At 66.6% G+C, this 56,047-nt stretch carries 50 protein-coding genes (1 of these 50 cut by a window edge); 30 read left to right on the top strand and 20 right to left on the bottom strand.

Going from position 1 to position 56,047, the window contains the following annotated elements; genetic code table 11:
* The 7 genes in view from CJ014_RS04785 to CJ014_RS04755 are tightly spaced (at most 31 nt apart) and all read left to right on the top strand, a layout consistent with a single transcriptional unit that may run on beyond the window.
* A protein-coding gene (locus tag CJ014_RS04785) for a carbohydrate kinase family protein (protein ID WP_100079404.1) crosses the window boundary here: on the top strand, window positions 1-649 show its 3' portion. It extends 260 nt beyond the left edge of the window; the window shows 649 of its 909 coding nt (coding positions 261-909); the start codon falls outside the window, past its left edge; its stop codon occupies window positions 647-649.
* Between the two features lie 7 nt (window positions 650-656).
* The gene (locus tag CJ014_RS04780; protein WP_100079403.1) at window positions 657-1,505 is read left to right on the top strand and encodes a BtpA/SgcQ family protein; all 849 of its coding nucleotides are present in this window, start codon (window positions 657-659) and stop codon (window positions 1,503-1,505) included.
* Entirely contained in the window at window positions 1,502-2,221 is a 720-nt protein-coding gene (locus tag CJ014_RS04775; RefSeq protein ID WP_100079402.1) for a hypothetical protein, read from the top strand. Before CJ014_RS04780 ends, CJ014_RS04775 begins: the two co-directional genes overlap by 4 nt.
* A 7-nt stretch (window positions 2,222-2,228) precedes the next feature.
* Complete coding sequence (locus tag CJ014_RS04770; RefSeq protein WP_100079401.1) at window positions 2,229-2,534, top strand: hypothetical protein; 306 nt, start codon at window positions 2,229-2,231, stop codon at window positions 2,532-2,534.
* Window positions 2,534-3,301 (top strand): ATP-binding cassette domain-containing protein, encoded by a 768-nt coding sequence (locus CJ014_RS04765; protein ID WP_100079400.1) that lies wholly within the window; start codon window positions 2,534-2,536, stop codon window positions 3,299-3,301. The genes CJ014_RS04770 and CJ014_RS04765 overlap by 1 nt, the downstream gene beginning before the upstream one ends.
* Window positions 3,298-4,341, top strand: a complete 1,044-nt coding sequence (locus CJ014_RS04760; RefSeq protein ID WP_100079399.1) for an ABC transporter permease — start codon at window positions 3,298-3,300, stop codon at window positions 4,339-4,341. The genes CJ014_RS04765 and CJ014_RS04760 overlap by 4 nt, the downstream gene beginning before the upstream one ends.
* A gap of 31 nt (window positions 4,342-4,372) precedes the next feature.
* Window positions 4,373-5,320: an ABC transporter substrate-binding protein gene (locus CJ014_RS04755; protein WP_100079398.1), complete on the top strand. Its 948-nt coding sequence runs from the start codon at window positions 4,373-4,375 to the stop codon at window positions 5,318-5,320.
* A 177-nt stretch (window positions 5,321-5,497) separates the two neighbouring features.
* Here CJ014_RS04755 and CJ014_RS04750 read toward each other — a convergent pair whose 3' ends face one another.
* On the bottom strand, window positions 5,498-6,454 hold the full coding sequence (locus CJ014_RS04750; RefSeq protein ID WP_100079397.1) for an NAD-dependent epimerase/dehydratase family protein: 957 nt from the start codon (window positions 6,452-6,454) through the stop codon (window positions 5,498-5,500).
* Between the two features lie 52 nt (window positions 6,455-6,506).
* Here CJ014_RS04750 and CJ014_RS04745 point away from each other — a divergent pair, with 52 nt between their 5' ends.
* A complete protein-coding gene (locus tag CJ014_RS04745; RefSeq protein ID WP_100079396.1) occupies window positions 6,507-7,148 on the top strand; it encodes a TetR/AcrR family transcriptional regulator in 642 nt (213 codons plus the stop codon).
* Between the two features lie 258 nt (window positions 7,149-7,406).
* On the opposite strand, the gene CJ014_RS04740 is transcribed toward CJ014_RS04745, so the two are convergent.
* On the bottom strand, window positions 7,407-8,489 hold the full coding sequence (locus CJ014_RS04740) for a LacI family DNA-binding transcriptional regulator (protein ID WP_100079395.1): 1,083 nt from the start codon (window positions 8,487-8,489) through the stop codon (window positions 7,407-7,409).
* 233 nt (window positions 8,490-8,722) lie between these two features.
* Here CJ014_RS04740 and CJ014_RS04735 point away from each other — a divergent pair, with 233 nt between their 5' ends.
* The 5 genes from CJ014_RS04735 to rbsK all read left to right on the top strand — a co-directional run bounded on the left by CJ014_RS04735 (window position 8,723) and on the right by rbsK (window position 14,355).
* Window positions 8,723-9,712 carry a substrate-binding domain-containing protein gene (locus CJ014_RS04735; protein WP_100079394.1) on the top strand — a complete coding sequence of 330 codons (990 nt, stop codon included), beginning with the start codon at window positions 8,723-8,725 and terminating at the stop codon, window positions 9,710-9,712.
* A 134-nt stretch (window positions 9,713-9,846) separates the two neighbouring features.
* Window positions 9,847-11,349, top strand: coding sequence for a sugar ABC transporter ATP-binding protein (locus CJ014_RS04730; RefSeq protein ID WP_100079393.1), 1,503 nt, complete (start codon window positions 9,847-9,849; stop codon window positions 11,347-11,349).
* Complete coding sequence (locus CJ014_RS04725) at window positions 11,342-12,343, top strand: ABC transporter permease (protein WP_100079392.1); 1,002 nt, start codon at window positions 11,342-11,344, stop codon at window positions 12,341-12,343. The genes CJ014_RS04730 and CJ014_RS04725 overlap by 8 nt, the downstream gene beginning before the upstream one ends.
* Entirely contained in the window at window positions 12,340-13,338 is a 999-nt protein-coding gene (locus tag CJ014_RS04720; RefSeq protein WP_100079391.1) for an ABC transporter permease, read from the top strand. The genes CJ014_RS04725 and CJ014_RS04720 overlap by 4 nt, the downstream gene beginning before the upstream one ends.
* A gap of 90 nt (window positions 13,339-13,428) precedes the next feature.
* Entirely contained in the window at window positions 13,429-14,355 is a 927-nt protein-coding gene (gene rbsK, locus CJ014_RS04715; RefSeq protein WP_100079390.1) for a ribokinase, read from the top strand.
* Between the two features lie 247 nt (window positions 14,356-14,602).
* Here the strand turns inward: rbsK and CJ014_RS04710 are convergent, their stop codons facing one another.
* The 5 genes from CJ014_RS04710 to CJ014_RS04690 all read right to left on the bottom strand — a co-directional run bounded on the left by CJ014_RS04710 (window position 14,603) and on the right by CJ014_RS04690 (window position 19,630).
* Window positions 14,603-15,715, bottom strand: coding sequence for an ABC transporter ATP-binding protein (locus tag CJ014_RS04710; protein WP_100079389.1), 1,113 nt, complete (start codon window positions 15,713-15,715; stop codon window positions 14,603-14,605).
* Between the two features lie 22 nt (window positions 15,716-15,737).
* Window positions 15,738-16,400, bottom strand: a complete 663-nt coding sequence (locus tag CJ014_RS04705) for a class II aldolase/adducin family protein (protein ID WP_100079388.1) — start codon at window positions 16,398-16,400, stop codon at window positions 15,738-15,740.
* A gap of 39 nt (window positions 16,401-16,439) precedes the next feature.
* Window positions 16,440-17,270, bottom strand: a complete 831-nt coding sequence (locus CJ014_RS04700) for a carbohydrate ABC transporter permease (protein WP_100079387.1) — start codon at window positions 17,268-17,270, stop codon at window positions 16,440-16,442.
* Complete coding sequence (locus tag CJ014_RS04695) at window positions 17,270-18,193, bottom strand: carbohydrate ABC transporter permease (protein ID WP_165790747.1); 924 nt, start codon at window positions 18,191-18,193, stop codon at window positions 17,270-17,272. Before CJ014_RS04695 ends, CJ014_RS04700 begins: the two co-directional genes overlap by 1 nt.
* A 108-nt stretch (window positions 18,194-18,301) precedes the next feature.
* Window positions 18,302-19,630, bottom strand: a complete 1,329-nt coding sequence (locus CJ014_RS04690) for an ABC transporter substrate-binding protein (protein ID WP_100079385.1) — start codon at window positions 19,628-19,630, stop codon at window positions 18,302-18,304.
* A 245-nt stretch (window positions 19,631-19,875) separates the two neighbouring features.
* On the opposite strand from CJ014_RS04690, the gene CJ014_RS04685 reads away from it, so the two are divergent.
* From CJ014_RS04685 to CJ014_RS04655, 7 genes are all read left to right on the top strand, one after another.
* The gene (locus CJ014_RS04685) at window positions 19,876-20,766 is read left to right on the top strand and encodes a MurR/RpiR family transcriptional regulator (RefSeq protein ID WP_100079384.1); all 891 of its coding nucleotides are present in this window, start codon (window positions 19,876-19,878) and stop codon (window positions 20,764-20,766) included.
* A gap of 30 nt (window positions 20,767-20,796) precedes the next feature.
* The gene (locus tag CJ014_RS04680; RefSeq protein WP_100079383.1) at window positions 20,797-22,311 is read left to right on the top strand and encodes an FGGY-family carbohydrate kinase; all 1,515 of its coding nucleotides are present in this window, start codon (window positions 20,797-20,799) and stop codon (window positions 22,309-22,311) included.
* Window positions 22,312-22,732: 421 nt separating this feature from the next.
* Window positions 22,733-24,274: an ABC transporter substrate-binding protein gene (locus CJ014_RS04675; RefSeq protein WP_165790746.1), complete on the top strand. Its 1,542-nt coding sequence runs from the start codon at window positions 22,733-22,735 to the stop codon at window positions 24,272-24,274.
* 95 nt (window positions 24,275-24,369) lie between these two features.
* Window positions 24,370-26,418, top strand: coding sequence for a hydantoinase/oxoprolinase family protein (locus tag CJ014_RS04670; RefSeq protein ID WP_100079381.1), 2,049 nt, complete (start codon window positions 24,370-24,372; stop codon window positions 26,416-26,418).
* A complete protein-coding gene (locus tag CJ014_RS04665; protein ID WP_100079380.1) occupies window positions 26,415-28,445 on the top strand; it encodes a hydantoinase B/oxoprolinase family protein in 2,031 nt (676 codons plus the stop codon). Before CJ014_RS04670 ends, CJ014_RS04665 begins: the two co-directional genes overlap by 4 nt.
* Window positions 28,438-29,784 (top strand): NAD(P)/FAD-dependent oxidoreductase, encoded by a 1,347-nt coding sequence (locus tag CJ014_RS04660; protein WP_100079379.1) that lies wholly within the window; start codon window positions 28,438-28,440, stop codon window positions 29,782-29,784. Before CJ014_RS04665 ends, CJ014_RS04660 begins: the two co-directional genes overlap by 8 nt.
* A complete protein-coding gene (locus tag CJ014_RS04655) occupies window positions 29,784-31,118 on the top strand; it encodes an NAD(P)/FAD-dependent oxidoreductase (RefSeq protein WP_100079378.1) in 1,335 nt (444 codons plus the stop codon). Before CJ014_RS04660 ends, CJ014_RS04655 begins: the two co-directional genes overlap by 1 nt.
* 31 nt (window positions 31,119-31,149) lie before the next feature.
* On the opposite strand, the gene CJ014_RS27765 is transcribed toward CJ014_RS04655, so the two are convergent.
* From CJ014_RS27765 to CJ014_RS04620, 7 genes are read right to left on the bottom strand one after another with little or no spacing between them, the layout of a single operon-like run.
* Window positions 31,150-31,692 (bottom strand): carboxymuconolactone decarboxylase family protein, encoded by a 543-nt coding sequence (locus CJ014_RS27765; protein ID WP_165790745.1) that lies wholly within the window; start codon window positions 31,690-31,692, stop codon window positions 31,150-31,152.
* Between the two features lie 25 nt (window positions 31,693-31,717).
* The gene (locus CJ014_RS04645; RefSeq protein WP_100079376.1) at window positions 31,718-33,328 is read right to left on the bottom strand and encodes a phytoene desaturase family protein; all 1,611 of its coding nucleotides are present in this window, start codon (window positions 33,326-33,328) and stop codon (window positions 31,718-31,720) included.
* Window positions 33,325-34,131, bottom strand: a complete 807-nt coding sequence (locus CJ014_RS04640) for an SDR family NAD(P)-dependent oxidoreductase (protein WP_100079375.1) — start codon at window positions 34,129-34,131, stop codon at window positions 33,325-33,327. Before CJ014_RS04640 ends, CJ014_RS04645 begins: the two co-directional genes overlap by 4 nt.
* A gap of 4 nt (window positions 34,132-34,135) precedes the next feature.
* Window positions 34,136-35,329 (bottom strand): aminomethyl transferase family protein, encoded by a 1,194-nt coding sequence (locus CJ014_RS04635; RefSeq protein ID WP_100079374.1) that lies wholly within the window; start codon window positions 35,327-35,329, stop codon window positions 34,136-34,138.
* Between the two features lie 34 nt (window positions 35,330-35,363).
* Window positions 35,364-37,064, bottom strand: coding sequence for a dipeptide ABC transporter ATP-binding protein (locus CJ014_RS04630; protein WP_100079373.1), 1,701 nt, complete (start codon window positions 37,062-37,064; stop codon window positions 35,364-35,366).
* On the bottom strand, window positions 37,061-37,921 hold the full coding sequence (locus CJ014_RS04625; RefSeq protein WP_100079372.1) for an ABC transporter permease: 861 nt from the start codon (window positions 37,919-37,921) through the stop codon (window positions 37,061-37,063). The genes CJ014_RS04630 and CJ014_RS04625 overlap by 4 nt, the downstream gene beginning before the upstream one ends.
* Window positions 37,918-38,865 (bottom strand): ABC transporter permease, encoded by a 948-nt coding sequence (locus CJ014_RS04620; RefSeq protein WP_100079371.1) that lies wholly within the window; start codon window positions 38,863-38,865, stop codon window positions 37,918-37,920. Before CJ014_RS04620 ends, CJ014_RS04625 begins: the two co-directional genes overlap by 4 nt.
* A 348-nt stretch (window positions 38,866-39,213) precedes the next feature.
* On the opposite strand from CJ014_RS04620, the gene CJ014_RS04615 reads away from it, so the two are divergent.
* The 3 genes from CJ014_RS04615 (at window position 39,214) to CJ014_RS04610 (ending at window position 41,097) form a co-directional block, all read left to right on the top strand.
* Window positions 39,214-39,969, top strand: a complete 756-nt coding sequence (locus CJ014_RS04615; protein ID WP_100079370.1) for an IclR family transcriptional regulator — start codon at window positions 39,214-39,216, stop codon at window positions 39,967-39,969.
* 71 nt (window positions 39,970-40,040) lie between these two features.
* A complete protein-coding gene (locus tag CJ014_RS27760; RefSeq protein ID WP_165790744.1) occupies window positions 40,041-40,316 on the top strand; it encodes an ABC transporter ATP-binding protein in 276 nt (91 codons plus the stop codon).
* Window positions 40,237-41,097: an ABC transporter ATP-binding protein gene (locus tag CJ014_RS04610; RefSeq protein WP_165790743.1), complete on the top strand. Its 861-nt coding sequence runs from the start codon at window positions 40,237-40,239 to the stop codon at window positions 41,095-41,097. Before CJ014_RS27760 ends, CJ014_RS04610 begins: the two co-directional genes overlap by 80 nt.
* Window positions 41,098-41,244: 147 nt before the next feature.
* Here CJ014_RS04610 and CJ014_RS04605 read toward each other — a convergent pair whose 3' ends face one another.
* Window positions 41,245-42,039, bottom strand: a complete 795-nt coding sequence (locus tag CJ014_RS04605; protein WP_100079368.1) for a helix-turn-helix domain-containing protein — start codon at window positions 42,037-42,039, stop codon at window positions 41,245-41,247.
* A 205-nt stretch (window positions 42,040-42,244) separates the two neighbouring features.
* Here CJ014_RS04605 and CJ014_RS04600 point away from each other — a divergent pair, with 205 nt between their 5' ends.
* The 7 genes from CJ014_RS04600 (at window position 42,245) to CJ014_RS04570 (ending at window position 50,984) form a co-directional block, all read left to right on the top strand.
* Window positions 42,245-44,005: an adenine deaminase C-terminal domain-containing protein gene (locus tag CJ014_RS04600; RefSeq protein ID WP_245427105.1), complete on the top strand. Its 1,761-nt coding sequence runs from the start codon at window positions 42,245-42,247 to the stop codon at window positions 44,003-44,005.
* Window positions 44,006-44,065: 60 nt separating this feature from the next.
* Complete coding sequence (locus CJ014_RS04595; RefSeq protein ID WP_100079367.1) at window positions 44,066-45,079, top strand: BMP family lipoprotein; 1,014 nt, start codon at window positions 44,066-44,068, stop codon at window positions 45,077-45,079.
* A 55-nt stretch (window positions 45,080-45,134) separates the two neighbouring features.
* On the top strand, window positions 45,135-46,643 hold the full coding sequence (locus CJ014_RS04590) for an ABC transporter ATP-binding protein (RefSeq protein WP_100079366.1): 1,509 nt from the start codon (window positions 45,135-45,137) through the stop codon (window positions 46,641-46,643).
* Window positions 46,640-47,707, top strand: coding sequence for an ABC transporter permease (locus CJ014_RS04585; RefSeq protein WP_100079365.1), 1,068 nt, complete (start codon window positions 46,640-46,642; stop codon window positions 47,705-47,707). Before CJ014_RS04590 ends, CJ014_RS04585 begins: the two co-directional genes overlap by 4 nt.
* Window positions 47,700-48,632, top strand: coding sequence for an ABC transporter permease (locus CJ014_RS04580; protein WP_100079364.1), 933 nt, complete (start codon window positions 47,700-47,702; stop codon window positions 48,630-48,632). The genes CJ014_RS04585 and CJ014_RS04580 overlap by 8 nt, the downstream gene beginning before the upstream one ends.
* A 15-nt stretch (window positions 48,633-48,647) precedes the next feature.
* Window positions 48,648-50,438, top strand: a complete 1,791-nt coding sequence (gene ade / locus CJ014_RS04575; RefSeq protein ID WP_100079363.1) for an adenine deaminase — start codon at window positions 48,648-48,650, stop codon at window positions 50,436-50,438.
* A 204-nt stretch (window positions 50,439-50,642) separates the two neighbouring features.
* Window positions 50,643-50,984, top strand: a complete 342-nt coding sequence (locus CJ014_RS04570; protein WP_100079362.1) for a hypothetical protein — start codon at window positions 50,643-50,645, stop codon at window positions 50,982-50,984.
* A gap of 716 nt (window positions 50,985-51,700) precedes the next feature.
* On the opposite strand, the gene CJ014_RS04565 is transcribed toward CJ014_RS04570, so the two are convergent.
* The 5 genes from CJ014_RS04565 to CJ014_RS04550 form a co-directional block, all read right to left on the bottom strand.
* Window positions 51,701-52,318, bottom strand: a complete 618-nt coding sequence (locus CJ014_RS04565) for a hypothetical protein (protein WP_133121805.1) — start codon at window positions 52,316-52,318, stop codon at window positions 51,701-51,703.
* Window position 52,319: 1 nt separating this feature from the next.
* Window positions 52,320-52,712 carry a hypothetical protein gene (locus CJ014_RS27485; protein ID WP_133121804.1) on the bottom strand — a complete coding sequence of 131 codons (393 nt, stop codon included), beginning with the start codon at window positions 52,710-52,712 and terminating at the stop codon, window positions 52,320-52,322.
* A gap of 409 nt (window positions 52,713-53,121) precedes the next feature.
* Entirely contained in the window at window positions 53,122-53,445 is a 324-nt protein-coding gene (locus tag CJ014_RS04560) for a low molecular weight protein tyrosine phosphatase family protein (protein ID WP_100079822.1), read from the bottom strand.
* A 243-nt stretch (window positions 53,446-53,688) separates the two neighbouring features.
* On the bottom strand, window positions 53,689-54,687 hold the full coding sequence (moaA, locus tag CJ014_RS04555; protein WP_100079360.1) for a GTP 3',8-cyclase MoaA: 999 nt from the start codon (window positions 54,685-54,687) through the stop codon (window positions 53,689-53,691).
* Complete coding sequence (locus CJ014_RS04550) at window positions 54,672-55,937, bottom strand: molybdopterin molybdotransferase MoeA (protein WP_100079359.1); 1,266 nt, start codon at window positions 55,935-55,937, stop codon at window positions 54,672-54,674. Before CJ014_RS04550 ends, moaA begins: the two co-directional genes overlap by 16 nt.
* Between the last annotated feature and the right edge of the window lie 110 nt (window positions 55,938-56,047).

The following is a 56,047-nucleotide window of genomic DNA, read 5'->3' as shown; positions in this document are numbered from 1 at the left end:
AGGCCGGACCTGCCGGGTGGTGGTCATCGTCGAGCCGCACGGCGAGAAGCGGCTGCTGCTCGACCCCGGGGTCTCCATGTATCCCGGCGACGGCGCCGTGGAAGCCGTCTCGCTCCATGGCGTCGGCTGGCTGCACACCGCCGCCTACGGCACCGCCGCCGAGCGTCTGGTCGCCCGCTGCCGCGCCGCCGGCATCGCCTGGTCGCTCGATCTCGAGCCGGCGTCGTTCGCCGCCGGCATCGACACCCTGCTGCCGCTGCTCGACGGCGCCGAAGCGCTGTTCCTCAACGATCGTGCCGATGCCGCCCTCGGCGGCGACGGTGCCGCGCGCCTGCTGGCCCTTGGCGTGCGCAGCGTCATCCGCACCCGTGGCCGCGATGGCGCCGAGCTGGTGACCGCCGGGACGGCCGTGTCCATCCCCGCGCCGGTCATCGGCCGGCCCGTCGACACCACCGGCGCCGGCGACTGCCTCGCCGGCTGGTACGTCGGCGAGCGACTGGCCGGCTCGCCGCCGCGCGAAGCCCTGGCCGCCGCCGTGACGGCGGCGACGCTGAGCTGTCTCGGGCTGGGCGCCCAGTCCTCCTATCCAACCCGACTCCAAGTGGCCGCCTTCCGCGACAAGGCGGCGGCCGGCCGTTCCCAGACGTAGAGGAAACATGACTGCCCCATTGGTCCTGCCCGACAAGGGCAACGCGCTCGAAGCCCTGTTCCCGGTTCGCAAGCCGGTCATCGGCGTCATCCACCTGAAGCCGCTGCCCGGCGCGCCGCGCTACGACGGACAGCCGGTGCGCGAGATCTACGCCGCCGCCGCCGAGGACGCCCGGACGCTCGCCGCCGGCGGCATCGACGGCATCATCGTCGAGAACGCCAGCGACCTGCCGTTCGCCCGCCCCGACGACATCGGCCCGGAAACGGTGGCGGCGCTGACCGCCGCCTGCATCGAGGTCCGCAACGCGGTCGACACGCCGATCGGCATCACCTGCGTCGCCAACGGCGCTATCCCGGCGCTGGCCATCGCCAAGGCGGTCGGCGCCCGCTGGGTCCGCGTCAACCAGTGGGTCAACGCCTATGTCGCCAACGAGGGCTTCCTCAACGGCCCGGCGCCGCAGGCCTTGCGCTACCGGTCGATGATCGGCGCCCGCGACGTCGCCATCTTCGCCGACGTGCACGTCAAGTTCGGCGCCCACGCCATCACCGCCGACCGCAGCATCGCCGAGCAGGCCACCGACGCCGAATGGTTCGACGCCGACATCCTGATCGCCACCGGCACCCGCACCGGCAACCCCACCCAGCCGGCCGAGGTGCGCGAGGTGCGCGCCGGCACCAACCTGCCGGTCGTCGTCGGCTCCGGTCTCGCCCCCGAACAGGTGCCGGACCTGTTCGCCGTCGCCGACGGGGCGATCGTCGGCCAGTGGCTGAAGCACGACGGCCGCTGGTGGAATCCGGTCGATCCGCGCCGGGTCGAGCGGCTGATGAACGCCGTGCGGAAAACGAGGTCGTCATGACGCTTCTGACCGGAGAAACCGACGTCTTCTCGTCGGCCGGCACCGCCGGGCGCACCGCCGTGGTCTTCCTCTGCCGCCGTCACGGCGACACCGCCGACATCTTCGGCGAGGCCGAACGCCGGGCGGTCGATGCCACGCTACGGCAACTCGGCGAGGAGGGCTGGCATCTGTCCATCCGGGCCATGATCGATCCGGGCGGCTCCGCCGAGGCCGAAGCGCTCGATGCCGGCTTCGCCCATCCCTACGACATGGCCGGCGTGTTCGAGGCGCCAAGCCTTTCCGCCGCCATCGAAGGCACGATCCGCCTGGAAAGGGCGGGCTGGGAGCGGCTGTTCGCCACCGAATGGATGATCGGCCCGCGCGAGTTCGCCGCCGTGCATGGAACGGGCGGCGACCGGCCGCGCGACTGGGGCTTTCTCGCCTTCTGGGAATGGAACGACAACTGGGCGGCGGCGACGCCCGACGAACGCGCCGCCTATGACGCCGAATGCGACATCGCCTTCAAGGGCGACCTCGCGCTCGACATCGACATCGCCGGCCGCCACCGGCTCGACTGGGCGCACGGCTGGCACCACCTCGGCGCCTGGCTCGCCCCCTCCCCCGAGGCGATCGACACGGCGATCACCGGCCATGAGGCGGTTGCCGATTTCGTCTTCACCACCTCCCGACACGTGATCGGCCGCGTCCGCCCGATCCGCGAACTGCTTGCAAGGTAGCCCCGCTATGTCCGAAAGCATCTGGATCCACTATGCGCGTCCGCGCCCCCAATGGTACAGGCTCGACGCCGCCGAGAAGAGCGCGCTCGACGCCCGCTGGGCCGAGGTGGAAGCGGCGTCCGTCGCCGCCGGAGGCGAAAGGGTCGGTCGCTACCACATCCGCGGCCAGCACGACTTCCAGACCGTCGACATCTGGCGCTTTCCGAGCCCGGAAGCCGCCTTCGACCACTGGGCCAGACTGACGGCAGCCGGCTACAACGAGCTGTTCGCCTTCTCGAACAACGTCGGCCTCCCGCTTCCCGAGGCCTCGTGATGGACGCGCCGCTTCTGGAAGCCAGGGGCATCCACAAGCGCTTCGGCCACGCGCACGTGCTGCGCGGCGTCGATTTCGCCGTCCATGCCGGCGAGATCTGCGCGCTGGTCGGCGATAACGGCGCCGGCAAGTCGACCCTGGTCAAGATCCTGTCGGGCGCCGACGCGCCGAGCGCCGGCACGATCAGCGTCGAGGGCCGGCCGGTCGTCTTCGCCTCCCCCGCCGAGGCCCAGCGCCACGGCATCGCCACGGTCTATCAGGATCTGGCGCTCGCCCCCGACCTCAGCCCCGCCGACAACATCTTCCTCGGCAACGAGCTGATGCGGCGCGGACTTGCCGGCCGCCTCGGCTTTCTCGACCGCGCCGAGATGCGCCGCCGCGCCACCGAGCAATTCGCCCGCCTCGGCGTCCGGCTCCGCTCGAACAAGGCGCCGGTGTCCTCGCTGTCGGGTGGTCAGCGCCAATCGGTGGCGATCAGCCGCGCCGCCATGTGGGCCGACAAGGTCATCTTCATGGACGAGCCGACCGCCGCCCTCGGCGTCGTCCAGACGGCGCGGGTGATCGAGCTCATCCGCCAGGTGAAGCAGGCCGGCATCTCCGTCGTCCTGATCAGCCACAACATGCCGCAGGTCATCGAGGTCGCCGACCGCATCGTCGTGTTGCGTCTCGGCGAGAACGTCGCGGAGTTCCACGCCGGGGACGTCGACGTCGACCGGCTGATCGCCGCCATGACGGCGGGAACCCCCACAGCACGGAGCCCCTCATGAGCACGACCACCGAGCCGGATCGCGAGGACGACGCCGAAACCCGCCGCGAGCGCCTGACGCGCCTCTTCGGCGGCGGCTGGATCTTCCTGCTGCTGATCTTCCTGATCGCCCTTTTCGCCGCGTTGAGGCCGATGCAGTTCGGCTCCGCCTATAACCTGTCGCAGCTCACCATCAACGCCGCCATCCTGCTGGTGCTGTCCATCGGCCAGACCTTCGTCATCGTCACCGCCGGCATCGACCTGGCGATCGGCGCCGTGCTGGTGTTCGCCTCGGTGCTCTCGGCCAAGACCATGCTTTGGCTGGCCGGGGCCGCCGGCACCACTTTCGGCACGACCGACGCGAGCTGGCTGGTGATCGGCATCGGCAGCCTCGTCGCCGTCGCCGCCGGCATGGCCTGGGGCGCGGTGAGCGGCTGGCTGGTCGCCGTTGCCCGTATCCCGGCCCTGATCGTCACGCTCGGCACCTTCGGCATGGCGCTGGGCCTCGCCCAGATCATCACCGGTGGCGTCGACGTTCGTGCCATGCCCGAGCGCCTCGTCGCCCACGTCGGCGCCGGATCGATCGCCGGCGTACCGACGCTGGTGGTCATCGCGGTCGTGGTGACCGCAGGGGCCGCGGTCGTCCTCCATCTCACCCGCTTCGGAACACGCGTCTTCGCCATCGGCTCCAACGCCGAGGCCGCCCGGCGCGCCGGCATCAACGTGCGCGCCTACATGATCGCCATCTACATGATCTCCGGCGCCCTGGCCGGCGTCGGCGCCGTGATGTCCAACGCCCGCTTCTCCACGACGACCATCGGCGGGCACGGCATGGACAACCTCACGACTATCTCGGCGGTCGTGCTCGGCGGCACCAGCCTGTTCGGCGGCGTCGGCAGCATCGCCGGCACGGTCATTGGCGTGTTCATCCCGATCATCCTGCTCAACGGGTTCGTCATCCTCGGCATTCCGCCCTTCTGGCAGACCGTGGCCATGGGGGCGGTGCTGATCGTCGCCGTCTGGGTCGATCAGCTCAAGCGCCGCGCACAGGAGCGCGGGTGAAGACAAGACTTCAACCAGAGGGAAAAAAGAAATGAAAAACAAGCCGCTATTCGCATCCGCCTCGGCAATTGCCGTCGTTCTCAGCCTTACCGCCGCCGCGAGCGCCGAGGGCAACGTCGCCCTGGTGCTCGGCGTCAAGGGCAGCCCGTTCTATCAGGCGCTGCAGTGCGGCGCCGAGGCCAAGGCGAAGGAGCTCGGCCTGACGCTCCACGTGTCCGCCCCCGACCAGTTCGCCGCCGACAGCCAGATCCCGGTGGTCAATGCCGTGACCGCCACCAAGCCGGACGTCGCCGTCATCGTGCCGACCGACACCCAGGCCCTCGTCGCACCGATGAAGGAACTCGCCGACCGCGGCACGAAGGTGGTCACCGTCGACCAGACGATCAACGATACCTCCTTCGTCGAGACGCAGATTCTCACCGACAACGAGGCGGGCGGCAAAATGGCAGCAGTCGACATGAACGACTTGCTCGGCGGCAAGGGCAAGGTGCTGGTGATCACCCAGCCTCCCGGCTCGGCGGCGCAGGACGCCCGCGTCACCGGGTTCGAGGAGCAGATCAAGACCTATTCCGGCATCGAATATCTCGGTCCGCAATATCAAAGCGACGACCCGCAGAAGGCGGCGGAGATCGTCACCTCGACGCTGTCGGCGCATCCCGACCTCGCCGGCATCTTCTCGACCAACGATCAGGGCGCCATCGGCGCCATCACCGGCCTGCGTCAGGCCGGAGCGGCCGGCCGGGTCAAGGTGATCGCCTACGACGCCGCCACGGCCGAGGTCAACGCCTTCAAGAACGGCACGATCCAGGCCCTGATCGCCCAGGATCCCAAACAGGAGGGCGAGGTGGCGATGGAAATCGCCGCCAAGCTGATCAAGGGCGAGAGCCTGCCCAAGATCACCATGACCGACATCGTCAGCATCAAGGCCGGCGATACCGCGTCCGCGGAAAAGTACGAGTACAAGGCGGACTGCATGTAACAGGATGGTGGCGGCCACACGGTCGCCACCGAACAACTGACGAATGGCATGGGCGGCGCTGGAGCATTTCGGACGCAAAACCGGTTCCCGCTTTTGCTGAAATTGCTCTAGCGGCGTCGAAGCCGTGTCGTCCGGAACTCATGCCTTCCCGGGCATTCCGACGATGGGCGATTTTATTTATGCGGCCGGCCGCGCTTCATTCTGGATGATTTCGGAAAAGCCCTGCCGCCACGAAGGATGGCGCGGTACCCACCCGAGTTCCCGCTTGGCCTTGGCGTTCGATCCCGCCCGCGACTCCGTCATCATGACGACGATATGCTCGCCGGCCGCCAGGCGGCCAAGCCATGCGGGGACGCGGAACGGCTGTTTTGCGCCCAGCATTGCCGCGAGCTCGGTGAGCCAGTCATGCACCGCAGCGGGATCGTCGTCGACAATGTTGTAGATGCCCTCGCCTCGCTCGACCGCGAGCGCGGTCGCAGCCGCGGCATCGTCGATATGCAGGAACGACCACCAGGCCGTACCACCGCCAATCAGAGGCATGCGGCGCTTGCGGATCCGTTCGATCATCGCCGGATCGAAGACGCCGGTGCCTGGGCCATAAAATCCGCCATAGCGCAGCGCGACGCCGACCAGACCCGGCGTTGCCGTAACGGCGCGCTCGAGATGGCGGATCGCGTCGAGCGTCCGGCGGAGCTCACGGGGCGGATGCCGGTCGAGCGGATCGTCTTCCGATTTCACGTATCCGCCGATCCGGGCGTAAGGCCAACCGCAGAAGCTCTGCGCGACGATCCGCTTCACGCCGCAGGCGCGGGCGGCCGCGAGGAGATGGTCGGTTCCGGCCGAGCGCAGCCGGTTGCTGCCGGCGAAGGCGCGGTCGAATTTGCGCAGGTCCGATGAACCCTTCAAATCGGTGAGTTGATGCACGATGACATCCGGGCGCGCGGCGGCAACCGCGGCATGAATGGCTTTCTCATCGAGCGCGTCGGCGACCACGGGGTCGGCGCCGAGTTCGCGCAAGAGGCCGGTTTTGCCGGGCGTTCGCGTCAAGCCGGCCACGCTGTGCCCGCTATCGACCAGAAGCGGAACCAGGCGGCGTCCAACCGCGCCCGTCGCACCCGCAACGAAAATGCGCATGGCTCACCTCGCGGCTTGCTAACCTACTTCAGAGTAGGTAGCGTCCTGCCTCATGATGTCAAGGGCCCGCAAGCGCCTGAGCGCCGAAGAAAGACGAGCCAGAATTCTCGCGGCGGCCGTGAGCGCGTTTGCACGCGACGGATATGACGGCACGACGATGGACGCCATCGCAGCGGGCGCGGAGATCACCAAGCCGGTGCTCTACGATCATTTTCCCTCCAAGCAGGCGCTTTTTCTCGCGGTGCTGGAGGCGATCCGTGACAGCCTGATCGCCAGAGGCAAGACGATCGCACTGGATCGCGGCAGCCCGGAGCAAAAATTCCGCCGCTCGGTCGACGCCTTCCTTGAATTCGTCGAACAATCGCCCGATGCCGCTCGGGTGCTGCTGACGGTTCCGGTCGGAGACCCGATCGCGTCAGGGCTGTCGCGCGAGGTCCAGGCCGGCGCCTCCGCCGGCATCGCCGCGCTGCTGGCCGAGTTCATGCCGGATCAGGCGCCATGGCGCCTGGAGAGCGCGACGGCGTTCCTGAAGGAGGGCCTCCACGCGATTGCGGTATGGTGGCTCGATCATCCCGGGCCATCACGCGAGGAGATCGCGGATGTCGTGCTGGATGTCGCCTGGCTGGGATTGCGGACACGTGCGGGCGCCGACGGGGAGACGAGAGGCCGAGGGTCGATCGACCGAAAGAGATGACCTATGGGGCGTCGCCTCCAGCTTAGTGCCAACGGCTCGGTCATAGGCCGGCGTGCCGGCCGAAGCCCGCTGCGACATTGCCGCACAGAGCCTGCCTATGGCTAAAGAGCCTGCTGTCCTGCCCGGAAGTCGCCGTCAGGCATTGCTGCAGAACTTTGTCGGCCGATTTATTCACGCTGCTTTTCCGGCAGGTTAATTGCCCCGGCCGTCGTGTCTCGGGGCGATTGCGCCGACGGCAACGGCCGAGTCATCGACCTCTCACAGCGAACGGTCACGCAAATCGTCGCCGGGAGAATGGATCTCGTCGAGCGGGCCGGTCAGGGCGGTCCTCGGAGGTACCAGTTGCGGAGGAATGAGATGAACGACAGGCGCCTCGCTCGGCCGGTCCAGGATATCGAAGGCGGTGGCGACCATGCTTTCGGCGTCCTGCCGAATCATGATCACCGGGAAGGACAGGAAAGAGGCGAACGGAACATAGTCGAAGCAGCCAATCACATGCCCGGAATAGTCGTCGCCGCGATGGTCGGTCAGGAAGCGCAGAAAGCCCTCGAAATTGATGGCCGAGTTGATGAACACCGCCCGCGGCAGCCGGCCGCGCGCCTGATAATGGCGCTCGAACGCCAGCTTGGCGTTGCGGGCCGAGTAGCCGGTGAGGTCGACGGCATCGGCATCGGACCGTCCGAATCGAGTGGACCGGACGTCATGGAAGGCGCGGACGCGGGCCCGCGTCGCCTCGTCCTCTCGTCCGCCGATCAGCATCAGTTCGTCCACCGTCAGCGGCGCATCGGCGGGAAAGGCGTCGATCAGCGCCTCGGTCAGCACCCGGCCGCCGTCATAGTTGTCGCTGACCACCGACGGGGCGCGTGTACCGGAAAGATCGAGGTTGATATGTCGGACGCCGGCCGCCTCGCAGACCTCGTGGACGCCATCCGGATCGGCGGCGCCGCAAACGAACAGCGCGTCGATGGAATACGAAATCAGGTGTTCGGCGCTTGCCCGCTCCTCGGCCGGGTCGCGGTGGGTGGAGACGACGATCGGGCACAGGCCGCGCCGGCGGGCCCGGAGCTCAAAAGACTGGGCGATCGACGAGAAGTGGTGGAAGTCGTAGATCGGCAGAAGAAGCCCGATCAGCCCCGAACGCGAGCGCCTGAGGCCGCTCGCCTGGCGGTTGGTGCTGTACTGGTGCTCCTCCGCCAGTCGCTGGATCTCCTCGGCGGTGCTTTCCTTGATGCGCCGCTTGCGCCAGGAACCGTTGAGCACGGCGCTTACGGTCGACGGAGAGGCGCCCGATAGCTGGGACAAATCGTAAATCGTCGTCTTCTTCCTGGGGTCGGGCGCCATGCCATTCTCCTTAAGTCCAGCCCCCGCGATTCAGGCTTGACGATATTTCGATTTTCGCCAATAGTCCCTGCACCATCGATTGCGCAACATAAAAATCGTCGTTGTGCACCGCTGGCGCCACTGCTGGAGGGCAGTGGTTCGTAACAAAGCGTCCGAGCGCCTTAGTCTCACATGGCCGGGAGGCGGACAGCGGCAGGCGGCAAACCTGCCGCGCTACTGGAGGAAACGATCCCATGAAACGGCTTCTTGCCGCCGCTGTCGCGGCGTCGTTTGTGCTTGCCTCTTCGTTCGCGGCTCTGGCGGCCGATGCCGCCAAGGTCGGCGTCGTCGTCAAGATCGGCGGCATTCCCTGGTTCAACGCGATGGAAGCGGGAATCAAGGAAAAAAGCGCCGAGCTTGGGATCGACGGCTTCATGATCGGGCCAACCAGCGCCGATCCGGCGCTGCAGGTGCGCGCCATCGAGGACCTGATCGCCCAGAACGTCAAGGTGATCGGCGTGGTTCCCAACGATGCCAAGGTGCTCGAGCCCGTGCTGAACAAGGCACGCGAGCAAGGCATCATCGTCATCACCCATGAATCGCCGAGTCAGAAGGGCGCCGACTGGGACTTCGAGCTCGCTTCGGCGCAGGGCTACGGCGAAGCCTATGGCAAGCTGCTCGCGGATCTTCTGGGCGGCGAAGGCGGATATGCGGTGTTCGTCGGTTCGCTGACCGTGCCGCTGCACAACGCCTGGGCCGATGCCGCCATCGCCTACATCAAGGCGAATCATCCCGACATGAAGCTGATCGGCGACCGCTACGGCGTGGCCGAGGATGTGGACAAGAGCCGCAGCACCGCCCTCGACCTGATGGCGGCGAACCCGGACCTCAAGGGCTTCCTGGGCTTCGGCAGCCAGGGGCCGATCGGCGCCGCCCGCGCCGTCGAAGAGCGCCGCAGTGTCGGCAAGGTGAAAGTCCTCGGGCCGTTCTCGCCCGGGCAGGGGCAGAAGCTCCTGATGTCGGGCGCTCTGAGCGGCGGCTTCATGTGGAACCCGAAGCTGGCGGGCGAAGTGTTCATCACGCTGGCCGACAAGCTCATCAAGGGCGAGGAGATCAAGGACGGCGACACCATCGAAGGGCTCGGCGTCGTCCATCCGGACTTCGAGAACCGCAACATCATCGTCGACCAACTGGTGTCCATCAACAAGGATACGGTGGCCGAACTCGCCGCCATGGGGCTCTGAGGCCGTCTCGTCACGTTCCTTCCGGCGGCGTTCGCCGGAAGGAACCCCCATCCGAGCCGCGTCAAGACCTGCCGCCGGGCCGACGAGGGTCGCCCCGGTTTTCCGATCCGCCGATTGGCAAAGAGATGTGAGCCATGGACCAACCAGCCGGCGACAAGCCGCTCCTGGCACTGCGCAATATCAATATCACCTTCGGCGGTGTCCGCGCGCTGCGCGACGTTTCGTTCGAGGTGAGGGCCGGCGAGGTCCACTGTCTCGCCGGCGAAAACGGCTCCGGCAAGAGCACGCTCATCAAGATCATCACCGGCGTCTACCGGCCGGCCGATGGCGCCGAGATCGAGTTCGACGGCAAGCGCTATTCCCACATGTCGCCGGTCTTCGCCCATGCCAGAGGCATCAAGGTGATCTGGCAGGATCTCGCCCTGTTTTCCGAGATGAGCGTCGCCGAGAACATCGCCTTTTCCGAGGTGGTCGGGCGCGGCGTCAGGCTGGTCGACTACGCCAGGATCAGGTCGATCGCGCTCGACGCGCTCGCCCGGCTGGGCGTCAGCCTCGACGTCGACTTGCCGCTCAAGCAGTTCGCCATCGCCCAGCGCCAGATCGTCGCCATCGCCCGGGCGCTGGTCGGCGAGGCGCGCGTGGTGTTCATGGACGAGCCGACGGCGTCGCTCACCCAGTCGGAAACCGACAATCTGCTGGCCATCGTTCGCAACCTGGCGGCAAGCGGCGTGGCGGTGGTCTTCGTCAGTCACCGTCTCGCCGAGGTTCTGGAAATATCCAGCCGGCTCACCGTTCTTCGCGACGGCCGCCTGGTCGGCGTCTATCCGACCGCCGGCATGACCCAGTCCCGCATCACCGAGCTGATGACCGGCCGTACCTTCGACGCCAAGGTGCGCGCCGCCTCGCGCGACGACCGCCGCGTCGTCGTCGAGGTCGACAAGCTCACGCGTCCGGGTCAGTTCTCCGACGTGTCGTTCACGCTGCGCGAAGGCGAAACGCTCGGTATCACCGGGCTGCTCGGCGCCGGCCGGACGGAGCTTGCCATGACGCTGTTCGGCATGCTGAAACCGGCTTCGGGAACGGTGCGCCTCGACGGCCGGCCGGTGCACTTCTCCTCCAATCGCGCCGCCATCGACGCCGGCATCGCCTATCTTTCCGAAGACAGGTTGTCGCTCGGCCTTATCCAGGCCCAGTCGATCGCCGACAATCTGGTCATCGCGTCGCTGAGGAAAATCCTGTCGGGCGGTCTTCTGTCGCCAGGTCGCAAGCGCGACCTCGTCGACAGGTGGGTCACCGACCTCGGCGTCAAGATCGGCAGGCCCGAGGACGCCATCTCGACGCTGTCGGGTGGCAACCAGCAGCGGGTCGCCATCGCCAAGTGGCTGGCCACCGAGCCGCGCCTGCTCATCCTCGACGCGCCGACCGTCGGTGTCGACGTTGGAGCGCGCGCCGGCATCTTCGACATTGTCGCGCAACTCGCCGATAGCGGCCTCGCCATCATCCTGATTTCCGACGAGGTGCCGGAAGTCTATTTCAACGCCGACCGCATTCTGCACATGGCGCAGGGACGCATCGTCGGCTCCTACGATCCGCGCACCTATTCGCTTCACGACATCGAGGCGGCCGTCTATGGCTAAGTTCTTCCGGACACACGCGACCGAAACCGCCCTCCTGGTGGTGATCGCGATGATCAGCCTGATCCTGTCGTTTGCAACCGATCGCTATTTCACCATCGGCAACGCTTTCGATCTGCTCAACACCTCGTCGGTCAACATCATCTTCGCCGTTGGCCTCCTGGTCGTGCTGATCGCAGGCGGCATCGATATCTCCTTTGCCGTCGCCGCGTCGGTGGTGCAGTACGGCGTCGCGCTGTTCATCGGCTGGATCGGCGGCGGCAACTGGGCGATCGGCCTTGTCGTCGCCGGCTGCATCGGCGTTGCCCTCGGCTCGATCAATGCCGGGCTGATCCAGATGCTGGGCATACCCTCGATCGTCGTGACCATCTCGACCTTCAACATCTTCTTCGGTTTCCTGATGTTCTTCACCAAGGGGGTGTCGATCTACGATCTGCCAGACTGGCTGACGACGCGGGTCGTGCTCTATGAGCGTCAGATGGCCGATGGCAGTTGGGTCGAGATTTCGCTGCCGGTGCTGGTGATGGTGCTCTGCGTGGCCGCCACATGGGCGCTGATCACCCGCACCACCGTCGGGCGTCAGCTCTATGCCTTCGGCGACAACCCCGAGGGCGCTCGCCGCTTCGGCATCAACATCGCCTTCATGCGATTTCTTGCCTTCGGCTGGCTCGGCCTGATGGCCGGCATCGCCGGCCTGGTGCAGGCCCATTACGCCCAGGAAGTGGTCCCGAACGCCCTCTACGGCCGCGAGCTCGACGTGCTCGCCGCCGTGGTACTCGGCGGCGCACGGCTCGGCGGCGGCAAGGGAACCGTGCTCGGCTGCGTGCTCGGCGTCATGCTGACCCAGATCACCCAGAACGGCCTCAATTTGATGGGCGTGTCGCCGTTCGCCTTCAAGATGATCGTCGGCGCCATCATCCTGGTCGCCATAACCCTGTCCAGCTCGCAGATCGAGCGCCTCCTGCCGTTCCGGCGTCACCAGGGAACCACGAGATGAGCGCCCTCCTCCAACGCCTCAATGCGCCGTTCGTCCGCGACATGGCCGGCCCCGGCTTCGCCTTCCTGGCCGTGCTCATCGCCTTCTCGCTGGCCTCGCCGCAGTTCCTGAGCGGCGCCACGTTCGGGTCGGTCGCCTTCCAGCTACCCGAGCTCGGCCTGTTGACGCTCGCCATGCTGATGCCGATCATCACCGGCGGCTTCAACCTGGCGGTGACGTTTACCGCCAACCTCTCGGGCCTCACCGTCGCCTGGATTCTGCGCGCCAACGGCGGCGTCGACGCCAGCCCGATGGTCTTCGCCATCGCCGTGGTCGCGGCCATCGGCGTCGGCGCGCTGGCCGGTTTCATCATGGGGCTGGTGATCGCCTTTACCCGGGCGCATCCCATCCTGGTGTCGCTGTCGATGATGATCTTCCTGCGCGGCCTCGGCGAGTTCCTGACCCGCGGCGGCGACGTGTCGGGCTTTCCCGACTTCGTTCATCCGATCGGCCATGGCTCGATCCTCGGCATCCCGGTGCCGATGCTGGTGTTCATCCTTTGCGTCATCGCCTGGCATGTCGTGCTGACCCGCAGCCGGCTCGGCTTCAGCACCTACATGATCGGCTCCAATATCGAGGCGACCCGTTATTCGGGCATCAACACCCGGCGGGTGGTCATTCTCGTCTACACGCTGTCGGGCGTTATGTGCGCCATCGCCGGCATCATCATGATGGCGCGCTTCAACTCGGTGCGCGTCGGTCACGGCGAATCCTACTTGCTGATCACCGTATTGGCCTGCTTCCTCGGCGGCGTCCATCCCGACGGCGGCTTCGGCAAGGCTCTGCCGGTGTTCGTGGCGCTGATCGACCTGCAGATGCTGTCGTCGGGCCTCAACATCCTGGGCGCCAACCAGCATCTCGCGACCGCCGTCTGGGGCCTGCTGCTGATCACCGTGATGATCTGCCGCTGGCTGGTGCTTCACGTCCGCTTCAATCTCGCGCCTGACCGAAGATAGCCCCGATCCAGAATTTTGTTTCTTCTGCATCCGCCTTGCCCCAAAGCCCGGTGAACTCCGGGCGGATGCCTTGACCTCCGGAGATCCGCCGTGTCCGTCATCGTCATCGGTTCCGTCAACGTCGATATCGTCACTTACGCCGACCGGGCGGCCCGGCCGGGCGAGTCGCTCACGGCCCATCGCTACCAAATGGTGCCGGGCGGCAAGGGCGCCAATCAGGCGGTGGCCGTCGCCCGGCTCGGCCAGCCGGTGCGCTTCATCGGCCGTGTCGGCGCCGATTCCTTCGGCAACTTCATCCATGAGCGCCTGGACAGCCTCGGTGTCGGCCTCGAGCATCTCGCCGTCGACCCCGACCGGTCGACCGGCGTCGCGGTGATCAACGTCGACGGCAAAGGCGAGAACGCCATCACCGTCGTTCCCGGCGCCAACACCGGCCTGTCCGAGGCGCAGGTGGAAGCGGCCGCGCCCTGCTTTGCCGGGCTCAAGGTGCTGCTCGCCCAGCTCGAGCACCCGTTCCCGGCCACCCTCAAGGCGCTCGAACTCGCCCGCCGGGCCGGCGCCATGGCCATTCTCGATCCGGCGCCGGTGCCGACCTTTCCCTTCCCGCCGGAAACCATCCGCCTGTTCGACGCCCTGACGCCCAACGAGATCGAAACCGAGGCGCTGACCGGCGTCGCCCCGCTCGACCTCGAAGCGGCGGCCATCGCGGCGCGGCGCCTTGCCGACACCGGCCTTCCCATCGCCATCATCAAGCTCGGCGCTCGCGGCGTCTACGTCGAAAGCGCCGGTTTCCGCGGCCATGTGCCGCCGTTTCGCATCAAGGCCGTCGACACGGTGGCAGCCGGCGACTGCTTCAACGCCGGCCTCGCCACCGCCTTCGCCGATGGCATGCCGGTCGAACGGGCCATCCGCTTCGCCGCCGCCGCCGGGGCGCTCGCCTGCACTAAAGCCGGCTCGTCCGAGGCCGCGCCAACCCGGGCGGAGGTCGAGGCTCTCATCGCCGCCCAGCCGTTCTGACGCTTCGCTAAATCCGCCGCGGGCTAACGCAGGCCCCGGCCGGTAACGCGTCGCGCACCGATGTTTCCAGCGTCGTTGCAGAATGCCAAAGCGGCGAGTCTAGGAAGGTCGAACGCGACCTCGGGATCAGACAAAACTTGGGGGCAACATCAATCCTCATAGACTGCATATCGACGGAAGAAAACCAGAATAAACGCCGATTAATGCAAGATATATTTGATAAAAACTATCTATTCAGTTTCCGATCTCACCGACTTCTCGCAGGGTTGCTTTCCGGCCGGCGGCTGATCAATCGTCCATCGTCGGCGAACAGGTGGCAGCGCGCGGAGTCGAGACCGAGACGATGCGTATTGCCGGGCGCGGTATCGACATTGCCGGGAATGGCGACGTTGAGCGTCAGGCCGCTCTCCGTCTCGCAGTTGACGATGGTCTGGTCGCCGTGCCGCTCGACGAAGTCGACCTTGACGACGATGCCGCCCTCCGCGACGTCGAACCGGAGATCGTTGGGCCGGACGCCGAGCTTGAGGGGGCTGCCTTGAGCCATCGAGGGGCCGTCGACGGCGAGGGCCAGCGGCGGCAGGTCGGGGTGCGACAGGGCGAGCAGCCCGCCCATCGTCTCGCCGGCCACGACATCGAGGACGTTCATCTTCGGCGAACCGATGAAGGTGGCGACGAACAGGTTGTCGGGCCGGCCGTAGATGTCCATCGGGTGGCCGACCTGCTGAATGCGGCCGCGATCGAGCACGACGATCCGGTCGGCCAGCGTCATCGCCTCGACCTGGTCGTGCGTCACGTAGATCATGGTGGCGCCGAGGCGCTGGTGCAGCCGGGCCAGTTCCATGCGCATTTCGCCGCGTAGCGCCGCATCGAGGTTGGAGAGCGGCTCGTCGAACAGAAATACCTCGGGATCGCGGACGATGGCCCGGCCGATGGCGACGCGCTGGCGCTGGCCGCCCGACAGGTGGACCGGCCGGCGATCGACGAGGTGCTCGATCTTGAGGATGCGGGCCGCCGCCATCACCCGCTCCTCCCGCTCGCCGGCCGGCGTACCGTCGATGCTCAGCGCGAAGCCCATGTTGTCGCGCACGCTCATATGCGGATAGAGGGCGTAGGACTGGAAGACCATGGCAACGCCGCGCTTTGCCGGGTCGAGGTCGGTGACCTCGCGCCCGCCGATCCGCAGGTGGCCGCCGCTGACGTCCTCGAGGCCGGCGATCATCCGGAGCAGCGTCGACTTGCCGCACCCCGACGGACCGACGAAAACGACGAACTCTCCCTCGTCGATCTTGAGATCGAGGTCGGCGATGACGGACAGCTCGCCGAAGCGCTTGCCGATCCCCTGGAGCTCAACACTGGCCATATCCGGTCCTCTCCGCTGCGGCCTACTGGCCCCGTCCGTGGCTGCCGTAGGTGCTGGCGAAGCCCTTGCGGCCGACTTCCTCGATCTGGGCGTCGGTCAGGATGACCGGGCCGCCGATCTGCAGCGCGTTGATGTATTGGTGGGCGATGTTCTCGAGTTCGATGGCCCGCCACATGGCGTCGGCCAGCGAATGACCGGTGGCGATCACGCCATGGTTGGCCAGCAGGCAGGCCGAGCGCCCCTCCAGCGCTTTTAGGGCGTTGATCGACAGCTCCTTGGTGCCATAGGTGGCGTAGTCGGCGACCCGCACGTCGGTGCCGCCGAAGGCGGCGATCATATAGTGGCAGGCCGGGATCGGCCGGCGCGCGATGGCCAGACTGGTGCCGTAGAGCGGATGGGAATGGACGATCGAATTGACGTCCGGACGCGACAGCATGATATCGAAATGGAAGCGCCACTCGCTGGACGGCGGTCGGGGGCCCTGGTAGGCGCCGTATTCGCCGTCGAACGGCAGCACGGCGATCTCCTCCGGCTGCATGACGTCGTAGGGGATCGACGTGGGGGTGATCAGCATGGCGTTGCCGACGCGGACGCTGATGTTGCCGGCCGTGCCCTGGTTGAGGCCGTTGGCGTTCATCATCCGGCAATGGGCGATGATGGCGCGACGGATGTCCAGATCTTCCATAATGACGTTGCTCACTCTTCTTGAACGGCGCTGATCGGCCTACTTCACGGCTCCGGCCGTCACGCCGGCGATGAACTGACGCTGAAGCAGGAAGAACACGACCATGATCGGCACGGCGGTGATCAGCACGCCGGCGCTGATCATGGTGTAGTTGAGGGTGTAGGTGCCGCCCTGCAGGTAGAACAGACCGAGCGTCACCGTGCGCAGGGACGGGTCGTGCAGGATGATCAGCGGCAGCAGGAAGTCGTTCCACGAGTACATGAACTGCAGCGTCGCCAGCGTCAGCGCCGGCGCGGTGGCAAGCGGCAGCACCACGCGCCTCAGCACCGTCACATCGCCGGCGCCGTCGAGCCGCGCCGCCTCGATCAAGTCCTTGGGAATGCCGAGAAAGAACGAGCGCATCATGAAGATGCCGAACGGCAGGCCGACCGCCGCCTGGGCGAGCGACAGGCCCCACAGGCTGTTGAGCAGGCCCATGTCGCCGAGGTCGTGGAACAACGACACGATGATCGCCTGCAACGGCACGATCAGCCCGAGCAGGATGGCGGCCAGCGCGTAGCGGGCGCCCGGCAGGCGGCCGAACACCAGGCCGTAGGCGGCGAGCGTCGAGGCGATGACCACCATCAGCACGGTCGGTACCGCCACCTGCAAACTGTTGAGATAGTAGGGACCGAAATGGCCGTCGGTCCAGGCCTTGCCGATCTGCTGCCAGCGCCACGCGCCCGGCAGGGCCAGAGGATTGGCGAAGATCTCCGGGTTGGTCTTGAAGGCCATCAGGGCGATCAGGCCAAGCGGAAAGACGGTCAGCAGGGCGCTGGCGATCAGGACGCCGTGCAGGATCAGCGTGTGGCGGGTCTTCCGGCGTCGCATCAGTCGCGCTCCCTCAGGGCCATCATGGCGAGCGAGGCGCCGGCGACGACCGCCGTCAGCATGACGGCGAGCGCCGCGCCGTAGCCGAGACTGCCGTTCATGAACGACTGCCAGTACATGTAGGTGGCGATCACCTCGCTGGCGTGGTCGGGACCGCCCTTGGTCATGACGTAGACGATGTCGAACACCTTGAATGAGCCGATGATGCTCATCACGATCAGGAGCGTCACCTGATCGGACAGGGCCGGCACGATGATCTTGCGGAACCGGCGGAACGGTCCGGCGCCGTCGATGGTGGCCGCTTCGATCTGTTCGCGGTCAAGCGTCCTGAGGCCCTGCAGGAAGATGACGGCGCAGAAGCCGAAGAAGGTCCAGGCGCCGGCCACCATGATGGCCGGCGTCGCCGCATAGCGGTCGCCGAGCCAGCCGATGGCCAGCGAGCCGAGGCCGACGGCGCGCAGCAGGCGATTGAGCGGGCCGATCAGCGGATTGTAGATGATGCCCCAGACCAGGCCAACGATGATCAGGTTGAGCACGACCGGCGTGAAGAAGATGCCGGCGTAGATGCGCTGGCCGCGCCTGACGGCCGACAGCAGCACGGCGATGACGAGGCCGGTGGCCATCGGCAGCACGATCGAGGTCACCACCCAGTAGAGGTTGTTCCTGAGCGAGATCCAGAAGATCGGGTCGCCGAGCGCCCGCGCGTAGTTGGCGAGGCCGACGAAGGTCCTTTCGGCCGACACGCCGTTCCAGGCGAACAGCGACAGACCGAAGGTTTCGATGAGCGGTTTCAGGACGAAGGGGACGTAAAGCAGCGCCGCCGGTCCCAGGAATATCAGGTATCGGATCGCCGTTCCCAGCGGCCGGCCGCCGCCCCGTCGCCGCGCCGCCGATGCCGACTGTTGGTCGAGCCGTTCGGTCATCTGCCTCATCCGGTGTTGACGCGCCGACCGTCCGGGCCGGCTTCCGGTTTCCGGCGCGCCGGCAGGGGGAGTTGCCGGCGCGCCGGGTCGGCTCACTTCAGGGGGAGATCAATGAGCCTTCCAGATACGGCCTTCCGCCTTGGCCTTCTCCCAGGCCTGCTCCATCCTGGCGGCGACGTCTTCCGGCGTCGACGACCCGTCGAGCAGCGACTGGGTGCCGGTCTTCATGGCGTCGTTCCACTCGGCGGGCATGACCACGTCGAGGTTGTAGGAGAGCGGCAGAGTGGCTCCTTCGACGACGCGCTGCATCATCGGCGGCAGGTCGAGCCCCTTGATGTCGATGTCCTTGATCGGCGGCACGATGTTGGCTTCCTTCAGCCAGCGCTTGCCGGCGTCCTTGCTCATGATGAAGTCGAGAAAGTCGAGGGCCAGCTGCTTGTTGGGCGACTTCTCGGCAACGGCGAAGGTCGAGCCGATACCGGCGGCGGCGCTGAGCGGCAGATCGGCCGAGACCGACGGCAGCAGGAAGAAGTCGATCTTCGAAGGATCGGCCACCTGGCCCATGATGTCACCGACCAGCCAGGTGCCGGTGATGTTGGTGGCCGCCGCGCCGTTGAAGAACAGGGCGTTGCCTTCGTCATAGGAAATGGCGTTGGGCGACGGCGGATAATAGCCGGCGGTGGAATAGTCCTTGTAAAGCTTCCAGGCATCGATGACCTTGGGATCGTCCCAGCGGCCGTCGCCGAACAGGATCTTGTCGACCAGGTCCTTGCCGGCCGTCAGCGTCAGGAAGTAGGAGAACAGATGGCCGCCGCGGCCCGGGTCGCGGTTGCCGAAGGCGATCGGCACGATGCCCTTGGCCTTGGATGCCTCGAGGATGGCCTTGAAGTCGTCGAGCGACTTCAGCGTCAGCAGTTCGGGGTGGTCCTTGTCGGCCACCAGCTTGTCCTTCATGCCGAGTTGATCGAGCACGGCGAGATCGACGTAGACGTTGGTGTATTCGATCTCGTTGGGGACGCCCCAGATCTTGTTGCCGTAGGTGACGCGCTCGACCGGCCAGTCGACCAGCGACTTGTCCCAGCCGCGTGCGGCATATTCCTGGGTGAGATCGGCGACCAGGCCGGCCTCGACCAGCGGGCCGAGAAACGCCGGGCCGGCGTCGTAGTAGAACAGATCCGGCCCCTGGCCGGCGGTCAGTGCCGCAGGCAGCGTCGCGCGAATGGAGTCCGTGTCGAGCACGTTGCGCTTGATCTCGACGCCGGGGTGGGCCTTCTGGAATTCGGCGACGAACTCGTTCATCAGCTTGTTCGGCTCTTCCGAGAAGAACTGATCCCATACGTTGAGGACGGTGGTGGCAGCCAACGACGGTCCGGTGGTCAGCGCGACCGACAGCAGCGCCGAGGCCAGCAGACCCGTCTTGAAAAGCGAAATACCCATTGTTTCCTCCCTCGATCCGCAGGCGATGGCGGTCCAGCCGCCTCCCAACGGCTGACGGAACTTACGTACTTGAATGTATATCGTCAATACGACTCTTTGCAAGTTTGGAAAAACGGCGCAGACAAGCAAAACGGCGCATATGGCCGAATGTCTATCAACGATTGTGGAATTCGAGTATTTTCATCCTTTACAGCAGTACGTTATGCCGCCATGTTCCCACCACGACGACCGGAGACCGAGAGCCTATGAACAACGCCCATTCCGCCGACGATCCGATCAGCCGGTTGCAGACCATCAGCGCCTTCTCCTCGACCGCCATCGAGCGGCTGGCCCAGTTTGCCATCGAGCGGCGCGAGGACGTGCCGTCGATGGCGATCGGCGACTTCGCCGAAGCGGCAGGCGCCAGCCAGACGACGGTGGTGCGTCTTTGCAAGGAGCTCGGCTACGCCGGCTACAAGGAATTCCGCATGGCCATGGCCGAGAGCCGCGGCACGCGGCGCAATGCCGACCTGCTCGGGCTCGACGTGCCGCTCGAGGCGTCGAGCGCCGACGACATCGACATGCTGGCCATGCAGGTCATCCGCATCAACGCCGACATCCTGGCCGACACGCTGAAGCTGATCGATCCCGAGGCCATCCGCCGGGCCATCGACCTGATGCTGTCGTCGACCCACATCCATCTGGTCGGCTTCGGCAGCTCGGCGCCGCTCGCCCTCGACATCTACCAGCGCCTCTTGCGCCTCGGCATCGCCGCCTCCTACGACTTCGATCCGCACATCGTCGCCACCATCGCCGCCACCGCCCCGCCCGGCTCGCTGTTGTTCGGCATCTCCTACTCCGGCACCACGCGCGATCTCGTGGAGACGCTGGAGATCGCCAAGGCCCACAAGCTCCGGACGATCGTGCTAACGTCGTTCGCCGCCTCGCCGGCGGCCCACGTCGCCGACGTGACGCTGTTGTCGGCGCTGCGCAGCACCGGCCGACCGACCGAGACCATTTCCTCGCGCATTTCGCAGTTAGCCATCGCCGACGTGCTGTTCGTCAGCCTGGCGCTCCGCCATCCGTGGAAGGCCGAGATGGTGGAGGCCGCCGAGCGGGCCCTCGACAGGAAGCGCATCAGCCGGTCGGAGATGTGAGGCCGACATCGGAGACAGGGAGGATATGACATGTCGCTGCTCGGGATCGACGTCGGCACCACCGGCTGCAAGGCGGTGGTGTTCGACGCCGCCGGCCGGCCGCTCACCCAGGCACGGCGGGAATACACGCTCGCCAATCCGCGCGAGGGTTTCTGGGAGCTCGACCCGGAACAGGTCTGGCAGCAGGTGCTGGCGGCGATCCGCGAGACGACGGCGACCGCCGGCGCCGGCGTGACGGCGCTCGCCGTATCGGCCCTCGGGGAAGCGGTGCTGCCGGTCGACCGCGACGGTCTGCCGCTGGCCGGCGGTGCCATCAGCGCCGACCTGCGCGCCGCCGCCGAGATCGACCTGCTGCGCGCCAGGCTCGGCGCCGCCGCCATCTATGCCATCACCGGCCAGCCGGCCACCGCCTATTACAGCCTGCCCAAGGTGATGTGGTGGCGCCGCAATACCCCGGACATCTACGCCCGCACCCACAAGTTCGTCTGCTTCGGCGACTACGTGCTGATGCGCCTCGGCCTCGAGCCGACCATCGACGCCACCATGGCGGCCCGAACCCTCGCCTACGACATCAACCGTGGCGCCTGGTCCGAGACGATGATCGAGGCGGCCGGCATCGATCCCGCCAAGCTGCCGGCCGTGGTGGCGGGCGGCAGTTCCATCGGCCGGCTCGGCCGGCGCGGCGCCGCTTTGACCGGCCTGCCGGCGGATGTCGAAGTGGTGGCCGGCGGCTTCGACCAGGCCTGCGCCGCCCTGGCGGCCGGCGTCGTCACCGAGGGAACCGGCTTCTACGGCCTCGGCACCACCGAGGCGCTGGCGCTGGCGATGCGGCATCCCAACCCGGCGCTCAGCAAGCTCAACGTCGCCGTCATTCCGCACGCCGTTCCGGGCATTCTGCTGGCGATGACCGGCAGCCAGACCGGCGGCCGCCTGCTGCGCTGGTGCCGCGACGAGCTGTGCGCCGACGAGCGGCTGGCCGCCGCCGCGCGCAACGTCGATGCCTACGACCTGATGCTGGCCGGCCTGACGCCGGAGCCCGGCCCGCTGATGGTGCTGCCGCATTTCGCCGGCAGCGGCAGCCTCGACGGCGACGCCGACGCGCTCGGCGCCATCCTCGGCCTGTCGTTCGACGCCCGGCGCGCCGACATCGTCAAGGCGGTACTCGAAGGCGTCACCTACGAACAGGCGCTCAGTCTCGCGCGCCTCGGCGCCGAGGGCGTAAGTCCCACCCGGTTCGCCGTGGTCGGCGGTGGTGCCCGCTCCGATCTCTGGATGCAGATCAAGGCCGACATCATCGGCCGCCCCCTGGCCCGTCAGCAGATCTTCGACGCCTCCTGCCTGGGCGCCGCCCTGCTGGCCGGCATCGCGACCGGCGTCTACGCCTCGCCGCAGGCGGCGGTCGACGCCGTCGAGCGCCCGGTCAGCCTGTTCGAACCGGACGAGCGGCGCCATGCCCTGCACAAGCGACGCCTCGCCGCCTACGGGACGTTGCACGCCGGCCTCGCCGAGGTCAACGCCGCGCTGAGGGCAACCGCAGTAAACTGAAGGTGGCGCAACAGGAGCGGTTATTTGAATAGGCCTAAAGCGGCGGACGCCCGGACATATCCGAGCCATCCTCGCCGCAACATGCCGGCGGCGCCTGCGGCCGACGGTGCCGCCCGGCGCGGGTCAGCCCGTCGCAGCGCGTCTCCCCCGCGTTCACGCATTGCCTGATCCCGGTGCTCCGACATTCGGATGCCGGCCATGCCGCGGCATGGCCCGGTCCGATCGGCCTGCCGGTCGCGCGGCGTTTTGGCAAAGATTGCTCCCCGGGCTCCAAATGCCGGCATATAAACTACAAAATCGCTAGATATTTGGAATTCCAGAAAATGAGATTGGATTATAGCATTTAGAACGAACTGGCATCCACCGCGCTTCTCCCTCTGCCCGGTCGATGCCGACGCGAGTTCTAAAACGGGGTTCCCAGATGACAGACGTGCTGAAACTCTCCCGCCGCGGATTCATGGCCGCCACCTCGGTGCTGATCGCCGGGTCCACCCTCGGCGCCGTCTCGGCGCAGACGGCCCGGAAGACGCTGCGCATCGCCGCCGGCGAGGCCGACGGGCCCAAGGGCACGCTCGATCCGGCCTTCAGCGCCGTCGACCCGGATTCGGCCCGCGTCAGCCTGGTCTACGAGCGCCTCGTCATCCAGGACGACACCTTCACGCCGCAGCCGCAACTGGCGCTTTCCTGGGAGTCCAACGAGACCGCCGACGTCTGGACGTTCAAGCTCAGGCAGGACGTCAAGTTCCAGGACGGCGAGCCCTTCACCGCCAGGCATGTCGTCTACACCTTCCGCCGCCTGCTCGATCCGGCCACCGGCTCGCCCGGTACGCCGTCGTTGTCGGCGATCGACGGCGACAAGGTCGAAGCCGTCGACGACTACACCGTCCGATTCACGCTGAAGACCCCGGTGGTGGAATTCCCCTCCTATCTCGTCAACCGCTTCACCTACATCGTCAAGGAAGGCCAGCCGACGGACCAGTTGCGCACCGCCGGCATCGGAACCGGCCCCTTCAAGGTCGAGCACTATGTGCCGGGCGAAGAGCCGGCTATCTTCGTCAAGAACGACACCTACTGGCGCCCCGGCCTGCCGAAGGTCGACGCCGTCGAGCTGCGCTCGATCCCCGACCCCTCGGCCCGGATCGCCGCCATCGCCGCCGGCCAGGTCCACGTCGTCTGGGACCTGCCGCGCATCGGTCTCGAGACGCTGGAGAGCAACCCCGACGTTCACCTCATTGAGGTCCGCGCTCCCTTCGTCATGACGCTGAGTTTCTGGACCGACACCAAGCCGTTCGACGATGTGCGGGTCCGCCAAGCGCTCAAGGCGGTGGTCGACCGGGAGGCCGTTCTCAAGCTGGTGGCCGGCGGCCATGGAACGGTGGCGGCCGACAACCCGGTCGCCCCCTGGATCCAGTACGGGCTCGACGAGCCGGCGCCCAAACGCGACGTGGCGAGGGCCAAGCAACTCCTGGCCGAGGCCGGCTATCCGGACGGCATCGACCTCGAACTGTTCACCTCCGGCGCCACGCCCGGCTTCGTCGAGCTGGCGACGCTCTACCAAGGTCTCGCCGCCGAGGCGGGCATCCGCGTCAAGGTCACCCGCACGCCGGACAGCGAATACTGGAGCAACATCTGGCTGAAGAAGCCGTTCATCTCTTCATCCTGGTCCGGGCGCGACGCCGACGCCGCCCTGTCGGTGCCTTACCTGTCGGACGCCGACTGGAACGAGACGCACTGGAAGAATCCGGAGTTCGACGGGCTCATTCACGAGGCGCGCCGCACCGTCGACGCCGCCAAGCGCGCCGAACTCTACCAAAAAGCCCAGAAGCTGCTGCAGGAGGACGGCGGCGTCATCATCCCGGTGTTCGTCAACTCGGTGGCCGCCGCCAGCGCCGGCGTGAGCGGCGTCAAGCTCTACCCGCAGGGCCACCAGAAGGACTTTTCCGAAGTCGACATCGGCGCCTGAGGGCGCCCCCGGCGCTGCCGTCCAGACGCCATCCGGAAGACCGACGGTTTTCCGGATGGCGCCTTGTGTTGCATTTGGGAGTTTCGTTCAGGGTCATGGTTCAATCATCTCCGCGCTACCGGCTGGGCATCGACGTCGGCGGCACCTTCACCGACATGCTGCTTCTCGATGAAACCACCGGCGACCTGAAATCTGCCAAGATACCGTCCACCAGGCCGCCGGAAGACGCCATCCTCGCCGGTATCGAACGGTTCCGCGACCACGACGGCGTCGACCCGTCGGCCATAGGCTATTTTTCCCACGGAACGACGCTGGCGGTGAACACGCTGCTCGAGCGCAACGGCGCCGAGGTCGGCCTGATCACCACCCGCGGCTTTCGCGACATTCTGGAGCTGCGCCGTCTCCGCCTGCCGAAGGCCAACGACCTCTTGGTACCGCGCCCCGTGCCGCTGGTGCCGCGCCGCCACGTCGCCGAAGTCGGCGGACGCCTGGACGCCGAGGGACACGAGACCGCGCCTCTCGACTGCGAGGAGATCGTCGCGGCGGCGCGCGATCTGGCAGCGGCCGGCATCAGCACCATCGCCGTCGCCTTCCTGCATGCCTATCGCGACGACCGCCACGAGCGTCAGGCCAAGGCCTGGATCGCCGAGGCCCTACCGGATCTCTACGTCTGCACGTCCGCCGAAACCTGGCCGCAACAGCGCGAGTACGAGCGGACGCTGATCTCGGTCATCAACGCCTATATCGGCGGCCGCATGCTGAATTACTTCGCGACGCTGGCGCGGCGGGCGGCGGAGCTCGGCATTGCCGCCCGCCTGTTCTCGACCAAGTCCAACGGCGGCATCATGAGCGTCGAGGCGGCGGCGAGCCGGCCGGTCGATACGCTGCTGTCCGGCCCGGCGTCGGGCGTCATCGGCGCCGCCTTCATCGGCCGCCAGATCGGCGACGACCACATCGTCACCCTCGACATGGGCGGCACCAGCGTCGACATGGCCGTCATCGACGGCGAGGTGCCCTATTCCAACGAGAACACGGTTGGCGATTTTCCCGTCGTGCTGCCGGCCGTCGACGTGTCGGCGATCGGCGCCGGCGGCGGCTCCATCGCCTGGATCGACCAGGAAGGCATCCTGAAAGTCGGTCCGGAAAGTGCCGGTGCCGTGCCGGGTCCGGCGAGCTACGGCCGCGGCGGCACGCGCGCCACCGTCACCGACGCCTATGTGGTGCTCGGCATCTGCCCGCCGTCCGGGCTGCTCGGCGGCGAGATGCCGATCTATCCGGACAAGGCCGCGGCGGCGGTCGGCGCCATCGCCGATCGCCTCGGCGTCAGCCTCCGCGAGGCGGCCGACGCCATCCTGCAGGTGGCGACCGCCAACATCTATGCCGGCCTCGTGCCGCAGCTTGCCCGCCGCGGCGCCGAGGCGGCCGACTTCTCTCTCCTCGCCTACGGCGCGGCCGGCCCGACCCACATCTTCATGCTGGCGCGCGAGATCGATGTCCGCCGCGTCATCGTGCCGCCGGCCCCCGGCCTCCTTTGCGCCCTCGGCTGTCTCGTCGCCGACCTCAGGGCCGACTTCGTGCGCAGCCTCTGGGAAAGCGCCTCGACGCTCGCCGACGAGCGCCTGCGCGAACTTTACGCCGCGCTGGAGGCGGAGGCGCTGGCCTGGCTCGAAAACGAAAAGGTCGAGGTATCCGACGTCCGGGTGCTCCGCTCCGTCGACGTCTGCTACGAGGGCCAGTCCTTCGAGGTCAACGTGCTGCTTGCCGACGGACCGCTCGACGTCGCCACGGTGGTCGAGAGTTTTCACGCGCAGTATGCCCGCATCTACGGCTACGCCGACCGGAAAGCCCCCGCGCGGCTTCTCGAGGCGCGCGTCCAGATCGTCGGCGTCACGAAAAGGCCCGAGCTCGCGGCGCGGCCGGAACCGGCTCGGCGCGGCGCGCCGCCGCCGTCCTCCCGCCGCGCGGTCTACGAACAGGGCGCGGCGGCCGAGGCGCAGATCTTCCAGCGCGCCGATCTCCGCCCGGGCGACAGCTTCGCCGGCCCGGCCATCGTCGAACAATACGACACCACCGTCTACGTGCCCGCCGGCTTCACGGTGAGCGTCGACGCCTGGAGCAACCTTATCGGAGAACGCGCGTCATGAGCCAATCGCGCCCCTATTCGGCCGTCGACGGCAAGGCCGGCCTCGCCATCCTGAGCAACCGCTTCCAGGCGGTGGTCGACGAAATGGCCCAGGCGCTGTTCCGCACCGCCCACACCGTCTTCGTCAAGGAGACGCAGGACTACGGCGCCGCGCTCGTCAGCCTCAAGGGCGAGGTGTTCGCGGCGCCCCGCCGCTCCGGCGTGCTGATGATGATCGGCATGCCGATGGACGACGCCATCGCCGCCATCTCGCACGACGTCAGGGAGGGCGACGTCTTCATCTCCAACGATCCGGAGGCGACGCGCGGCATGTGCACGCATCTCTCCGACGTCTTCCTGTGGAAGCCGGTGTTCCACGAGGGCGAACTTGTCTGCTACGCGTGGAGCTTCATCCACATGACCGACGTCGGCGGCCGGACCGCCGGCTCGATAGCCCCATCGAGCTACGAGGTCTACCAGGAAGGCATCCGCATCCCGCCGCAGAAGCTGTTCCGCGAAGGCGTGCTCGACGAGGTCTTCCTCGACACCTTCCTCATCAACACCCGCACGCCCGAGCAGAACTGGGGCGACATGAAGGCCTGCCTCGCCGCCCTCAACACGGCCGAGCGGCGGGTGCGGGAACTGATCGGCCGCTATGGCCGCGACCGCATCGTGCGCGGCATCGACGAGGTGCTCGACTACGCCGAGGCGCAGGCGCGGCGGGTGATCGAGCACGTGCCGGACGGCACCTACCGGTTCTCCGACTTCATCGAGGCGGACATGGTCGGGCTCGGGCTCATCCGCGTCAACCTTGCCATGACGATCGCCGGCGACGGCATGCTGCTCGACTTCGCCGGCACGGCGCCGCAGGTGCGTGCCGCGCTCAACCTGCCGACCTATGGCAAGGACGGCCACTGGATGCTGATCACCGGCCTCGTCAACTGGTTGTGCACGCAGGAGCCGGAGATCGCCTACAACGCCGGCATCGTCCGGCCGATGAAGGTGAAGATTCCCAAGGGCTCCATTCTCAATCCCGAGCCGGGCGCCGCCTACGGCGCCCGCTATTCCACCTCGCACAAGGTCTGCGACGTCACCATCGGCGCACTAGCCCAGGCAGTGCCGGACGAATTGCCGGCCACCGATTCCGGCCAGGGCTCGATCCTGCTGGTCTCGGTACCGGATTTCTCGACCGGCCGCAGCAAGGTCAGCGTCATCCAGCCGATCGTCGGCGGCTCGGGGGCGCGGCCGACGGCCGACGGCGTCGACGGCACCATGGTCATCCTCAACTTCCTGCGGAACGTGCCGACCGAGATGATCGAGCGCGAGATGCCGGCCATCGTCATCCGCCGCTACGGCCTGCGCGAGGATTCGGGCGGCGCCGGCCGCTGGCGAGGCGGCACCGGCACCATCATCGAGTTCGAAACGCGCTCGCCCTATACGACGATCACCTCGCGCGCCATGGAGCGCTACATCTTCCCGCCGGCCGGGCGGCGGGGCGCCGAGCCGGGCACCACCGGCTTCACGACGCTCAACCCGGGCACCGGGCGCGAACGCGACATCGGCAAGATCGACATCCTGGAACTCGGTCCCGGCGACGTGCTGAGGATCGGCACCCAGGGCGGCGGCGGCTTCGGCGATCCGCTCGCCCGGGAGCCTCGCCTCGTCCGCGACGATCTCCTCAACGGCTTCATTTCCGAGAAGACCGCCAACGACGTCTACGGCGTGGTGCTCGACGCCACCGAAGAGATCGACGAGGCGGCGACGGCCCGCCGCCGCCGCGAGATCGCCGCCGGCCGTGGCTGGACGGTGCCGCCGGAATTCTCCTTCGGCCCGGCTCGCGAGGCCTACCACGCGCGCTGGCCGGCCGGGCTGCACGACGCCATCGCGGCGGCCACCGAGGGGCTTCCCGGCCTCAAGCGCCAGTTGCTGCACGGCCTGATCAGCGAACGGGTCGAAAGACGGCTCGACGAGGGCACGGTGCCGGACACCGCCGCTGTCGCCGCCATCGCCGACGAGGTGCTGCATCTCGCGGGGGGACGTCATGGCTGAGGCGGCCTGGCCCGCCGCCTTCGATCTCGCCCGCGTCGACAGCGACCGCGCGCCGCCGGCCCGCGTCGACGTGGTGGTGGTCGGCGGCGGCATCGTCGGCGCCTCGGCGGCGCTGTTTCTCGCCGAAGCGGGGCACAGCGTGGCGCTGGTCGAAAAGGGATGGATCGGCGCCGAGCAGTCGGGCCGGAACTGGGGCTGGTGCCGTTTCACGCTGCGCGACCCGGCCGAACTCGAGCTGATGGGCGTCGCCCAGCGCCTCTGGCGCGACCGGGCGTCTCTCGGCGGCGCCGATACCGGCTTCCGGACCACCGGCATCATGTACCTGATCGGCCGCCGGCCCGACGATGTCGCGGTCTACGAGGCATGGCTCGCCGACGCCCGCCGGCACGGCCTCGCCAGCCGGCTGATCGGACGCGACGAGGTGGCGCGCCTGCTGCCCAACGCCGGCCGCCAATGGCAGGGCGCCCTCTTCACGCCCGAGGACGGCGGCGCCGAGCCGGAGCGGGCGGCGCCGGAGATCGCCCTGGCGGCGCGTCGAGCCGGCGCCGCCGTCCTGACCGGATGCGCCGTCCGCGGCGTCGAGCGGACGGCCGGCCGCGTTTCAGCGGTGGTCACCGAAAACGGCACTATCGGTTGCGACGCCGTGCTGGTCGCCGCCGGAGCCTGGTCGCGCCTCTTTCTCGGCAATCTCGGCATCGACCTGCCGCAATTGAAAGTGCTGGCTTCGGTCGTGCGCACGGCACCACACGGCGCCACGCCCACCGTTTCGGTGGCCGGCACCGGCTGGGGATTCCGCAGGCGCGACGACGGCGGCTGGATCGTTTCCGAGACCAACGCCACCACCGCCGACATCGTGCCGGACAGCTTCCGGCTGCTCTGGGACTATCGCCGGCATCTGCTGTCCCCGGACCGGCCGCGCCTGCGGTTCGGCCGGCGCTTCTTCGAAGAGCTGCGGACGGCGCGCCGCTGGCGGAAAGACGAGGTGTCGCCCTTCGAGCGCAGCCGCGTCCTCGACCCGGCGCCCGATCGACGGGTCGTCGCCGCCGCCGGCAAGGCCATCGGCATCGACCTGCCGGAATTTTCCGGCATCGACATCACCGGCTCCTGGGCCGGCTACATCGACGTGACGCCGGACGCCCTGCCGGTGATCTCCGGCATCGCCGGATGGCCGGGTCTCTTCGTCGCCACCGGCTTTTCCGGCCACGGCTTCGGCATCGGTCCCGGAGGCGGCCGTCTCGCCGCCGATCTCGTCGCCGGCCTTGCGCCTTCGGCCGATCCGGCGCCCTTCCGCGCCGATCGCTTCCCGCGCCTCGCGCGCACTTCCAAAGGACGGACATGATGGCCCAGGGCTTTGCGGTGGATTCCCTCGGCGGGGGCGACGAATTGCCGGCCCGCACGTCGGTGGTGGTGATCGGCGGCGGCATCGCCGGCGCCATGACGGCGCTGTCGCTGGCCGAGGATGGCGTGCCGGTGCTGCTCATCGAAAAGGGCCGCGTCGCCGGCGAACAGTCCGGCCGCAGCTGGGGCTGGTGCCGCAAGATGGACCGCGACATCCGCGAGCTGCCGCTGGCCATCGCCGCGCTGCCGCTGTGGGAGGACATGAACCGCCGCATCGGCGGCGAGAGCGGTTTCCGCCGCTCCGGCATCGTCTATCTCAATGCCGACGAGAAAGAGGAAGCGGCACGCGGCGCCTGGCTCAGGGCCGCCGAACCCTTTGGCCTCGATACCCGCCTGATTTCCGCGGCCGAGGTCGATACGCTGCTGCCCGGCTCGAACCGGCGCTGGCGGAGCGCCCTCTACACGCCGAGCGACGGCGTCGCCGAGCCGCGCCTCATGGTGCCGGCGGTGCTGCGCGCCGTCCGCCGTCTCGGCGGCAAGGTCGTCGAGCACACGCCGGTCATAGGGCTCGAAACGGCCGGCGGCAAGGTCGATGCCGTGGTGACGCCGCAAGGGCGGGTCGCCTGCGACGCCGTGGTGCTGGCCGGCGGCGCGTGGTCCGGCCGCTTCCTGGCCGGCCTCGGCCTTCGCCTGCCGCAGTTGAAGGTGATCGCCTCGGTGCTCAGGACGGAGGCGGCGCCGCCGGCCGCCGGTCGTTCCGACATCGCCGTCTGGGGCGCCGGCTTCGGGTTCCACCGGCGGCTCGACGGCGGCTACACCATCGGCTACGGCAACAATCTGCACGAGATCGTTCCGGACAGCTTTCGCTATTTCGCGGATTTCCTGCCGACCATTCCGGTGGCGGCCGGCGACCTGCACTTCTCGATCGGCCGCAGCTTCGTCACCGAGGCGCGCCACCTCGGGGCGAGGAACACCGCCGCCCGCTTTGCCGGCGCCGGGGAAAACGCGCCGCCTCCGACCGGCCGCTTCCTCAGCCGCGCCCGGCGGGCGCTCGACCGCGCCTACCCGGCCTTCGCCGAGCTCCGCGAGGCGGCGCGCTGGGCCGGGCTGATCGACGTGCTGCCCGACGTGCTGCCGGTGATCTCCAACGTCGAGACGCTGCCGGGACTGACGCTCGCCACCGGCTTTTCCGGCCACGGCTTCGCCATCGGTCCGGCGGCGGGCCGCCTGGCGGCCGATCTCGTCACCGGCAGGACGCCGATCGTCGACCCGGCGCCCTTCCGTTACGGCCGCTATACCGACGGCAGCCGGCCACGGCCGCAGACGGCGGTCTGACCGGCTCCAGGACTCCATCGAAACGGATGCCTCAGGCCGTCTCGGCGAGCGGCGCCCGGTAGGGCTCGAGATAGTCGTCGAGCGGGATGCCGATCGCCGTGTTGAAGGCGTTGGTGGCCAGCATGGTGGCGCCGTAAGCGACGAGGTTGACGATGGCCGCATCGTCGAAACGCGCCTTGAGGCGGCCGGAAAGTTCGGCGCCGATCGGCTGCGCCTGTCCCACCACCGCCCCCAGGTCGACGAGCAGCGCGTCGTCGCCCGCCGGCTGCCACTCGTCCGGCTCGATGCCCTCGTTCTTGAGCAGGCGCCGGAAATAGGTCGAGCACAGGAGGCAGCCGGAGGTGGTGGAGATGGCGTGGGAATAGACCGACACGCCGTGCTCGCCCACCAGCGCCCGGACGGCGGCCTTGACGTCCTTCCAGTGGCTGAAGGCATCGAAGGCCGGCAACGCCTGCAGCAGCGTCGCCTTCATGTTGGTGACGCGGCTCTCCTCGGCGGTGAGCGCCGTGAAGATGCGGGCGACCTCCGGGTCGGTTGGCGGGCCGTCGCGGTCGATACGTTCGACGATGGGCATGGTGTCTCTCCTGTTGGCGTGGGGGTCAGCGCCGGCGGCGCTTGAGGTCGGCGAGGATGACGCGGGCGGCGTTGTGTCCGGGCACGCCGGTGACGCCGCCGCCGGGATGCACCGAGGCGCTGGCGAGATAGAGGCCCGGCACCGGCGAACGATAGTCGGCATAACCCAGCGCCGGCCGGCGGAAGAACAGACGGTCGAGGTCGACATCGGCGTGATGCGGATTGCCGCCCGGCAGGCCGAAGATGTCCTCGAAATCGCTGGGGGCGAGGATCTGCTCGTGGAGGATCGCCGAGGAAAAGCCCGGCGCATGCTCTTCCAGCGCGCCGAGGGCGGCAGCCCGGATCGCCTGGCGTCCCGCCTCGTCCCAGCCGCCTTGCGGCTTGAAGGGCACATGACCGCCGTAGAGCGAGACGACGTGCCCGCCTTCCGGCGCCAGCGACGGGTCGGCGACGCTCTGGGTGAGCACCGTGAGATAGGGCCGCTCGGCAATCCGCCCCGCCTTCATCGCGGTGTAGGACGCCTCCACATAGTCGACGCTGGGCGCGACGCGGAACTGGACGGGATAGGCAAAGCCCGCCCTGTCGGCCGGGAACCCATCGAAGGCCGGCAGGCGATCGAGCGCCCAGTGGATCTTGAACGACGAGGCGGTGTCGCGGAACACCCGGATCTCGTCGAGGAAACCGTCCGGCAGCAGGGACGGGTCGACCAGATCGAGAAAGGTGGAACGGGCCGCGGCGTTGGCGACGACCACCCGCGCGCCGATCTCCTCGCCGGAGGCAAGCGCCACGCCGGACGCCCTGCCGTTGCTGGCGAGGATCGACGCCACCTCGGCATCGGTGCGAACCTCCAGGCCGAACCGACGGCCGGAGGCGGCGATCGCCTCGGGGATCGAGCCCATGCCGCCGCGCACCACGCCGGTCGAGCCGGCGGAGGTGGTGCTGTCGCGCACGGCGCCGCGCAGGAGATAATAGGCGGTGCCGGGCGTATGGATGCTCACCGTCTGGCCGGCGGCCGCGGCGGGATAGTAGCCGAGGACGGCGAGAGCCGCCTCGGATTCGAAGCGGCGGCTCAGATAGTCGAAGGCGCTGGCGGTCAGGAGTTCGTAGAGATCGGCGAACACCGGGGCGATGGCCCGCTGGCGCCACAGGAAACGCAGCCGGTCGATCAGGTCGAGCGGATGCAGGGAGCGCGGGTCGAAGGGAATTTCCCACAGCAGCTTCTGAAAGACGCGGCCGATGCGGTCGAGCGTCGCCTCGAAGGCCGGATAGGCGGCGGCGTCCTTCCGGGAGTAGCGGCCGAGCTCGGCCGCGAAGCGCTGCCGGTCCGACCACAGCACGAAATGGCTGCCGTCGGCGAGCGGATGCACCTGCGGCGGCAGCTCGATCACTTCGTAGCCGAATTTCTGCAATTCGAGGTCGAGGATGATCTTCGGCTGCAACAGCCCCATCAGGTGGGCGGCGGTGTTGAAGCGGAAGCCGGGCCACAGCTCCTCGGTGGCGGAGGCGCCGCCGATCACCCGGCGGCGTTCCAGCACCAGCGTCGAAAGGCCGGCGCGGGACAGATAGGCGCCGGCGACGAGACCGTTGTGACCGCCGCCGACGATGACGACGTCATAGGATTTGCGAGGGAAACTCAAGAAAGGTGCTCCAGGGTCGCGTCGAAGGCGAGCGGCTGGCCGGTGCGGGCGGTCAGGCCGCCGTCGACCACCAGCGTGGCACCGGTGACGAAGGCGGCGTCGTCGGAGGCGAGAAACAGGATGGCGGCCGCCGCTTCCTCCGGCGCGCCCAGCCGGCCGAGCGCCGAATGGCGGCGATAGGCGCGCTGTTCGGCGTCGTCGATGGTGGCGATCATGCGCGGCGAGGCGATCGGCCCGGGGGCGACCGCGTTGGCGCGGATGCCGTGGCGCCCCTCCTCCCAGGCCAGGGTCTGGGTAAGGTTGATGATCGCCGCCTTGGCGGCGTTATAGGCGCCCCAGCCGGGATCGCCGGCCGTCCCCGAGATCGAGGCCATGGTGACGATGGCGCCGCCCCCGCGCCGTCGCATGCCCGGCAGCGCCGCGCGCACGGCCGCCGCCGTCGAGACGACGTTGAGACGGAAAAGCCGCTCCCATTCGGCGGGCTCCAGATCGGCGACGAGGCCGGGCGCGCTGCCGCCGGCGACGGTGATCAGCACGTCCAACGGGCCGGCGCCGTCGATCGCGGAGGCAACGGCCGCCGCATCGCTGACGTCGGCGGCGGCGAAGCTGGCGCGCCCGCCCGCCGCCGACAATTCGCCGGCCAGGCGGCTGCCAGCCTCGGCATCGATGTCGACGATGACGACGTCGGCGCCCTCCCGGGCGAGCCGCCGGCTGACGGCACGCCCCATGCCGCCGGCGCCGCCGGTGACCAGCGCCCGTTTGCCCGCGAAGCGTCCGGGGAAGAAAGTCTCGGAGACCGGCATCGGATCACACCTTGGAGAGCTTGCGCTCGGGGTCGAAGAAGGGGATCGGCACCGTCTCGGCCGGCACGTCGCGGTCCTCGAAGCGCACCGTCAGGCGACGGCCTGGAGCCGCCACGTCCCGGTCGAGGAAGGCGATGGCGATCGAGGCGTCGAGAGCCGGCGAATAGTTGGCCGAGGTCACCGTGCCGACCTGACGGCCGTCGATCTCCACGGGGTCGCCCTCGCGGGCGATGTCGGTGCCGTCCAGCCGGAGGCCGCCGATGTGGCGGGCCGGCGTGTCGGCGCCCGGGGCGAGCAGCGCGTCACGGCCATGGAAGAAGCCCTTGCGGCGGTTGACCATCCAGCCGAGGCCCGCCTCGAACGGCGTATGCTGCCAGTCGAAGTCCTGGCCGAAGTTGAGAATGGCCGCCTCGACGCGCCTGAGCCCGAGGGCCCGGCTGCCGGCCAATGTGGCGCCGGCCTTGCGGCTGACCTCCCAGAGATCGGCGAACAGGCGCAGCGCCTTGTCGATGGTGACGTAAATGTCGTAGCCGAGCTCGGCGGTGTAGCCGGTGCGGGTGATCTGCACCGGCACGCCGGCCACCTCGGTCTCGACAGCGTGGTAGAAGGCCAGCTTCGAAAGATCGGCCTTGGTCAGCGTCTGTAGAATTTCCCGCGACTTCGGCCCTTGCAGGCTGGCGACGTGGATCTCGTCGTTGTAGCTGGTCACCGAGACGTTGCGGCCGCGGGCGTTCTGCCAGATCCACTGTTCGGCCGAGCCGGGGCCGCCCACCCACCAGATGCGGTCCGGCGACCAGCGGACTACGATGCCGTCCTCGACGAGGCCGCCATAATCATAGGTCAGAACCGAATAGAGGCACTGGCCATCGACGGTGCGCGCGAGATCGCGCGGGATCAGCTCGTTGACCAGTTGAAAGGCGTCCGGTCCGCGCAGCTCGATGACTTCCTCGCCGGTGACGTCCCAGAGGCCGGCGACGCGACGCATGATCCAGTATTCCTCGAGCGGATCGGTGATGCGGTCCGGCTTGAGGTAGCTGTTGTGCAGCTTGAACTCGTGCGAGGCGGCGCCGATGATCGGATAGAAGGCGGTGTGCTTGAGGCCCTGCGCCTTGCGGAAGCGGGTGATTCCCCGCCCGTAGGGCGGCACGCCGACATAGGCGGCAATGGTGGTGCGGGCATTGGTCGGATCGATGCGCATGGTGTCGCTGGCTTTCTTGTGATGCGGTCGCGGGTCAAACGGTGCTGGAAGCTCTGGCCGGTCCGCCGAACCAGGCCTTCGCCGGCCGGCCGGCGTTGTCGTCCGGCGCCGAAATGCGCGGCACGGCGGCGAGCAGCCGTGCGGTGTAGGGATGATGCGGCGGCGAGAACACCTCCTCGACCGGGCCGAGCGCGCAGAATTCGCCCCGATGCAAAACGCCAACGCTCTGGGCGAACCAGCGGACGACGGCAAGGTCGTGGGAAATAAAGAGATAGGTGAGGTGGCGCTCGGCCTGCAGCGTCCTGAGCAGCGCCAGTATTTCCGCCTGGACCGATACGTCGAGCGCCGACAGGACCTCGTCGCAGATCAGCACTTCCGGTTCGGCGGCCAGCGCCCGGGCGATGGCGACGCGCTGGCGCTGGCCGCCGCTCAACTGATCGGGGCGGCGGTCGAGAAAGGCGGGATCGAGACGAACGCTTTCGAGCAGTTCGGCGGCGCGGAGCCGCCGATCGCGGCCGCGCAGGCCGAAGAAGCGCTCGAGCGGCCGGCCGAGGATGGCCGCCACGGAATGGCGCGGGTTGAGCGAGGCATCGGGATTCTGGAACACGATCTGGATGCGGCGGCGCCATTCGCCCTGCCAGCGGCGGGCGTCGGCCGGCAGATCCCGGCCATCGAAGCGGACGCCGCCGCGGCGGTGTGGCGTCAGGCCGAGAATGGCGCGGGCGATGGTCGACTTGCCCGAACCGCTCTCACCGATCAGCGCGAAGGTCTCGCCCCGCCGGATGGAGAAGGAGACGTCGCGCACCGTCGGCGGCGGACGCCGCCAGATCGCCGACAGACCCTCGCCCCGATAGGCGGCAACCAGGCCGTCGATCTCGAGCAGCGGTTTCCCCTCGCCTCCGTTACGCTTCGCCGCGTCGTCCGTCACGCCGGCCGGAGGGCGGTCGAGGTCCGGCAGGGCGGCGAGCAGAACCCGCGTGTAAGGCTGCCGGGGCGACCCGACGATCGAGGCCGTCGGTCCGATCTCGACGAGACGGCCGTCCTTCATCACGGCGATGCGGTCGGCCAGCCGGCCGAGGGCGGCGAGGTCGTGGCTGACGTAAAGCATCGCGGTGGCGAATTCGGCACGGATATCGGCCAGCAGCGTCAGGATCTGGGCCTGAGTGGTGACGTCGAGGCCGGTGGTCGGTTCGTCGAGGACCAGAAGACGCGGCCGACAGGCGAGCGCCATGGCGATCAGCACCCGCTGCTGCTGGCCGCCCGACAGCTGGTGCGGATACCGCCGGGCGAGCGCCTGCGGCTCGGGCAGATGCACGCGGGCCAGGAGATCCTCGGCAAGGCGCCGGGCCGCCGCGCCGCGGGCGACGCCGTGGATCTCGATCGTCTCGACGATCTGCCGTCCGACCGGCATGCTCGGCGTCAGGCTGGTGGCCGGATTCTGCGGCACGAAGCCGATGCGGCCGCCGCGCAGCAGCCGCACCTGCCGCTCCGGCAGCGGCAGGATATCCTCTCCCTCGAACAGGATGCGGCCCGAGACGATACGGCTGCCCGGACGCCGGCGGGCCAGTAGCGCGTAGGCGACCGTCGATTTGCCGCTGCCGGATTCGCCGGCCAGGCCGAGCACCTCGCCGGGGCGGATATCGAAGCTGACGCCGTCGACCGCCCGATGGCAAGCGGCCGGCTGCCGGCCATAGTCGATCGTCAGGTCGTCGACGGCGATGAGCGGCGCCGTCATCGCCGCGCCTCCACCGGGCCGGAATGGCCGATCAGCCGGGAGACGTCGTCGGTGAAAAGATTGACGGCGATGACCAGCAGCGCCATGGCCGCCGTCGGCGCCAGCACCGGCCAGAAGGAGGCGTTCACGGCGGCATAGCCCTCGTTGATCATCAGGCCCCATTCCGGAGTGGGCGGCGGCGAGCCGAAACCGAGGAAGCTCAACGAACCGATCATAACGATGGCGTAGCCGGTGCGGATCGAGAACTCGACGAAGACGGTGCCGGCGACATTGGGCAGCAGCTCGCGCAGGACGATGGCGAGGGTCGTCTCGCCGCGCAGCAGGGCGGCCGTGACGTAATCCTCGGTGACGACGGTGAGGGCGGCGGCCCGGACGACGCGGGCGACGCGCGGGGCGAACAGCACCGCCACCGTCAGCACCACCAGCGCCGGGTTGCTGCCGAAGACGCTGACGGCCAGCAGCGCCATGATCAGCGGCGGCATGCTGATCAGGACATCGAGGATGCGGGCGACGATCTCGTCGACGATGCCGCGCCGGTGGGCGAGCCACAGGCCGAGCGCCGTGCCGACGATCACCGCGAGCCCGGTGGCGGCGAGCCCGGTCGCCAGGGCCTGCCGGGTGCCGATGACCACCCGGCTGAACACGTCGCGGCCGAAGTTGTCCGTACCGAACGGATGCTGCCACGATGGCGGCTCGAACGGCATGCCGGCGCCGATGGCGGCCGGGTCGAACGGCACGAGCCATGGACCGGCGATGGCGATCGCGAAGAAGGCGGCGAGCAGCAGGGCGGCGAAGCCGCCGGTCAGCGACGGGCGCCGGCCGATATTCCGGGGCGCCGCGGAGAGAAGGAGGGTCATCGAGCGCTCCGCAGTTTCGGATTGAAGACCAGCGAGCCGATGTCGGCGACGAGGTTGCAGAAGATGTAGACGCCGGTCAGCAGCAGCGACACCGACAGGATGACCGGCACGTCCTTATTGCTGATGGCGTCGACCAGCAGCCGGCCGAGGCCGGGAAAGTTGAAGATGGTCTCGACGACGACGATGCCGCCGGTCAGCCAGGCGACGTTGAGCGCCGTGACGTTGAGCGCCGGGCCGAGCGCGTTGGGAAGCGCGTGCCGCAGCAGCACGCGGCGCGGCGGCGTTCCCTTGAGATGGGCCATGTCGACGTAGCCCGACCGCAGCACGTCGATCAGGCATTCGCGGATCATGCGCACCGCATAGGCGGTCATCGCGGCCGTCAGCGTCACCGTCGGCAGCAGCAGCGTCCGGATGAGGTCGCCAAAGGTATGGGCTTGGTCGATCAGGGCGAGCGGCGGCAGCCAGCCGAGCTTGACGGCGAACACCGAGGTCAGGGCGATGGCGACGACATATTCGGGCAGGCACATGCCGATCAGCGTGAACAGTTGCACCGCGAGGTCGACAGGCCTGCCCTGGCGGACCGCGGCCCAGACGCCGAGGCCGAGACTGAGCGGGAAGTAGAGGACGAGCACGATGCCGGTCAGCAGCAGCGTGTTGCCGGCGGGTCCGGCGAGCACATCGGCGACCGGCCGTCCCGAGCTTATGGACGTGCCGAGATCGCCGGACAGAACGCCGGCGAGCCAATGGCCGTACCGGCTCCAGGGTGCGATGCCGAGTTGCAGCTTGTCCCGCAGCGCGGCGAGACCGGCGGCCGTGACGTCGCGACCGAGAAGACGTTCCGCGGCATCGCCCGGCAGCCATTCGACCATCCAGAAGACGATGACCGACACCACCGCCAGCGTCGCCAGCGCCGACAGGCAGCGGAAGGCAATCAGTTTCGGCACAGGACATTCTCCGTCCCGGCAACGAAATGGCCGCTAGAAACGTGGTGTGTAGGCACGAAGCGATCCCGAAACATCCGGCATGCGAGGATCCGCATCCGGTCTCATGTTCCAAATCAAGATATTACGTCACATTATTTGGAACAGAAATCTCATGCTAAAATCCCGGCGCCGAGTGAAATAAGGCGGCGGAAACGATCTGAGCCGGCGAGGACGGCGTGGCAATCGCCCTGCGCGGCTGTAGCGGTCCGCCATTAACGGAAGGGTTGCATCGGCCGCCCTGTTTCACATATTGAAGGCCTGTATCAGGATTGCGGGCGAGCCTTTGCATTCGCCGATGGAGAAGCAGACATGGAGACGACCGTCGTCAAGGCGCTGACGCTGCTCGAAGCTCTGGCCTTCAGCGACGGTCCGGCGACGCTGACCTCGCTGGCGCAGACCTGCGGACAGACCAAAAGCAACACCCATCGGCTCCTGAAGACCCTGGAGGAATGCCGCTACGTCCGCCAGGACGCCCAGGCGCGCACCTACGAGCCGACGCTGAAGCTCTGGGAGCTCGGCACGCGCTTTTTCGGCAGGTCCAACCTCAGGGCGGCGGCGGCGCCGCATCTCCTGGCGCTGGCCAAGGCCACCGGGGAATCGATCTACCTGTCCACCATCGTCGACGACGAGGTGATCTACATCGACAAGGTGGAAAGCCGGCATGCCGTGCGCACCCACGTCGAGGTCGGGCACCGGGCACCGCTCTATTGCACGGGAACCGGCAAGGCCCAACTGGCCTTCTCCTCCGAGGAAACGATCGACCGCATCTGCGCCAACCTCGTCGCCTACACCGACAACACCGTGACCAGTCCCACCGTCCTGCGGCATCAGCTTGCCGAGATCCGTGCGCGCGGCTACGCCACGACCTGCGGCGAGTGGCGCCCCGGCGTGCTCGCCCACGCCGCGCCGATCCGCGGCCTGGCCGGCATCGCCGTGGCGGGCATCAGCGTCGTCGGACCCGAGGAACGGATGCGGCGCGCCGACGCCGAAGCCCAGGTCGACGCGCTCCTCGAGGCCGCCACAAACATTGCCGAGGCCCTGGGATTGACTGCGGCCGAGCCATAGCCGGCGACCCCGAACTGATCATCGCCGACGAGCCGACGACCGCGCTCGACGTGACGACCCAGGCGGCGATCATGGCCCTGCTCGATGGACTGACGCGCGAGCGCGGCCGCGCGGTGTTGCTGATCTCGCATAACCTTCGGCTGGTGAACGGCTTCTGCGACGAGGTGGTGGTGCTGCGCGCCGGCCGCACCGTTGACCGCTTCCGGCCCGGCGACGACGGAGAGCGCCATCCCTACACGCAAGCGCTCCATGACGCCGAGCCCCGGCATGGAGACCGGCGCCATCGCCTGCCGACCGCTGCCCGGGACTGGGGCGCGGCAGCGGCGGGAGGATCTCGCGATGCTTGAACTGCAAGGCATCGGCAAATCCTACGGCGCGCCGCGATCCTGGCTCGGGAGCGCCCGGAATCAGAGGACGGTGTTGCAGGACATCTCGATGACCGTCCGCCCAGGGCGAACGCTCGGCCTGATCGGCGAATCCGGCGCGGGAAAGTCGACGCTGGCGCGGATCGCCCTCGGCCTGCTCGCTCCCACGAGCGGCACGGTTCTTTTCGACGGCACCGATGTGGCGAACCTGCGCGGCCGGGCGCGCATGAAGTTCCGCCGGGCCGTCCAGCCGGTGTTTCAGGATGCCGCCGGCGCGCTCAATCCCCGTCTCGGCGTCGAAGCCATTCTGTCCGAACCGCTCTACCTGCGCGGCATCGCTCCATCGGAGCGTCCGGACCGGATCAAGGCGGCGCTCGAGGCCGTCGATCTTGTGCCCGACCTGTTGCGACGCCGGCCGCGCGACCTCTCCGGTGGCCAGCGGCAACGTATCGGCCTGGCGCGGGCGCTGCTGATGGAACCGTCGATTCTGATTCTCGACGAACCGGTTTCGGCGCTCGACGTGCTGACCCAGGCCCAGATCCTCAACCTCATCAAGGACCTTCAGGTACAGACAGGTCTTGGTTGCCTGTTCATCGGCCACGACCTCGCTGTTGCGGACTTCCTCTGCGACGAGATCGCCGTGCTCGACCGCGGACGAATTGTCGAACAGGGACATCCCAACCAGTTGTTCGGCGCCCCGAAACACGCCTATACCCGACAATTAATCAAAGCGACACTGAGACCGGCACGAGTATCCAAGTGACCCGATTAGCTAAATATCATTCCAAGACAAGATAACCCTTTATCGGCTTGTTGACTAACTAGCACTCTTTCGCTCCTCCACGGACGAGATTTTCTTTCTACCGACCGGGGCCGTCCAGGATCGACGGAATGCCCACGCGTTGGCAGCTTAAGTCTCGCCCAGCCAGTCGCGCATGCGCAGCTTGCGGGGCGAGAGACCGTATTGCCGTTGGATCAGCCGGGAGAAATGGTTGGGCGTCTTGAAGCCATTGCGATAGGCAATCTGACTGATCGGCATGCCGGTGTGCCTCAGCATGAACGCGCCTCGGCGGATTCTGAGATGCCAGAGGTAATCAAGCGCATTGACGCCGTAGGCGGCGCGGAACAGGCGGTTGATGTGCTGCGGCGTCAGGGCGAAGGCTTCGCTGAGCTCCCGCATGCCGATAACCTGTTCGAGGTTGTCCTCGATATACCGGCCGATTACCGCGACGCGGCTCTCGCCCTTCGGCGCACGATCGCCACCGCCCCGGCGGCCGATCAGCTCCTGCGCCAATGTCTCGGCAAGACTGGCGACGAAATCCGGCATCCCGTCACTGATCCTGAGAGGCAGCTCGGCCCCCAAGCGGAACAGCGTCGAAGCTGCTTCGGATACGACCATCGCTCCGTTGTGAGACCGGAGGGTCGAAACCAGCCCCTCGCCGATCGACGGCCCCAGACACTGACACCAGAATACATCGGAGAGGTCGTCTCCACCGTAACGATATTCCAGTTGCCGCGCGGCCGCGACGAAAAGCATGGCCGGCGCAACAATGTCGAGAGCAACACCATCGATGACGGCCTCGACCTGTCCCGTGCGAATGTGGACCATCTCGATCTGGCAGCCGTGCAGTGGACCAAACCGCTCCCGGCCCGCGTAGCGACTCTGGCCGAAAACAAACCTGAGCTCCTCCGGGAAAAATTTCATTTCAGATACCTTTCCTGCTCGATGTCAGGAAAATCCGCCCAATAGCAGACCAATATAGCCAGAAACTAGGCAATTTCCGGCCGCACTGCCTGCCCACTCAATCAGCATGGTTCATTTGAGACAAGTATTCATTTTGGAGACAAGTTTGCCGCCTTGAGCCGTATGCCCCTCCCGCGGCATTCTCCGCGAAAATCGGGAGACCAGCGTGAGCCTCAAGCAACGGATCCGCGCCGGACACGGCAGCGTCAAATCGGACCTGGCGATCACCAACGGCAAGCTTATCAACGTTGCCTCGGCGGAGATTTATCCGGCGGACGTCGCCATCAAGGACGGGCATATTGTCGCCATCGGCGACGTAAGCCATTGCATCGGGCCGGACACCGTCATCCACGACGCCCAAGGACGCTATCTCGCCCCGGGTCTCATCGACGGCCATCTCCACGTCGAGTGCTCCAAGCTATCGGTGACCAGCTTCGCCAAGCTGGTGGTTCCCCTCGGCACCACCTCGATCGTCTCCGGTCTCGATCAGATCCTGGTGGTCGCCGGCCTCGACGGATCGCGACATTTTCTCGACGAGGCCAACGCCGGTCCGCTGACCATTCACTGGGGCGCTCCCTGCAAGACGCCCTACACGATGCCGCGCTCCACCGTCGGTCATTATTTCAGTCCGGCCGACCACCGCGTCGCCCAGGAGTGGCCGGAGTGCGTCGGCGTTTGGGAAACGGTCCGCGAGTTCATTCAGGAAGAGGACGAGGATGTTCTCGAGGCGTTGGAAATCGCCCAGAAGAACAAGTTGCCGGTGTTCGGCTGCGCGCCGATGTGCCGGGGGCACAAGCTCGCTTCCTATGTCAGCGCCGGCGTCCGGCTCGACCATGAGAGCTACACGGTCGAGGAAACGCTGGAGAAGTTGCGCAACGGCATGTTCGTCGTGGTGCGCGAAAGCTCCATCAGCCATTTTCTCAAGGAGAACATCCAGGTTGCGACCAAGCTGGCGCCGAAGGCTTCCCATCGCGTCAGCTTCTGCACCGACGACGTGGTGGCCACCGACGTTCTGAGGCGCGGCCATGTCGACAACATGGTTCGCATGGCGATCGCCGAGGGCGTTTCGCCGATCGAAGCGATCCAGATGGCGACCATCAATTCGGCCGTCGCCTATCGCATCGATCACAAGGTCGGCCTGATCGCCCCCGGCCGTCAGGCCGACATTCTCCTCGTCGATAGCCCCGAGAGCTTCCGGGTCGAGGAAGTCGTCGCCAAGGGCGAGCTGGTGGCGCGCGGCGGCAAGATGGTGAAGACGCTCGTCCCGCCGCATCGCCCGGCATTCCTGACCGACACCGTCAAGGCCAAGCCGGTTTCGGCGGCCGATCTCGAGGTTCGCTCCGACACCGGCGCCGTCAAGGTGCTGGCCATGAACATGTCGCTCGACGTTCCCTTCGTCCGCAACCGGCGTGATGCGGTGCTGAAGGTTCGCGAAGGCATCGTCGCCCCCGATGTCACCCAGGACATCCTCTACGTCACGGTGGTCGAGCGCTACGGCAAGACCACCAACCGCCCCGTGGCCTTCGTATCGGGCTTTGGCCTCAAGCGCGGCGCCATGGCCACTTCGACGGCGCCGGATGACAACAACATCGTCTGTATCGGGGCCAACACCGCCGACATGGCGGTGGCCATCAACTGGATCATCGAGAAGGGCGGCGGCCAGGCCTTCGTCGAGGACGGCAAGGTGGTCGTCGGCCTCGAACTGCCGATCGGCGGCATCGTCTCGGACATCGAACCCGAGGAAATGGCGGTCAAGGAAGACGCGCTCGACGCGGCGGCCCGCGCCGCCGGCTGCACGCTCGACTGGCCGTTCATGAACATGTTCGTGCTGTCGATCACCGCCATTCCCGAATATGCGATCACCGACATCGGCGCCATCGACTGCGTCGGCCTGAAGGCGTTCGACCCGGTACTGGAAAAGATCTGAGTGGAACCGCCGCGGGTGCCGGCTTCAGCCCCCGGGGCGGCAAAAAAGGGGAACGGAACCATGAAACTCGCCTTACTGGGGGCAGCGGCCCTCACCTCGCTGGGCCTTCTCGGTGGAACCGCGCTGGCCGAAGCGCCGACCGAGCTCGGCATCGGCATGATCCTCGCCACCGGCCCCGAGGCCGACTGGGATGCCACGCTGCTGCGCGACGTCGAGACCGTCGCCAAGGAGGCGCCGCACGGCCTCAAGATCGCCACCAAGCACGTCGACGGCGTCGAGGGCGAGAAGGCCAAGGACGCCATGGAACTACTCGCCAAGTCGGGCAAGTACCAGGTGATCTGGGCGCACAGTTCCTATTCCGACCAGGTCAAGGCGTTGAAGGACAAGTACCCGGACGTGCTGTTCGTCGTGGTCGGCTCCGGCAACGAAGGGCTCGGCGGCAATGTCTACTACGACTACAAGCGCGTGCACGAGCCGTCGTACCTGCTCGGCGTTCTCGCCGGCCGGCTGACCAAATCGGATACCGTCGGCGTGGTCGGGCAGTTTCCGTCCGAGGACGTCAACGACCAGATCAATTCCTTCTTTGCCGGCGCCAAGTCGGTCAACCCGGACGTCAAGCGCAAGGTGGCCTTCATCGAGAGCTGGTACGACCCGGCCAAGGCCGAGCAGTTCACCAATGCGCAGATCTCGGCTGGCGCCGACCTGATCTTCCAGCTCGCCGGCAGCTTCGAGACCTGCGAGAAGGCCAACATCAAGTGCTTCGGCAACTACGTCGACCAGGGCGAACGGGCACCGGCATCGGTGGTCGCCTCCTCGCTGATTTCCTGGGAGCCCGACCTCAAGTGGGTGATCGACGCCTGGTACGACCATGCCGCCAATGGCAAGCCATACGAGGGCAACGTCAAGGAGCGCTGGTTCTCGCAAGCAGAAGGCGGCAGCAGCCTTTCCGGCTACCATGCCTACGACGACAAGATCCCGGCCGAGGTGAAGACCGAAGTGAAGGCGCTCGAGGACAAGATCAACTCCAAGGAGCTGGTCATCCCCGTCGACCTCGCGGTTCCCGCCTCGGACTGAAGAGGGAGGTGCCCGACGAGCCAGCGCCGGGCACCCATTCCATCAGGACATGACGATGCAGCGCCAGCCCGTGCTCTCGGTTCGCGGCCTTACCAAAACATTCGGTCCTGTCCGCGCCAACGACGCGGTCAGCTTCGACGTCGGAGCCGGCGAACTTGTCTGCCTGTTCGGCGAAAACGGCGCTGGAAAATCGACGCTGTCGGCGTGTCTTGCCGGCCTCCATTCACCTGACGGCGGTGAAATCGTGCTGAACGGCGAGCCGGTTCGCTTTTCGACGGCGGCCGATGCCATTGTCGCCGGCATCGCGCTGGTGCACCAGCATTTTCTGCTGGTCGACGATTTCACGGTGCTCGAGAACATCGTCCTCGGCCACGAGCGCGGCCTGTTCGTGAACTACCGCGCGGCGGAAAAGAAGCTGCGGGCGCTTTGCCGGCGCTACGGCATCTCCGTCCGGCCGGACGCCCGCGTCGGCGATCTCACGGTCGGCGAGCGCCAATGGGTGGAGCTGCTCAAGGCACTCTACCACGAGGCCGCCGTGCTCATTCTCGACGAGCCGACCGCGACGCTCGATCTCCAGGAATCTCGCAAGCTTTTCCGCATCATCGACGAGTTGAAGACGGCCGGCGTCGCTCTCGTCCTCATCTCCCATTCCCTCGCCGAGGTGATGCGGTCCGACCGCGTCGTCGTGCTCCGGCAAGGTCGGGTCGTCGGCGAGCGCGCCACGTCGGAGACCACCCCCCAGGAGCTGACGCGGCTGATGATCGGCCGGGAAGTGGAGCGCAAGCATCGCGGCAGTTCCCGTCCGGGCCGCCCCTGTCTCGACGTCGAGCACGTCACCATCCGCCGTCCCGGTGGTGCTCCGATCCTCGACGACATCAGCTTTTCCGTCGCCGAGGGCGAAATCTTCGGCCTTGCCGGGGTGGCCGGCAACGGCCAGAAGCCGCTGATGGAGGCCATCGCCGGCGTCCTGCCGTTCTCGTCCGGCCGCGTTCTGATCGACGGTGAACTGCTGGCCGATCTCGACGTGCATGGCATCCAGAAGCTCGGCGTCGGCCATATTCCCGAAGACCGCCTGAGCGAGGGACTGGTAGGCGACTTCTCGATCGCCGAAAACATCGCCCTCGGCAGCCATCGCGACGTCTTTGCCGACGGACACTTCCTGAACCGCGGCGCCATCCGGGTCGCCGCGGCGGTGGCCATCGCCGATTATCAGATCGCCGCGCCTTCGGCCGAGACACGTGCCCGCGCACTGTCCGGCGGCAATGCCCAGCGCGTCGTGCTCGCTCGCGAGCTTGCGGCGGCGAGCCGGGTGCTTCTGGCCAACCAGCCGACCCGCGGCCTCGACGTCGGCGTGATCGAATATATCCATGATCGTCTGATCGAGAAGCGCGCCGCCGGTTGCGCGGTGGTCCTCGCCTCGTCCGAGCTCGAAGACCTTCTCAACCTCTCCGATCGCATCGGCGTCATGTTCCAGGGGCGTCTGATGGGCATCGTCGATGCCCGCTCCACCAGTATCGAGGAGATCGGCCTGATGATGGCCGGCCAGAAGCGGGAGGCGGCATGATCGCCTTCGAGCGCCGCGAGAGTGCCGGCTGGATCGCTCAGGCCATCGCCTATCTCCTGGCCATCGCCGCCGGCCTCCTGGCGTCGGTGGTGCTGATCACAATCACCGGCGCCGATGTTGCCGATGGCCTCGGTGCGCTCTGGCAGGGTGCCTTCGGCGACGCCGAGGCGATCGGCCAAAGCCTGGCGGCCGCCATCCCGCTCGTCTTCACGGGCCTTGCCACCGTCGTCGCCTTCCGGGCCGGCATCTGGAATATCGGCCAGGAGGGACAGGTATTCGCCGGCGCCATGGCCGGCTACTGGATGTCGCTGCAGCTGGCTGGCGCACCGGCCATCGTCGCGGTGCCGGCCGTCGTGCTTGCCTCCGTTGCCGGCGGCGCAGCCGTCGCCGCCCTTTGCGCCGTGCTCAAGACGCGTTTCGATGTCAACGAGATCATCTCGACGATGATGCTCAATTACATCATCGTCTATCTCCTGTCCTATCTCCTGGCGGGCGGCCCATGGATCGAAGCCGGCTCGACGGCCTACCATCAGACGCCATTGATCGCCGACACCTTTCGTTTGCCGGAGCTTTTCGGCCTGCATCTCGGTGCGCCGCTGGCGCTGCTGGCAACGGCGGCGGTCGCCCTGGTGATCGGGCGCACGCCGCTGGGCTTCGAGCTGCGCGGGCTCGGCTTCAACCCGGTTGCCCTCCGCTACAAGGGCGTGCGGGTGGCGACCACCATCGTCATGGCCATGGCGATTTCCGGTGCTCTTTCGGCGCTCGCCGGAGTCTCGGAGGTGTTCGGCATCAATTTCCGCCTGCGGGCCGAAGTGCTGAACGGTCTCGGCTACACCGGCATCATCGTCGGCATGATCGGCGCGCTCAATCCCTGGGGAACACTGGTTGCCGCCCTCGCCTTCGGCGCCATGGCCAATGGGGCGCTTTACATGAGCGTGCTGACCGACGTTCCCTCGGCGCTGGTCCCGGCCATGCAAGGCATCCTGTTGCTGTTCGTGCTGGGGGCAGCCGTACTCACGAGGTACCGGCTCCGCTTCGGTCGCAAGGACGGCCGCCATGGCTGAGCTCCTGACGCCCGCCATCCTCCTGTCGATCCTGAGCGCATCGGTCGGTGCCGCCACCATAATTCTGCTAGCGGCGCTCGGCGAGCTCCTCACCGAGCGGGCCGGCATCTGGAACATGGGCGTCGAAGGCACCATGCTCTGCGGCTGCCTGGCCGCCTATGTCGCCATGTGCGAGACGAGCTCCCCCATCACGGCGGCCGGGGCGGCCATGCTGGCTGGCGTCGCGGCGGGGCTGGTCATCGGTTTTCTCACCGTAAGCCTGAAAGTCGACCATTTCGTCACCGGCCTCGGCTTCAACCTTTTGGCCAGCGGACTGACACTGTTCCTGTTCCGCAGCTACACCGCCGGCGGCAAGCCGGCCGGCTATGCCACCATCGATCGCTGGCCCATCCCCTTCCTCTCGGAAATCCCCGGCATCGGCCCGATCCTGTTCAACCAGCATCTGCTGACCTACGCCGCCTTGCTTCTAGTGCCGCTGGTTTCCGTCTTCCTCGCCCGGACACGGCCAGGCCTCGAGTGCCGAGCTGCCGGCGAGAACCCCGAATTCCTAGAAGCCAAGGGCATTTCGGTCGCCAAGCGGCAATATGGCGCCTTGCTTGTCGGATCCGCACTGACAGCGCTCGGCGGCTGCTTCATGATGCTGGCTTTCGCCAACGAGTTTCGCCCGGACATCTCCGGCGGGCGCGGCTGGCTTGCCATCGTCGCGGTGATCGCCGGCAACTGGCGGCCGTTCCGGACGATGATCGCAGTCATCGTCTTCGCGGTGCTCGACAGCCTTGCCGTCCACGCGCAGGGCATGGGTGTCGCCATCCCCTATCAGTTCTTCCTGATGCTTCCCTATGCCGCCTCGATCCTGCTGCTTGCCGTCGTGCGCACGCGCTCCGGCCAGCCGGCAAGGCTCGGCATTCCCTTCCTTCGACGCTGAACAACCGAGGTCTCCATGTCAATCCAGAGCTGGAGCGAAGCCGCTCCGCATCTCGTCGACGTCGCCATGGGCCGCCGCCCGGCCGATACGGTCATCCGCAAAGGGCGCTGGGTAAACGTCTATTCCGGCGAGATCATTGCCGATACCGATATCGCCATCGCCGCCGGCCGCATCGCCTATGTCGGACCGGATGCCGGCTACGCCATCGGCCCGGAAACCGAGGTGATCGATGCCGCCGGCCGCTATCTCGTTCCCGGTTTCTGCGACGGCCATATGCACGTCGAAAGCGGCATGCTGACCGTCACCGAATTCGCCCGGGCCGTTATCCCGCACGGCACCACCTTGATGTTCATCGACCCGCACGAGATTGCCAACGTGCTCGGCCTCAAGGGCGTTCGCCTGATGCACGACGAGGCGGCCGGCCTGCCGGTCAACGTTCAGGTGCAGGTGCCGTCCTGCGTTCCGGCCGCCCCCGGTCTCGAGAATGCCGGAGCCGAAATCAGCATCGACGACGTTCGCGAAGCCCTGACCTGGCCGCGGGTCTGCGGCCTCGGCGAGATGATGAACTTCCCAGGTGTCGCGTTCGGCGACAGGAAGATGCTGAGCGAGATCGGCGCCACGCAGGCCGCCGGCAAGACGGTGGGCGGGCACTATGCCTCGCCGGACCTCGGGCCGATGTTCCACGCCTATGTGGCCGGCGGTCCTGCCGACGACCACGAGGGAACGCGCCGGATCGATGCCATCGAAAGGGTCCGTCGCGGCATGCGCGCCATGCTGCGTTATGGATCGGCCTGGCATGACGTCGCCGCCCAGATCAAGGCCGTGACCGAAGACGGCCTCGATCCGCGCAATTTCATCCTCTGCACCGACGACTGCCATTCCGCGACGCTGGTCGAGGAAGGCCATATGAACCGCGTGATCCGCCACGCCATCGCCGAAGGCCTGAAGCCGATCACCGCCATTCAGATGGCAACGCTCAACACCGCCCAGCACTTCGGCATGGAACGGGACGTCGGCTCCATCTCGCCGGGCCGCCGGGCCGATATCGTCATCAGTTCCGATCTTGCGGCCCTGCCGATCGAAGTGGTGCTGGCGGCCGGCCGGATCGTGGCACGCGACGGTCGCCTCGCCGTCGACATTCCGCCGGCAACCTATCCGGCCTTTGCCAGGAACACCGTGAAGCTCGGCCACAAGCTCTCGGCGGCAGACTTCGATGTCGCCGCGCCAACTGGTATTGACGCCGTTCGCACCCGCGTCATCGGCATCATCGAGAACCAGGCGCCGACCCGTGCGCTGGAAGCGGAACTCAAGGTTCGCAACGGCGTCGTCGAGATGGACACGGCGGCGGACATCTGTCGGGTCGCGTTGGTCGAGCGTCACAGGGCGACCGGCGGCGTGGTCAACGGGTTCGTTTCCGGCTTCGGCTACGACACCGCTTGCGCCATCGCCTCGACCTTCGCCCACGACAGCCATCAGATGATCGTCGTCGGCACGTCGAGGGACGACATGGCCAAGGCGGCCAACCATCTGGCGGAGATCGGCGGCGGCGTGACCGTCTTCCGCGACGGCAGAGAGATCGCCACCGTCGAGCTGCCCATTGCCGGCCTAATGTCCGACAAGCGGGCCGAACTGATCGCCAAGGAGGCCGAAGCGATGGTTTCGGCAATGAAAGCCTGCGGCTGCAAGCTCAACAATGCCTTCATGCAGCACTCCCTGCTCGGCCTCGTCGTCATCCCCGAGCTGCGCATCTCCGACCTCGGCCTGATCGACGTGACGCGTTTCGAGAAGGTCGAAGTCCTGATCTGAGGGTACGCACAGAGATGATGAAGGTGCTGGTCTAGCTAATTATTCCAAATGGACGGCCTCCTGTCCGGCCTGTTGGCCTACGGGCGCTGCGGCGGGGCCTATACCCTGGTCGGTGGCCTGCACTACGGTTGCGCCAGCGCCCGCAACAAGGGCACCTGCAACAACCGCCGCATGATCCGACGCTAGCTTCCGGAGGACCGGGGCTTGGGTGGGTCGCGTGACAAGCTCCTCCATCCGGACGTCATCGCCGCCTTCGTCGAGGAATATCAGCGGGAGTACAACGCCGCTCGGCAGGCCGGCATTGCTGCGCGCCGGGGAAGAGAGGCCAAACTGGCGAAGGTCAGGCAGGCGATTACCCGGATTGTCGATGCCATGGCCGACGGCCTGTATCACCCGAGCATGAAGGAGGAGATGTCGGCACTGGAAGAACGCCGCACCGCGACCGAAGCCGAACTTGCAAACCTCGGGGACGAGGAGCCGTTGCGTCGGCATCCCGGCCTGAGCGCCGTTTATCGCCGGAATGTCGCGAACCTGACGGGGCGCTGATCGAGCTCGTCGGGGAGCTCGGCGCGATCATACTGCGGGCCAAGGATGGCAATAAAAGCCCCGTCGCGATAGCAACGAGGCTTTTTATGTAACAATAGTTGCGGGGCGCGCTCTGCCTACGAGGCCGACACTCACTAGAAGTGACGATCTGATGCCCTTTATCTCAATAACACTCTTTCTACGAATAAGTTCGAATCCCTGTCGGCCCGTCAAACACCGCCGATTGCCGCACAAATAATCCCACTATATCTTTTTTATCAGATAGATAGATTTTTGATGTGCAGTTGCGCTTCGGGCCAAGGTTCTCGCACGCCCTACCAAGTAGGATAGCCCTTCATCACAACCGCCGGTCATACGCCATAGTCCGCTTTGCTTTTGCTCGGGCATGACCGGATTTGGCCGCTTAAGGACTGGCAGGTTTCCGAATGGCCAAGCAGCAAAGTGGACATTGACCTACACCGCGTGCGGCGCCCTTTTGCGGACTCCATCCCCTTGTCAAATGCTGCGTCGCAGCTGCCACATTGAAGCAATTCATCAATCGCTTGCATTTTGGTGCAGCAATGTTGGCAGATCGTACATTGCTGCCATTGTCTCAGTTGGCACAATGACCGCTGTCCGGACGTTCGGTCGCAGTAAAAAAGATAACTTGAAGCAAGGTCGGCGTTACCGCGATGCCGAATGTGGTGGTGCTGTTCCGCGACCGATGCGATGCCGGATTATGATGCGGCTTCTTTAGAAGGACTGACTTCCTCAAGCCGGTTAACAATCTTTCTCAAGAGAGTGGAAATATAGTCGACCTCTGACGCTTCAATACTATAGGCATCCACTCCGTGCACAATCCTATTCCGCAATTCTAACGCGGTTAGCAGAGCGCGAAAATCACTGTCGTCGATTTTCTCCTGTTTTCTGAGGCTTTCAAGAAGGTTGCGAATCGAAAAGTATCCGGGATCCTCCTTGCTTACATGCGACACAGATCGAGCGATATTCTCAAATTGCGCCCACTCATTGATTAGCGCCAGCTTCATGATCTCGTCAGACTGTTCAAGAGAAAGACGCTTTGTGCGGTCTCTGAGATAGGATATCCCGAACAACGACACGACGGACATTACCGCGCCTGAAAATGCTATTATCAAGCCCATTTGCACTTCGCGAGTGAGATTGATGTCCAGCAGAATATACGCAACGTATAACACCCCAAATAGAGCCGTCACCGCCCCCGTAAAAGCATAAAATTTAAGTATAATCTCCACAGAAGACCGCTTACGCAGCTTTTTCTGGAGCATTACTTGCTCAAATAGCGCCATTCTAAGATTATCTGAATCTCTAAGCGGCATCTTACACATCCATAAGAACGGACACTGTGACAACCACGGCGGTGGCGACTAGAAGCAATGCAAAGACCACAAGATTGTTGCCTTCAGTCAATTTATCCGAATTGAAAAAGAATCCGACCAATAATGGCAATAAGGATGCTGCGATTCGCGTTGCGATCCTCCAAAAGTTCTGTTTCTTTTTGGTCGGTAATCGCTTCTTGAAAACAACCGCGTCATTAACCATACCTTGAGTTATTTCAGCGGGACCGTTATCTGAGTTCATGCTTGCTTCGAGGCGGTAGCACTCGGATATTAGGTCCTCTAAGTATTCAACTGTTGCAGCACGCAAGCGGTCTTTGGCTGGCTGACTGAAGCCGGCCAAAGATTCGTCGTTTAACGTAACTTTATTCGACATAGTTAGTTCCAAGCCCACTGTCCTTGCTCTTTCTTCGCAGAAAATTGATCGCAAGTGAAGCGCGCATCTGGCTTTCTATGCTACCTTACCACATAGATGTTATAGAGTTCCGAACTATACGCGTTGCCGTCGTTCATGACGAACGCAGCATCAGTGATAATGCGCTCGGATCGGTTATGCGGCGGCCTAACATCACGACGTGCATCTCCGTCGCACGAATGTCCGCTTCCGCAAATTGACATAGCCTAGGCGCATTTGCGGCGACTTCACGCTTCCCACCCTGTTAGAACCTTGGTTCGCAGAACATCGAATGGCCGCTTTCAGGACTTGGTTCTGAGCTCGTGAACGACCGAAATGGGGCGCATTTCCGCCGCTTGGACAGAGCATAGCGGACGGTGGCGCCAAACCTTCAGCGAAGGATACGTCCCAGCCGCGCTGTCACAAGTTCCACAAGCTCTGGCTGCATGAATTCAAAACTGTCTGGAATGTCCAGGCAGACGAGTCGCTTTCCGTTTAGAGACGGCCCCAACTGGCGTTTCAAACGCGACAGCTGTGCCTTCTCCATGACCGCTATTGTATCGGCCCAAGCCAGTTGCTCGGACCCGACGCGCTCGTCCGCATCGGCGCTCAGTCCGGCGAAATCGGTCGGCTGTCCGAGGCGCTCGGCGGCGACTGCCGCTGCCGTGGGGCTTCTTTTGCGGGCCTTACCGCAAATGAACAAGATATTGGTCATGGCCCGACTATTAATCAGGCCCCCAAGACAGTCTAGAGGCTTGTCCGCATCTCGTGACCTCATGGCATGGGCCGAGAAAATCGACTCCTCTACCGTAGCGACACCGCGGTTCGAAATGACCACTTCGAGATCGTAACAAAGCGGACTCTGCTGCCTCTCATCGAGTTACCGGTTTCAGGACCGAGGCGCGTCGCCTGGAACGACCGAGTTGAGGCGCAAAGCTCTCGGTCCCGGTGATAGCCATCACCCACCAAGCGCCGACATGTGCCTCCCCAGCGCTGGTCGCAGGTCGGGACCGATGGCGAAGTCGTGCCCCTTGGGCTTGCGCTTTATGGCGCGCTCGATGGCCGCATTCAGGAGGTCATCGCCCTCCGAGCCACGAAGTGCCGACCGGAGGTCGGTGCGCTCCTCCTGGCCGAGACATGTGTACAGGACACCCGTCGCGCTGACGCGCACGCGGTTGCAGCTTTCGCAGAAATTGTGGGTCATCGGCGTGATGAAGCCGAGCCGGCCGCCCGTTTCGGCGACGCGGGTATAGCGGGCCGGTCCGCCGGACCGCTCGGGCGTGTCGGTCAGCGTGAACCGACGCTCGATGAGGCTGCGCAGTTCGGTCAGCGGCAGATATTGGTCGGTCCGGTCGACCCCCACATCCCCGAGCGGCATGGTCTCGATCAGCGTCAGATCCATGCCGTGCCCGTGGGCGAAGTCGATGAGGTCGAAAATCTCCGTCTCGGTGATGCCTTTGAGCGCTACCGTATTGAGCTTGATCCGGAGACCGGCCTCCCGCGCCGCTCTGAGACCGTCCATCACCGTGCCAAGCACACCGCGACGGGTGAGCGCTCGAAAACGATCGGCATCCAGCGTGTCGAGCGACACGTTGACCCGCCTGACGCCGACCGCTGCGAGCGCATCGGCATGATTGGCGAGCTGCGTTCCATTTGTCGTAAGCGTGAGTTCCTCGATGACTCCGTTCCGAAGGTGCCGGGACAACGACCGGAACAGCGTCATGATGTCCTTGCGCACCAGGGGTTCGCCGCCGGTGATCCTGATCTTGCTTACGCCGCGCGCGACGAAAGCCGAGGCCAGCCGATCGAGTTCTTCGAGCGTCAGCAGATCCCGCCGCGGCACGAACTGCATGTCCTCGGCCATGCAATAGACGCACCGCAAATCGCAACGGTCGGTCACCGACAGACGAAGATACCGAATGGTGCGGCCAAAGCGGTCGGTCAGCGCGCAGGACATGGCGGCGCTCCCTGGAATTCCGGGTCGTGGAAAGGCAACACCTCAAGTCGGTCGCCGTCTTCGAGTGGAGTATCCGCAGCCGGAACGATCGCCACGGCATTGGCAGCAAGGAGCGGCATCAGGCGATGCGATCCCGGCTGTCCGACACGACGGGCCACAAGCTGTTCGGATTCTGCCTCGAGCCTGACGGGGATGAGTTCCGTTTTCTCCGTGCGGCGTCCGTCGGCGAACATATACCGGGCCATGATGGGAGCGCTCGGAGGGCGGCCTGACAAGGCGGCAATCATTGGCCGAATAAAGGCCAAAGCCGAGAAGGCGGCTGCCTGGGGATTGCCGGGAAGCCCGACGAAGGCCGCCCTACCTATTGTGCCCAAGGCCAGTGGCTTGCCCGGCTTCATAGACACCGCGGACACAGCGATCGCTCCGCCGGCCGCGGCCAGGGCGCCGCGCACTAGGTCGCGATCGCCGGACGACATGCCTGCCGAGGTGATGACGAGATCGCAATGACTGCCGGCGGCGGCAAGCCGTTCCACCAAAGCACCGTAGTCGTCACCCACCGTCGCTTTCGTCACTTCGACGCTGCGGCCGGTCAGCAGCGCCGCCAGCATCGGCCCGTTGGAATCGTAGATGGCCGCCATTGGCAGGGTCTCGCCGGCGTCGCGCAGTTCGGCGCCGGTGGTCAGGACGGCAATCCGCACGGGTGCGACCACACGCACGGCTCCGATGCCCAGCGCCGCAAGTGCGGCGATGTCCGGCCAGGCAAGCACCCTGCCCTTCGGGAGCACCGTCTGACCACGCGCGATGTCTTCTCCCGCCCTGCGGACATTGCCGCCCGATCGCGGGGTATCGGCAATTGCCACCCCCTCGCCGACGATTGTCGCCTGCTCGTAAGGAATGACGGCATCGGCCCCGGCGGGCAGGCTGGCCCCGGTCATGATGCGGTGGGCACAGTTCGGGGCCAATCGAGCCGGAGCATCGCCAGCGCGGGTTACGCCGTCGATGCGAAGCGGGGCGGTGGCAACATCGGCCAGCCTTACGGCATATCCGTCCATGGCCGCCTGATCGAAGGCGGGCAGATCGCGCGGCGCAACGACCGTCTCGGCAAGGACGCGCCCAAGCGCCAAATCGAGGGGCACCGTTTCGCTGCGGTCAACCGGACCGACGAGGCGCAGAGCCTTGTCGCGAGCGGCCTCGAAGGACCGCATGCCAAGGGTGACGGACCGGAAGGCTTCGGTCACGTGAAAGGTCATGTCGCCACTCCCCTGTTGGCCGGCAAAATGGCTTCGAGGATGGCGCGCATGGCTGCGAGGCTCGGATCTTCCGACCGGTTCATGATGCCGACGAGCTGAAGCCAGGTATC

This window comes from Pleomorphomonas carboxyditropha (genome assembly GCF_002770725.1).
Lineage (GTDB): Bacteria > Pseudomonadota > Alphaproteobacteria > Rhizobiales > Pleomorphomonadaceae > Pleomorphomonas > Pleomorphomonas carboxyditropha.
The sequence above is the reverse complement of the archived record's forward strand: the minus strand, read 5'-3'. Positions and strand labels throughout refer to the sequence as shown.

Excerpts from the sequence above, each read along its gene's own strand:
- CJ014_RS04770 (WP_100079401.1), top strand. The coding sequence starts at position 2,229 with ATGTCCGAAAGCATCTGGATCCACTATGCGCGTCCGCGCCCCCAATGG.
- moaA (WP_100079360.1), bottom strand. The coding sequence starts at position 54,687 with ATGTCCTGCGCGCTGACCGACCGCTTTGGCCGCACCATTCGGTATCTT.
- CJ014_RS04665 (WP_100079380.1), top strand. The coding sequence starts at position 26,415 with ATGAGCCAATCGCGCCCCTATTCGGCCGTCGACGGCAAGGCCGGCCTC.
- CJ014_RS04780 (WP_100079403.1), top strand. The coding sequence starts at position 657 with ATGACTGCCCCATTGGTCCTGCCCGACAAGGGCAACGCGCTCGAAGCC.
- CJ014_RS04720 (WP_100079391.1), top strand. The coding sequence starts at position 12,340 with ATGAGCGCCCTCCTCCAACGCCTCAATGCGCCGTTCGTCCGCGACATG.
- CJ014_RS04585 (WP_100079365.1), top strand. The coding sequence starts at position 46,640 with ATGATCGCCTTCGAGCGCCGCGAGAGTGCCGGCTGGATCGCTCAGGCC.
- CJ014_RS04775 (WP_100079402.1), top strand. The coding sequence starts at position 1,502 with ATGACGCTTCTGACCGGAGAAACCGACGTCTTCTCGTCGGCCGGCACC.
- CJ014_RS04595 (WP_100079367.1), top strand. The coding sequence starts at position 44,066 with ATGAAACTCGCCTTACTGGGGGCAGCGGCCCTCACCTCGCTGGGCCTT.
- CJ014_RS04560 (WP_100079822.1), bottom strand. The coding sequence starts at position 53,445 with ATGACCAATATCTTGTTCATTTGCGGTAAGGCCCGCAAAAGAAGCCCC.
- CJ014_RS04700 (WP_100079387.1), bottom strand. The coding sequence starts at position 17,270 with ATGCGACGCCGGAAGACCCGCCACACGCTGATCCTGCACGGCGTCCTG.
- CJ014_RS04550 (WP_100079359.1), bottom strand. The coding sequence starts at position 55,937 with ATGACCTTTCACGTGACCGAAGCCTTCCGGTCCGTCACCCTTGGCATG.
- CJ014_RS04765 (WP_100079400.1), top strand. The coding sequence starts at position 2,534 with ATGGACGCGCCGCTTCTGGAAGCCAGGGGCATCCACAAGCGCTTCGGC.
- CJ014_RS04710 (WP_100079389.1), bottom strand. The coding sequence starts at position 15,715 with ATGGCCAGTGTTGAGCTCCAGGGGATCGGCAAGCGCTTCGGCGAGCTG.
- CJ014_RS04660 (WP_100079379.1), top strand. The coding sequence starts at position 28,438 with ATGGCTGAGGCGGCCTGGCCCGCCGCCTTCGATCTCGCCCGCGTCGAC.
- CJ014_RS04695 (WP_165790747.1), bottom strand. The coding sequence starts at position 18,193 with ATGACCGAACGGCTCGACCAACAGTCGGCATCGGCGGCGCGGCGACGG.
- CJ014_RS04630 (WP_100079373.1), bottom strand. The coding sequence starts at position 37,064 with ATGACGGCGCCGCTCATCGCCGTCGACGACCTGACGATCGACTATGGC.
- CJ014_RS27765 (WP_165790745.1), bottom strand. The coding sequence starts at position 31,692 with ATGCCCATCGTCGAACGTATCGACCGCGACGGCCCGCCAACCGACCCG.
- CJ014_RS04755 (WP_100079398.1), top strand. The coding sequence starts at position 4,373 with ATGAAAAACAAGCCGCTATTCGCATCCGCCTCGGCAATTGCCGTCGTT.
- CJ014_RS04705 (WP_100079388.1), bottom strand. The coding sequence starts at position 16,400 with ATGGAAGATCTGGACATCCGTCGCGCCATCATCGCCCATTGCCGGATG.
- CJ014_RS04745 (WP_100079396.1), top strand. The coding sequence starts at position 6,507 with ATGATGTCAAGGGCCCGCAAGCGCCTGAGCGCCGAAGAAAGACGAGCC.
- CJ014_RS04740 (WP_100079395.1), bottom strand. The coding sequence starts at position 8,489 with ATGGCGCCCGACCCCAGGAAGAAGACGACGATTTACGATTTGTCCCAG.
- CJ014_RS04735 (WP_100079394.1), top strand. The coding sequence starts at position 8,723 with ATGAAACGGCTTCTTGCCGCCGCTGTCGCGGCGTCGTTTGTGCTTGCC.
- CJ014_RS04565 (WP_133121805.1), bottom strand. The coding sequence starts at position 52,318 with ATGCCGCTTAGAGATTCAGATAATCTTAGAATGGCGCTATTTGAGCAA.
- CJ014_RS04690 (WP_100079385.1), bottom strand. The coding sequence starts at position 19,630 with ATGGGTATTTCGCTTTTCAAGACGGGTCTGCTGGCCTCGGCGCTGCTG.
- CJ014_RS27485 (WP_133121804.1), bottom strand. The coding sequence starts at position 52,712 with ATGTCGAATAAAGTTACGTTAAACGACGAATCTTTGGCCGGCTTCAGT.
- CJ014_RS04625 (WP_100079372.1), bottom strand. The coding sequence starts at position 37,921 with ATGACCCTCCTTCTCTCCGCGGCGCCCCGGAATATCGGCCGGCGCCCG.
- CJ014_RS04680 (WP_100079383.1), top strand. The coding sequence starts at position 20,797 with ATGTCGCTGCTCGGGATCGACGTCGGCACCACCGGCTGCAAGGCGGTG.
- CJ014_RS04760 (WP_100079399.1), top strand. The coding sequence starts at position 3,298 with ATGAGCACGACCACCGAGCCGGATCGCGAGGACGACGCCGAAACCCGC.
- CJ014_RS04725 (WP_100079392.1), top strand. The coding sequence starts at position 11,342 with ATGGCTAAGTTCTTCCGGACACACGCGACCGAAACCGCCCTCCTGGTG.
- CJ014_RS04605 (WP_100079368.1), bottom strand. The coding sequence starts at position 42,039 with ATGAAATTTTTCCCGGAGGAGCTCAGGTTTGTTTTCGGCCAGAGTCGC.
- CJ014_RS27760 (WP_165790744.1), top strand. The coding sequence starts at position 40,041 with ATGGCCCTGCTCGATGGACTGACGCGCGAGCGCGGCCGCGCGGTGTTG.
- CJ014_RS04685 (WP_100079384.1), top strand. The coding sequence starts at position 19,876 with ATGAACAACGCCCATTCCGCCGACGATCCGATCAGCCGGTTGCAGACC.
- CJ014_RS04610 (WP_165790743.1), top strand. The coding sequence starts at position 40,237 with ATGGAGACCGGCGCCATCGCCTGCCGACCGCTGCCCGGGACTGGGGCG.
- CJ014_RS04655 (WP_100079378.1), top strand. The coding sequence starts at position 29,784 with ATGGCCCAGGGCTTTGCGGTGGATTCCCTCGGCGGGGGCGACGAATTG.
- CJ014_RS04730 (WP_100079393.1), top strand. The coding sequence starts at position 9,847 with ATGGACCAACCAGCCGGCGACAAGCCGCTCCTGGCACTGCGCAATATC.
- CJ014_RS04615 (WP_100079370.1), top strand. The coding sequence starts at position 39,214 with ATGGAGACGACCGTCGTCAAGGCGCTGACGCTGCTCGAAGCTCTGGCC.
- CJ014_RS04580 (WP_100079364.1), top strand. The coding sequence starts at position 47,700 with ATGGCTGAGCTCCTGACGCCCGCCATCCTCCTGTCGATCCTGAGCGCA.
- CJ014_RS04750 (WP_100079397.1), bottom strand. The coding sequence starts at position 6,454 with ATGCGCATTTTCGTTGCGGGTGCGACGGGCGCGGTTGGACGCCGCCTG.
- CJ014_RS04640 (WP_100079375.1), bottom strand. The coding sequence starts at position 34,131 with ATGCCGGTCTCCGAGACTTTCTTCCCCGGACGCTTCGCGGGCAAACGG.
- CJ014_RS04635 (WP_100079374.1), bottom strand. The coding sequence starts at position 35,329 with ATGCGCATCGATCCGACCAATGCCCGCACCACCATTGCCGCCTATGTC.
- CJ014_RS04675 (WP_165790746.1), top strand. The coding sequence starts at position 22,733 with ATGACAGACGTGCTGAAACTCTCCCGCCGCGGATTCATGGCCGCCACC.
- ade (WP_100079363.1), top strand. The coding sequence starts at position 48,648 with ATGTCAATCCAGAGCTGGAGCGAAGCCGCTCCGCATCTCGTCGACGTC.
- CJ014_RS04670 (WP_100079381.1), top strand. The coding sequence starts at position 24,370 with ATGGTTCAATCATCTCCGCGCTACCGGCTGGGCATCGACGTCGGCGGC.
- CJ014_RS04590 (WP_100079366.1), top strand. The coding sequence starts at position 45,135 with ATGCAGCGCCAGCCCGTGCTCTCGGTTCGCGGCCTTACCAAAACATTC.